This is a genomic window from Comamonas aquatica NBRC 14918, assembly GCF_000739875.1.
Lineage (GTDB): Bacteria > Pseudomonadota > Gammaproteobacteria > Burkholderiales > Burkholderiaceae_C > Comamonas > Comamonas aquatica.
On sequence record NZ_BBJR01000036.1, the window covers coordinates 1 to 45,820 of the forward strand.

Genomic DNA, 45,820 nt, shown 5'->3' on the forward strand with positions numbered 1-45,820 from the left:
CAAACTTCAGTTGGTCAGACAGCGCTAGAGCCACGGCAACGGATAGGTGCTAAAGGCAGACCGGACGGTTCTGGCAACTTCACGGTGAGAAGCCGCGGCTTCCTCGGGCGGGCGGGTGTGCCCGTCCAAGAACGAACGCAGTGTGGCGCAGTCGATCGAACATTCTAGGGTTTGCACCAAAAGGGTTTACCCACACATCGCGTTTCGCGAAGCAAATTCGCAAAATAGAGGGGGTTCATCTTTTTTCACGATGGCAACCCCAAAGCGGCACCTCCCACACCCGAGCGCCCGCCAAGGCTTCGCATTTGCGCGTACGCTTTCAGACCATTGCCCCTCCCCACCTGTTGCTATGAAGCGTTACTGGCTCTTGTTCTCCCAGGCTGTCACCGTCCTGCTGGCCGCCTATTTCATCGTGGCGACCCTGCAGCCCAGCTGGCTGCAGCGCGGCGCCACCTACAGCCGCGCCGGCATCTCCCTGCTGGAGGCGCCCTCCGAACCGCGCACCGAATTCGCCCCCGGCAGCCTGGCCGCCGCGGCCCAGAAGGCCATGCCGGCCGTGGTCAGCATCAACACCAGCAAGGAAGTGCGCCACCCGCGCAGCAACGACCCCTGGTTCCAGTTCTTTTTCGGAGATGTCGGCCCACAGCAGCAGACCGGCCTGGGCAGCGGCGTCATCGTCAGCCCGGCGGGCTACATCCTGACCAACAACCACGTGGTCGAAGGCGCCGACCAGATCGCCGTGACCCTGGCCGATGGTCGCATGGCCAACGCCAGCATCATCGGCACCGACCCCGAGACCGACCTGGCCGTGCTGAAGGTGGAGCTGGACAAGCTGCCCGTCATCGTCCTGGGCAACTCGGACCACGCCGTGGTCGGCGACACGGTGCTGGCCATCGGCAACCCGTTTGGCGTGGGCCAGACCGTGACCAGCGGCATCGTCAGCGCCCTGGGCCGCAAGGAGCTGGGCATCAACACCTTCGAGAACTTCATCCAGACCGATGCGGCCATCAACCCCGGCAACTCCGGCGGCGCGCTGGTGGATGTGAACGGCAACCTGCTGGGCATCAACACCGCCATCTACTCGCGCTCTGGCGGCAGCATGGGCATCGGCTTTGCCATCCCTGTCTCGATCGCCAAGCTGGTGCTGGACGGCCTCGTCAAGGACGGCAAGGTCACGCGCGGCTGGATCGGCGTGGAGCCCAACGAGCTGTCGCCGGAGCTGGCAGAAACCTTTGGCGCCAAGGCCTCGCAGGGCGTGATCATCACCGGCGTGCTGCAGGACGCACCGGCCGCGCGCGCCGGCATGCTGCCCGGGGACGTGATCACCGCCGTTCAGGGCCAGGTCGTACGCAATGTGGCTGAGATGATGACCGCCGTGGCCGCCCTGCCCCCCGGCCAGGTGGCCGATTTTGCCGTGCTGCGCAATGGCAGCGAGACCACGCTGAGCATCACCCCCGGCGTGCGCCCGGCACCGCAACGCGCCCGCCGCTGAGACTGCATGCAAAAAGCAGAGCGCCTGCCGCTTGCCGGCAGGCCATTTCCACCATAAAACTCTTAGAAACCGCCTGAATACGAGCGTCCAGCGCTCCTTTTTCAGACAGCATCCGCCCACAAAAAAGCCCGCCCACCATCCAGGTGCGCGGGCTTTTTGCTTCCCCACCAAGGGTGGGTAAGAAATCAATCCGTGGCGGCTTCGGCCTCTTCGTCATCGGGCTTCTTGGACGACTTGGCGAACCAGCCGGCGGCGACGATGCCGACCTCGTACAGCACGCACATCGGGATGGCCAGCGCCAGCTGCGAGATCACGTCGGGCGGCGTCACCACGGCGGCCACGACGAAGGCCAGCACGATGAAGTAGCCGCGGAAGCTCTTGAGCTTGGCGATGTCCACGATGCCAAAACGCACCAGCAGCATCACCACGATGGGCACCTGGAAGGCCATGCCGAAGGCCAGGTACAGCGACAGGATGGCCTCGACGTACGAGGCGATGTCGGGCGTGGCTGCCACGCTCTCGGGCGTGAAGCCCTGGATGAAACCGAACATCTTGTCCAGCACGAAGAACTGCACGAAGGCGATGCCCAGGTAGGCCAGCAGGCTGCCGAACACGATCAGCGGCAGCGCAAACTTCTTTTCATGGGTATACAGGCCGGGCGCCACGAAGGCCCACAGCTGGTACATGATCCAGGGCAGCACCGACAGGATGCCGACCATCATCAGCACCTTCAGCGGCACGAAGAACGGCGAGAACACGCCCACGGCAATCAGCTTCGCATCGGGCGGCATGTGCGCCTTGATGGGGTGGGCGATGAAATCGATCAGCCCGTTCGGTCCGGGCCAGACCGCCAGCACCGCGACCGCCAGGGCAATCCCGTAAATGCAGTACAGCAGGCGATCCCGCAGCTCCATCAGGTGCTGCACAAAGGGCTGCTCGGTGCCTGCCAGCTCGTCGTCTTTGGTGGATTTGTCAGACATGGTCGGAAAAAGCGCCGGGCTGCGCAGCCCGGCCATTCAGGAAAGAAAGCCGCAGCGCACGGCGGGGGGCCCTGCGCTGCGTCACCACGCCCGCGCTCAGCGCTTGGGCTTGAAACGTGCCACCCGGGCAGCGCCCGACTGCACGTGCGTGCGCACGCCGGCGCGCGCCTTGTACCAGCGCGGCACGGCGCCGCGCTTGAGGCGGAAATTCTTGCCCGGATTCTTGTACACCGGCGCCACGGCACTGCGGCTGTCGTAGCTGCCGTAGTCACTGGTCGACGTGCCGCTGTCGTAGTCCGATGCGAAATCGGTGGCCTCGCGCCAGTCTTTCTCGAAATCGCTGGAGGCCGTGTGCACCGTCTGCTCGACATCGCGCGCCGCTGTCTCCACCGACTCCTTCATCTTCTTGAGCTCGTCGAGCTCCATGGAGCGGTTGACTTCGGCCTTGACATCGGACACATAGCGCTGCGCCTTGCCCAGCAAGGTGCCCACCGTGCGGGCCACGCGCGGCAGCTTCTCGGGCCCGATGACCACCAGGGCTACCGCGCCGATCAGCGCCAACTTCGAGATCCCGATGTCAATCATGCCAACGCCCCTGGTCGGTGCTTGCAGCCATGTTCAAGCATCAGCTCTTTTGCTTGGCGTCGACGTCGATGGTGTTCTTATCGGCCTTGGTCTGGTCTGCCACGGCGGCCTTGTCGGCGGTGGCGTCACCAGCGGTGCCGTCCTTCATGCCGTCCTTGAAGCCCTTGACAGCGCTCCCCAGGTCACCGCCCAGGTTCTTGAGCTTCTTGGTGCCGAACACCAAAACCACGATCAGCAGCACGATCAGCCAGTGCCAGACGGAAAACGTTCCCATGAGATTTCTCCTAACGAATACAAGTCATTTTAGACGGGCGGCTGCAACTTGGCGCCGCAGATGGCCTTAGAACACCCGGGTGCAGGCCGCGCCGTCATCCAGTGTCAGCAATCGATCAGCCGTGCTTCCAGGGGCGGGGGCCACCCATCACGTGCAGGTGCAGGTGGTGCACTTCCTGGCCGCCTTCGGTCCCGGTGTTGACCACGATGCGGAAGCCGCCCTCGGGATACGGGTTGCAGCCCTGCTCCAGCGCCAGCTGGGGCGCCAGGGCCATCATCTTGCCCAGCAGGGCTTCCTCGCTCGGACGGACCTGGGCCATCGAGGGGATGTGCTGCTTGGGCACGATCAGGAAATGCACCGGGGCCGCAGGACGGATGTCGTGGAAGGCGAACAGCGTGTCGTCTTCGTACACCTTGCGGCTGGGGATCTGGCCAGCGGTGATCTTGCAGAAAAGGCAGTTCGGGTCGTGCGCAGTCAGTGCGGGCTCGGTCATCAAAGGCTCAACTCTCAGTTCTCGGTGAAGGTGCAGGGCGTGCGGGGTGCACGGTCAGGGATTGTCCACAATCTGCAGGGTCTCGCGCACGCCCACGTCCTGGCGGTGATCATGCACCCATTGCTGGCCCTGGGCGCGCCCCAGCGCAAACAATTTCAGCAGGAAGCCCATGTCCACGCGCGATTTGCTGGCCGCGCCAAAGTGGCTCAGGGCCGCACCGCCGTCGATGCGGTGCATCAGCACGCTCTTGTAGCGCGTGGCATCCAGGCGGCCCTCGGCCAGCAGGCGGCGCACGAAGTCGATGGCGCGCAGCTCGCTGAGCAGGCCGGCGTTGAACATCACCTCGTTCATGCGCTCCATGATGTCGCCCGCCGTCTCGGGCAGCTCATGGTGCTCGATCGGGTTGATCTGCACCAGCAGCATGTCGCGGCAGTCGGTGCGGTAGATCAGCGGGTACAGGGCCGGGTTGCCCGAAAAGCCGCCGTCCCAGTAGTACTGCCCGTCGATCTCGACCGCCTGGTACAGCTGCGGCAGGCAGGCCGATGCCATGACGGCATCGGCACTGAGGCGCTCGCCACTGAAGATCTCGCCCTTGCCGGTGCGCACATTGGTGGCGCAGACAAACAGCCGCGGCATGCCCGGGTGCGGCAGGGCGGCGCGCAGCTGGGCGAAGTCGACCGTCAGCTCCAGCAGCCGGCGCAAGGGGTTGATGTCCAGCGGGTTGGTCTGATAGGGCGACAGGAACTGCGACATCATGCCCATCAGCGGGTTGCTGGCCACCGGCACCCCCAGGGTGAAGCTGCCCATGGCCCCCACGCCCTCCCACAGCTTGCGCAAGGCGTTGCGCGCGGCGCTGCAGCCGGCCGCATGGCGTGCCGCGTCGTCCTTAGGGTGTTGCAGTGCGGCCGTGGCAAAGCCCTGGGCCACGGCGACGGCGTTCATGGCGCCGGCACTGGTGCCGCTGATGCCGGGAAAGCAAAAGCCGCCGTCCTCCAGCAGCGCGTCCAGCACGCCCCAGGTGAAGGCCCCGTGCGAGCCCCCGCCCTGCAGCGCCAGATTCAGACCTTGTGGGGTGGTGGTGCTCATGGGTGGCGGGGGTCTGGGCCATGGCCGCTCAGCGCGGCAGGGCCTCTTGCTGGTTCATGGCGACCATGCCGCGCACGATGCGGTAGAGGAACCACAGCGAGATCACGCACCAGGCGATCCAGCCGGGCACGAAGAACAGCAGCCACAGCGGGGCGGTGAGTACGTACAGCACGCCGGCCCACAGCACGCTGCGGATGCGCCAGGCGAAATGCGAGGCGTGCCAGGTGCCGCTGGCATCCGGGCGCTTGACCAGATCGATGACCAGCGCGATCAGCAGCACCGCCACGCTGACCTGCGCCCCGGGCACCACCGCCGCAATCGCGACGATCAGGTGCAGCAGGTAGCTGACCCAGCCCCAGGCGTTGAGGCCATCGAGCGTGGCCTTGTCGACCGCGCGGACTTCGACGATGTCATCGTTCACTCGCTGTGTCCTTCCTGCGCTGCCCGTGCCTGGGCCTTGCGCAAAGCCTTTTCCTCCAGCCCGCTGGTGCCTTCACGGCGCTCCAGCTCGGCCACGACGTCGGCGGGCGTCAGCCCATAGTGCGACAGGGCAATCATGGAGTGGAACCACAGATCCGCCACCTCGTACAGCAGCTTGCCCTTGTCGGCGCCATGGTCCACGTCCTTGGCGGCCATGACCACCTCGGTGGCCTCTTCGCCGATCTTCTTCAGAAAGGCGTCGGGGCCCTTGTGCAGCAGGCGCGCAACATAGCTTTTGTCGGGGTCGCCGCCGTTCACAGTTTTACGGCTTTCGATGACGGCCGCAAGACGCGCCAGCGCGCCTTCGACCGATGCAGGGTTGTGTGCAGACATGGTGCTTATTTGTAGATGGAGGCAGGATCTTTCAAGACCGGATCGATGGCCACCCACTGGCCGTCCCGCAGCACGCTGTAGAAGCACGAGTGGCGGCCAGTGTGGCAGGCGATGCCGGGCGTGTGGCCCTGCTGGGTGATCTTGAGCAGGATGACGTCGTTGTCGCAGTCGATGCGCAGCTCGTGCACAGTCTGCACATGGCCGGACTCCTCGCCCTTGGCCCACAGCTTGTTGCGCGAGCGGCTGAAGTACACGGCGCGGCCCAGCTCGGCCGTCTGCTGCAGCGCCTCGCGGTTCATCCAGGCGAACATCACCACGTCGCCCGTGGCCTGTTCCTGTGCAATCACGGGCACCAGGCCCTGGGCGTCCCATTTGACTTGGTCGAGCCAGCTCATAGTCATTCCTGTTTGTATAGCTGCCTGCGCAGGCAGACCGCCACTTTCAACGATTAATCCATGGCCAACGCTGATACAACCAGCGCCAGCCGCTCATTTATTTCAAGAGCTATGCCGCCGCACGCCACCGTGGAGCGTTGCGGACCCGGCCCCCTGCGGCATCCATCGCCGCTGCCGCCCAGCCTCCGGCGTGGCCGCCCCACTCACAGGCGCACGGGAATGCCGCGCTCGCGCATGCGCTGCTTGGCCTGCTGCACCGTGTATTCGCCGTAGTGGAAGATGCTGGCGGCCAGCACCGCATCGGCGCCGCCCTGCTGCACGCCGTCGGCCAGGTGGTCCAGGTTGCCCACGCCGCCCGAGGCGATCACGGGCACGCCCACGGCATCGCTCACCGCGCGAGTCAGCGCCAGGTCGAACCCGCTCTTGGTGCCGTCCTTGTCCATGCTGGTCAGCAAGATCTCACCGGCGCCGCGCTGCGCCATCTCGGTGGCCCAGCGCACCACGTCCAGGCCCACGTTCTTGCGCCCGCCGTGGCTGTACACGTCCCAGCCCGGGCCCATGGGCGTGCCGCCGGGGCCGATGCGCTGCTCGTCCTCGGGCGTGCGGCGCTTGGCGTCGATGGCCACCACGATGCATTGCGCGCCGTACTTGTCGCTGCAGGCGTTGATGGTGTCGGGGTTGGCGATGGCGGCGGAGTTGAAGCTGGTCTTGTCCGCCCCCGCGTTCAGCAGGCGGCGCACGTCTTCCACGCTGCGCACGCCGCCGCCCACGGTCAGCGGGATGAAGACCTGGCTGGCCACGGCCTCGATGATGGGCAGGATCAGGTCGCGCCCGTCGCTGGTGGCGGTGATGTCCAGAAAGGTCAGTTCGTCCGCACCCTGGGCGTTGTAGCGCGCGGCGATTTCGACCGGGTCGCCCGCATCGCGCAGTTCCAGAAAGTTGACCCCCTTGACCACGCGGCCCCCGGTGACGTCCAAGCAAGGAATGATGCGTTTGGCGAGCATGAAAAGACTTTTTCTATCGGTTGAACAGCGAACACCGGCGACCGCCCCTCAGGCGACCACCTGCAAAGTTTGGGCCGCCTGCCAGCGCTGCCCCGGGTGCAGGGCCACGGGCTGGTTGATGGCGGCGGCTTCCACGCACAGCATGCGCATCCAGTCGGCGCCCTGCAGGTCCGCCAGGGTCGCGCACAGGGCGGGGCCGGGATTCCAGACCACGGTCTCGGGCCAGGCCGCATCCTGGTGGATGCGCAGCGTGCCGGCCGCATCGCGCAACTCCAGCGGCTGGGCAGGGCGGGCGTAGACGCGGTCCACCTCGGCGCCCAGCGCCACAGCGCCGGCCTGTACCTGCGGTGCAAAGTGGTGGGCCGCATCCCAGCAGGCCGCGCCGTCCAGCCCGTGCAGGGCGGCGATGTCGGCCCCCTGCACCGCCAGGTAGGTGTGCAGCGCGCCGGTGAAAGCGAAGGCGGTGCTGCCGGTGTTGGTGGCCGACAGCGTGATCTGCAGGGTGTCGGGCGACAGCGTCACCGCCAGCTCAGCCTGCAGGGCATGGGGAAAGTCCGGGTGCAGCGGCGCGGCGGCCGCCCAATGCCAGCGCGCGGTGACGGCATGGCCCTGCACCTCGGCCCCCAGCCAGTCCCAGGTGGTGCGCCGCGCCAGGCCATGCTTGGGCAGCGGGCCGCGCTGGTTGAACTGCGGAAAGCACACGGGCACACCGCCCCGGATGGCGGCCGTGCCATCCAGCACGGCACGCTCGGACAGGAACATGCGCTCCTGCCCCCGGGCGTTCCAGGACAGCACCTGGGCGCCGAAATCAGACACCCGCACGCTGTCGCCATGGGGCAGAGTGATGCGCGTGCAGCGCAGGCCGCGCCAGACTTCGCGCGCGGCGGGGGACGGGTTCATCCGGCGTCTTCTTCGTCGCCGCCGTTGAGCTGGTCGGCCAGCTTCTGGCCCGCGGCAAAGTCCAGGTCACCGGTGTAGATGGCGCGGCCGCAGATCACGCCCTCGATGCCCTCGTCCTCGACGGCGCACAGGGCTTCGATGTCCTGGATGCTGGCCAGACCGCCCGAGGCGATCACGGGGATGCGCACCGACTGGGCCAGCTTGACGGTGGCGTCGATGTTGATGCCCGACAGCATGCCGTCGCGGCCGATGTCGGTGTAGATGATGGATTCCACGCCCCAGTCCTCGAAGCGCTTGGCCGTGGGGATCACGTCCTGGCCGGTCAGCTTGCTCCAGCCGTCAACGGCGACCTTGCCGTCCTTGGCATCCAGGCCGACGATGATGTGGCCGCCAAAGGCGCTGCAGGCGTCCTGCAGGAAGCCGGGGTTCTTCACCGCGGCGGTGCCGATGATGACGTACTCCAGGCCCGCGTCGAGGTACTTCTCGATGGTGTCCAGGTCGCGGATGCCGCCACCCAGCTGCACGGGGATTTCACCGTCCACGGCTTTCAGGATCGCCTTGATGGCCGCCAGATTCTTGGGCTGTCCGGCAAAGGCGCCGTTCAGGTCCACCAGGTGCAGACGGCGGGCGCCGGCTTCCAGCCACTTGCGGGCCATGTCAGCAGGGTCACCGAACGTGGTGGATTGGTCCATGTCACCTTGTTTGAGTCGGACGCATTGGCCGTCTTTGAGGTCGATGGCGGGAATCAGCAGCATGATGGGCTAAGGGCTTTGCCTAAGAGTTGGCCTCAGGGTGAAGTGGCCAGGGTTGAAGAAATCGGTGCTTACGGGTTCCAGTGCAGGAAGTTGCGGTACAGCTGGATGCCGTGGTCCGCGCTCTTCTCGGGGTGGAACTGCGTGGCAAAAATCTTATCGCGTGCGATGGCGGATGCAAACCGCCCCCCGTAATCTGTCTCAGCGGCGCAATGCGCGGCGTCAGCGGGTTGCGCATAAAAGCTGTGCACAAAGTAGAAGTAGGCCCCGTCGGGGATGCCGTCCCACATGGCGTGGCGCACGCCGCCAGGGGCTGTGGGCACGACCTGGTTCCAGCCCATCTGCGGCACCTTGTAGCGGCTGCCGTCGGGCTGGGTGCGGCCGGCCAGGTCAAAGCGGCGCACCACCCCGGGGATCAGGCCCAGCGCCGGGGTGTCGCCCTCTTCGCTGTGGTCCAGCAGCATCTGCATGCCCACGCACACGCCAAACAGCGGCTTGGTGGCGGCGGCTTCCAGCACGGCTTCCTGCAGGCCCGAGGCCTGGAGCGCAGCCATGCAGTCGCGCATGGCGCCCTGGCCGGGCAGCACGATGCGGCCGGCAGCGCGCACCTCGGCCGGGTCCTGGGTGACGATGACGCGCACGTCGGTCCCGGCGGCCGCATGCAGCACGGCCTGCGAGACCGAGCGCAGGTTGCCCATTTCGTAATCGACCACGGCCACGGTGTTGTTCATGGAACTCATAGCACTTTGCGCTGGTTGTTGCTGGTTTTCAGCAGGCTTTGGCTTGGAAACCCAGGTTTCACTAGCGCAAGCCGCTCACATTGTTCAGAGACTGCCCTTGGTTGAGGGGATCACGCCGGCCATGCGCTCGTCGCGCTCCAGCGCAAAGCGCAGGGCCCGGGCGAAGGCCTTGAAGATGGTCTCGCACTGGTGGTGGGCGTTGAAGCCCTTGAGGTTGTCGATGTGCAGCGTCACGCCGGCGTGGTTCACGAAGCCCTGGAAGAACTCGTAGACCAGCTGCGTGTCCAGCTCGCCGATGCGGCCGGCGGTGAACTTGCAGTCCAGGTGCAGGCCGGGGCGGCCCGAGAAGTCGATCACCACGCGGCTCAGGGCCTCGTCCAGCGGCACGTAGGCATGGCCGTAGCGGCGGATGCCCTTCTTGTCGCCCACGGCCTTGGCAAAGGCCTGGCCCAGGGTGATGCCAATGTCTTCCACGGTGTGGTGGCCGTCGATGTGCAGGTCGCCCGCGCACTCGATGTCCAGGTCGATCAGGCCGTGGCGCGCGATCTGGTCCAGCATGTGGTCCAGAAAGCCGATACCGGAGTTCAGCCGCGCCTTGCCGCTGCCGTCGAGGTCCACGCGCACCTGCACGCGGGTTTCGGCGGTGTTGCGCTGCACTTCGGCGACGCGGGGGTGGTGGCCCTCAGCGGTGGCGGGGGCGGTGGAGGGCACGAGGGCGTTGCTCATAACGATTCCTTCAGGGCTGCCAGCATCTGGGCATTTTCTTCACGGGTGCCCACGGTCAGGCGCAGGCAGTTGGCCAGCAGCGGGTGCATGGCCGAGACATTTTTCACCAGCACGCCCCGGGCCTTCATGGCGGCCTGCGCGGCGGCGGCATCGCGCACGCGCAGCAGCACCATGTTGGCTTCGGACGGCCAGACCTTGTCCACGCCGTCCAGCGCGGTCAGGGCATCGATCAGCGGCTGGCGCTCGGCACGGATGGCGGCGGCCTGCTCAGCGTACAGCGCGGCGTGTTCCAGTGCAAAGATGGCGGTTTCGCAGTTCAGCACGCTGATGTTGTAGGGCGGGCGCACCTTGTCCAGCTCGTTGACCAGGGCGGCGGGGCCGATCAGGTAGCCCAGGCGCGCGCCGGCCAGGCCGAACTTGGACAGCGTGCGCATCAGCAGCACGTGGGCGTTGCGCGCCGGGTCGGCCTGCATGTTGCGGATCCAGCTGCGGCTGGCAAAGGGCTGGTAGGCCTCGTCCATGACCACTAGGCCGCCGATGGCACCAACGGCGTCGATCACGGCCTGCACCTGGTCTTCGGGCCACAGCGTGGCTGTGGGGTTGTTGGGGTAGGCGATGTAGGTGATGGCGGGCCGGTGCTGCGCAATCGCCGCCTGCATCGCGGGCAGGTCCAGTTCGAAATCCGGCGTCAGGTGCACACCCACGAAGTCCAGGCCCTGCAACTGGGCGCTCAGCGGGTACATCACGAAGCCGGGCATGGGCGCCAGCATGGTGGCGCGGCCGCCCGCGGTGGGCTGGGCCGTGGCCAGCGCCAGCAGGGTGATGATCTCGTCCGAGCCATTGCCCAGCAGCACGGCGCTGCCAGCGGGCGCGCCGGCGTAGTCAGCCAGCATCTGCTTGAGGACGTCCAGGCGCTCGCCAGGGTAGCGGTTGATCTCGAGGGCGCCCAGGCGTGCGCCCAGCGCCTGCTGCAGCGCGGCCGGCAGGCGGAAGGGGTTCTCCATGGTGTCCATCTTCAGCAGGCCCTGGGCGGGCTGCACGTGGTAGGCCGACATGGCGCGCACATCGGCGCGGATGCGTTGCATGGCTCGTTGCTGGGTCTCTGGCACTGTCATCGTCTTACTTTCTTGCGGGAACCTGCGTTGGCCGGCATGGCACGGACTGCCATGGTCTGGGGGCGCTCAGGCTCCTTCCACGGCCGGTGCGGCCTGCTGCAGCGGGTGCACCACGGTCACGCCGCCAAATTCCGCGCCATGCGGCAGGTGCAGGCTCAGCATCTGCGCGCAGCCGCTGTGCTGGGCGCAGGCCACGGCCAGGCAATCGCCGAAGTCGAGCTGGTGGCGGGCCTGCACGGCCCATGCGGTCTCCAGCGTGGCGCTGTCGGTTTTCCAGGGGGTCCAGGTCTGGTAGCGGCGGATGGCCGCGCGCGCATCGCCCTGCGACATGGGCCGGGGGGCGGTGGTCACCTGGTCGTAGAACTCCACCAGGGCCTGGTGGCTGGTGCGGCCGCTGCGGCGGCGCCACAGCAGGTCCAGCCAGTCCAGCGTGGCGGCATACAGCGCGCCGCCGCCCACGTTCTCCGCCGCGATCAGGACCGAGGTATCGACAAACACCGGGTTCATGCGGCATCCCCGAGGGCGGTGGATTTGGCATCTTTTTGGCCTGCAGCGCGCTGGCTGCTTGCGCTGCGCGCTACGGATTTCGCAGGCGCCTGGGCGCCCTGCTGCCAGCTGCGCTCGTCCGTGCGCCAGGCCAGGTAGGCGCGCTCGTAGGCGTCCTCGCGCTGCATCATCTCGGCCATGAAGTCACCCAGCATGCGCGAGACACTGGTGCCGCGCCGTGCTGCCTCGATGCGCGCCCAGTCGAGCACGCTGTCTTCCACGGTGATGGTGACGTTCTTCATGCCGCCCATCGTACACGAAATTCGTGTTGCACGAAATTCGTGTGACAACAGATCCCTGTCAGACCGTGGTCGCACCGCGCAGCAAATGCCGGGCAATCTCGCCCACGCGGCGCAAGGCGTCGAGATGCTGCGCGGTCCAGTCGCCTCCGAGGCCAATCCGCACGCCCTGCGGGAAACGCCCGGCCGCACCGAACAGCCGCCCGGGCGGGATCAGGATCTGCTCGGCCAGGCAGGCTTCGTGCAGCGGCACGGCGCCCACGCCCTGCGGCAGCTCCAGCCACAGCAACAACCCGCCCGGCGGATCGCTGACCCGCGTGCCCGCCGGAAAACACTGGGCAATCACCTGCCGCGCCTGGTCCACGCGCACCGCAATCGCGGCGCGCAACTGGCGCATGGCGGCATGGTGGCCGGCCTGGGTGATCAGGTCGGCCAGCGCCAGCTCCAGCACAGCCGACTGGCCTCCGGCCTGCATTTCCTTGATGTGGCGCACCTGCGCCGTCCAGCGACCGGCTTCCAGCCAGCCCAGGCGCAGGCCCGGCGCCAGCGTCTTGGAAAATGAATGGCACAGCATCACCTGGCCGCTGCTGTCATAGGATTTGAGCGTGCGGCGCATGGCATCGCCCTCGGCCAGATCGGCATAGATGGCATCTTCGATCACCGGCAGCCCATGCTGCGCCGCCAGTTGCACCAGGCGCTTGCGCTCGGCCTGCGGCATGCAACTGCCCAGCGGATTGCTGAGGGTGGGCACCAGCACCAGGGCCTTGACCGGCTGGGTGTCGAGCGCCAGCTGCAGCGCGTCCACCGACAGGCCATGGCGGGGGTGCGTGGGAATCTCCAGGGCCTTGAGCTGCAGCGACTGCAGCACCTCCAGAAACGAAAAATGCGTGGGCGACTCCAGCGCCACCACGTCGCCCGGCTGGGTCACCGCACGCAGGCACAGGGCCACGCTGTCCATGCACCCCCCGGTGATGACGATGCGCTCCGGGTCCAGGCTGCACCCCAGGCCCACCGCATAGCGGGCCAGGGCGCGGCGTGCGTCTTCGTGGCCACTGGCATCCGGGTAGGTGGACAGCAGATGGCGGTGCTGCTGCACGGCGCGCGTGACGGCCCGGCGCACGCGGTCGGTCTGCAGCAAGTCCGGCCCCGGCGTGCCGCTGCTGAAGGACAGCATGCCCTCGGGCTGCTTGCGCCCCAGCACACGCTGCCCCAGCCAGTCTTTGGACAGCGCGCGCGGCCGGCGCAGGGGCTGGACCGTGCTGGGCTCCGGCAGCTGGACCGGGCGCGCGGCCACATAGAAGCCCGAACGCGGGCGGGCCGTGATCAGCTGCGCATCTTCGAGCCAGTGGAAGGCCTGCACCACCGTGGTCTGTGCCACGCCATGCTGGCGGGCCAGCGCCCGCACCGAAGGCAGCTTGTCGCCGCGCGCCAGGGTGCCCTGGCGTATGCACTGGGCCAGGGGTTCGGCAATCTGCAGATACAGAGGAAGGGAGGCAGCGGAATCCATGCCGGCATTCTGTACCACCCCAGGCCACCACCTGCAGTACAGATACCCATGTCGACCATGCAGCACAGAAGGCCCAGGCCCTGCGCCTGTACCGGTCCGCTTCACACCGGACTGCGGCTGTTGCCGCCCGCGGCCTTGCCCGACAGTGGCGGCATGTATGCGATCCACATCCCCTTCCGCGCAACCCGACACACGTCACCCATGGCACCGGCAGGCGCTGGGAATGGCGGAGTGGGCCCCGAACCCTGCACCCCAGCACCGCCCTGGAAGCCCCTGCCTCTGCAGGCAGCCGGTACGGTGCAGGCCTTGCGCATTCCCAAAGGCCGGATGGCGGTGCTGGAATGCCAGCAGGGCCGGCTGTGGCTCACGCAGCAAGACCTGCTGAACGACCGGTTTGCCGAAGCCGGCCAGCGCCTGTACTGCCCGGGCCCCGCCCGGCTGTACCTGGGTGCGCAGGGGCAGGCGCCGGCCCTGGTGCGCTGGGCGCTGCTGCCCCCAGGCAGTGGTACGCCGGCATAAGCGGCTGCGGCGGTCGCAGAGGCTAGTCCCTGGGCGGTCGCTGGGGGCGGCGCGCAGCCGCCAGGCTGCTGAAAGATGCCGTGCGACGGCAGGCAGCCATGGGACACGCGGGCGCAGCGTGCGTGCCTGCCACCACCGAACGGACGAAAAAAAGCCGTGGACGCGCCACGGCTGGTGCAGACCTTGCGGCTCGCGTTTTATTTCAAGCGCATCTCGGCGGCACGGGCGTGGCCCTGCAGGCCCTCGCCATGCGCCAGCACCGAGGCGATCTGGCCCAGCACCTGGGCGCCCTGTTCGCTGACTTCAATCAGGCTGCTGCGCTTCTGGAAGTCGTAGACCCCCAGGGGCGAGCTGAAGCGCGCCGTGCCGCTGGTGGGCAGCACGTGGTTGGGGCCGGCGCAGTAGTCGCCCAGCGATTCGCTGGTGTAGGCCCCCAGGAAGATGGCGCCCGCGTGCTTGAGCGCCGGCTCCCAGCGGTGCGGGTCGTGGCTGGAGACTTCCAGGTGTTCGGGCGCGATGCGGTTGGAGATGGCGCAGGCCTCGTCCATGTCGCGCGTCAGGATCAGCGCGCCACGGTCGTTCAGGCTCTTGGCGATGATGGCCTGGCGGGGCATCTCGGGCAGCAGGCGGTCGATGGCGGCCTGCACCGCGTCGATGTAAGCGGCATCGGGGCACAGCAGGATGGACTGGGCCAACTCGTCATGCTCGGCCTGGCTGAACAGGTCCATGGCCACCCACTCGGGCGGTGTGCTGCCGTCGGCCAGCACCAGAATTTCCGAGGGGCCAGCAATCATGTCGATGCCGACCAGGCCAAACACGCGCTTCTTGGCGCTGGCCACGTAGGCGTTGCCGGGGCCGGTGATCTTGTCCACCTTGGGCACGGTGGCCGTGCCATAGGCCAGGGCCGCCACGGCCTGGGCCCCCCCGATGGTGAAGGCGCGGGTGACGCCGGCCACATAGGCCGCAGCCAGCACCAGCGCGTTCTTCTCGCCCTTGGGCGTGGGCACGACCATGATGATCTCGGGCACACCGGCCACATGGGCCGGGATGGCGTTCATCAGCACGCTGGAGGGGTAGGCGGCCTTGCCGCCGGGCACGTAGATGCCCACGCGGTCCAGCGGCGTGACCTTCTGGCCCAGCAAGGTGCCGTCCTCGTCGCGGTAGCTCCAGCTTTCGCCGTTGGCCTTCTTCTGCGCCTCGTGGTAGCTGCGCACGCGGCGCGCGGCGGACTCCAGCGCCTCGCGCTGCACGGCGGGCAGGCTGTCGAAGGCGGCTTTCAGTTCCGCCTGGTTCAGCTCCAGCGCGGCCATGCCATCGGCGGGCAGGCCGTCGAAGCGCGCGGTGTATTCCAGCACGGCGGCATCGCCGCGTTGCTGCACGTCGGCCAGGATGTCGGCCACGCGCTGCTCGATCGCAGCATCCGTGTCGGCCGACCAATGCAGGCGCTGCGCAAAATCATGCTCGAAATTGGCATCCGCGGTGGACAGACGGAGGGGAGTAGCTGCGATTTCCATAGTGCTTGGACGGTGACAGTGGGGAAAGGGAATCAGGGGTTCTTGGCGGCAACCGCCTGCGCGAACGCATCGAGGATGGGGCGCAGGGTCCGCTGCTTGAGCTTGAGCGAGGCCTGGTTGACCACCAGGCGCGAGCTAATGTCCATGATGGGTTCGACCTCGACCAGGTCGTTGGCCTTGAGCGTGTTGCCGGTGGACACCAGGTCGACGATGGCATCGGCCATGCCGGTCAGCGGCGCCAGCTCCATGGAGCCGTAGAGCTTGATCATGTCCACGTGCACGCCTTTTTCGGCGAAGAAGTCGCGCGCGATCGTGGAGTACTTGGTGGCCACCTTCAGGCGTGCGCCCTGCTTGACGGCATGCTGGTAGTCAAAGCCCTTGCGCACGGCCACGCTGACGCGGCACTTGGCGATCTGCAGGTCCAGCGGCTGGTACAGGCCCTGGCCGCCGTGCTCGATCAGCGAGTCCAGGCCCGACACGCCCAGGTCCGCACCGCCGTACTGCACGTACACCGGCACGTCGGAGGCGCGCACCAGCACCACCCGCACCTCGGGGTTGGTGGTGTCGAAAATCAGCTTGCGCGACTTGTCCACGTCTTCCGTGACCACGATGCCGGCCGCGGCCAGCAGGGGCACGGTTTCTTCGAAGATGCGGCCCTTGGACAGGGCGATGGTGATGCTCATTGCGACACTCTTTCAATATCGGCGCCCAGGCCGCGCAGCTTGGCTTCCATGCAGTCGTAGCCACGGTCCAGGTGGTAGATGCGGTCCACCAGGGTCTCGCCCTTGGCCACCAGGCCGGCGATCACCAGGCTGGCCGAGGCGCGCAGGTCCGTGGCCATCACAGTGGCGCCGCTCAGGGGCACGCCGCCGACCACGGTCGCCAGGCGGCCGTCGGTGGTGATGTGCGCACCCAGGCGCAGCATCTCGTTGACGTGCATGAAGCGGTTTTCAAAAATCGTCTCGGTGACCGTGCTGGTGCCCTCGGCCACCAGGTTCAGCGCCATGAACTGCGCCTGCATGTCGGTCGGGAAACCCGGGTATTCCGTGGTGCGGAAGCTCTGCGCCTTCAGGCGGCCCTGGCTGCGGATGCGGATGCCACCGTCCTCGGCCTGCACCTGCGCACCAGCGTCCACCAGCTTGTCGATGACGGCGCCCAGGTGGTCGGCACGGCCGTGGCGCAGGAACGCCTCACCGCCCGTGGCCGCCACAGCGCACAGGAAGGTGCCGGCCTCGATGCGGTCGGCCACCACTGCGTGTTCACAGCCGTGCAGCGCGTCCACACCGCGGATCACGATGCGGCTGGTGCCGTGGCCGCTGATCTGCGCGCCCATCTTGATCAGCATCTCGGCCAGATCGGTGATCTCGGGTTCCATGGCGGCGTTTTCCAGCACCGTCTCACCCTCTGCCAGCGCCGCGGCCATCAGGAAGTTCTCCGTGCCGGTCACGGTCACCATGTCGGTGGTGATGTGCGCGCCCTTCAGGCGCGTCCAGCCCGCGGGCAGGCTGGCGTGCATGTAACCGTTTTCCACGGTAATGATGGCGCCCATGGCCTGCAGACCCTTGATATGCTGGTCCACGGGGCGCGAGCCGATGGCGCAGCCGCCGGGCAGCGACACCTTGGCACGGCCAAAGCGCGCCAGCAGCGGGCCCAGGGCCAGCACCGAGGCGCGCATGGTCTTGACCAGCTCGTACGGGGCTTCGGGGTTGTTCAGCGCACCGGCATTCAGCTGCACGGTGCCGTGCTCGTCGCGCTCGGCCGTCACGCCCATGTTGCGGATCAGCTTGAGCATGGTGTTCACGTCCTGCAGACGTGGCACGTTGTGCAGGGTGACGGGCTGTGCCGTCAGCAGTGCGGCGCACAGTTCTGGCAGGGCGGCGTTCTTGGCGCCGGAGATGTGCACTTCACCGTGCAAGGCACGGCCACCGCGGATGAGGAGTTTGTCCATGGCGTGGGAGCCTTGAATCAGAGTATGTAAAGAAATCAGGCTCCAGCCCTTGTGGGGCAAGCGCCAACAGCTATGAAATGATGATCACTCAGACGGGGCATTCGCCCATTCTGCCGGGGTGTGGGTCTTCATGGACAGCGCATGCACCTCGTCGGTCTTGATGCGGTCGCCCAGCGTGGCATACACCAGACGCTGGCGCGCCAGCAGGCGCTTGCCCTCGAACTCGGCGGACACGATGGTGGCATACCAGTGGCGGCCATCCCCTTCCACGGTCAGGTGCTCGCAGGCCAGGCCGGCGCGGATGATGGATTGAAGTTGGTCAGCGGTCATACATTTCTCTGGGCCGCAGCGCCTGCGCTGCCGCCAAATACGGTGGCGTGCAGCACCGGGCTGCACGCCGAAGTGGGTTCAATGGCGGATTTTGTAGCCAATGCGCAGCAGGTGCACGGCCAGGGCACTGACCACCAGCCAGGCCACGCCGACGATGGACAGGCTCACCCAGGGCGACACGTCGCTCTGGCCGAAGAAGCCATAGCGGAAACCATCGATCATGTAGAAAAACGGGTTCAGGTGGCTGACCTGCTGCCAGAACGGTGGCAGCGACTGGATGGAATAGAACACCCCGGACAGGAAGGTCATGGGCATGATCAGGAAGTTCTGGAACGCCGCCATCTGGTCGAACTTGTCGGCCCACAGCCCGGCGATCAGGCCCAGCGTGCCCAGCAGCGCCGCACCCAGGAAGGCGAACACAAAGATCCACAGCGGCGCCGCTGCCACCGGCGGGGTGAACCACAGGGTCACCACGTACACGCCCAGGCCCACGACCAGACCGCGCACGATGGAGGCGCCCACAAAGGCCATGAACCAGGCCCAGTGCGACAGCGGTGTCAGCAGGATGAACACCACGCTGCCCATGATCTTGCTCTGCACCAGGCTGGAGGAGCTGTTGGCAAAGGCGTTCTGCAGCACGCTCATCATCACCAGACCGGGCACCAGGAAGGCGGTGTAGCCCACGCCGTCGAAGACCTGGACATGGTCTTCCAGCACATGGCCGAAGATCAGCAGGTACAGCACGGCCGTGAGCACGGGGGCGGCCACGGTCTGGAAGCTCACCTTCCAGAACCGCAGGATTTCCTTGTAGAACAGCGAGGTCCAGCCCTGCATCACGCGGCTCCCTTCATGACCTGCAGGAACACGTCCTCTAGGTCGGCACGGCGGATTTCCATGTCTTCCATGACCACCTGCGCCTGGCGCAGCGTCGCCAGGAAGCGCTCGATGTCATGCGGCCCCTGGGCCGGCAGTTGCACCACGCGCCCGGTGACGCGGGCCACGGGGGCCAGCTCCGCCGGCAGGGCATCGTCGGTCTTGAACTGCAGCACGTTCGCCGAGGCGGTCTTGAGCAGGTTGGACGTGGCATCCAGCGCCACCACCTGACCTTGCTTGAGCATGGCGATGCGGTTGCACAGGGCCTCCGCCTCTTCTAGGTAGTGCGTGGTCAGCAGCACCGTGTGGCCCTGCTTGTTGAGCTGGGCGATGAAGTGCCACAACGTCTGGCGCAACTCCACGTCCACGCCGGCCGTGGGCTCGTCCAGCACGATGATCGGGGGTTTGTGCACCAGGGCTTGGGCCACCAGCACGCGGCGCTTCATGCCGCCGGACAGCTGGCGCATGTTGGCCGTGGCCTTGTCGGCCAGGCCCAGGTTCTCCAGCAGCTCATCGATCCAGGCGTCGTTGTGCTTGACGCCGAAGTAGCCCGACTGCAGGCGCAGCGTCTCGCGCACGTTGAAGAAGGGGTCAAACACCAGCTCCTGCGGCACCACGCCCAGCTGCTTGCGTGCGGCGGCGAAGTCGCCCTGCACGTCGTGCCCCATGACGGTGATGCGCCCGGCGCTGGGCTTGGTCAGCCCGGCCAGGATGCTGATGAGCGTGGTCTTGCCTGCGCCATTCGGGCCCAGCAAGCCAAAGAACTCGCCCTCGGCAATGTCCAGGCTGACATCACGCAGCGCATGGAAATCACCCCGGGAGGTGGCGTAGGTCTTGGAGATGGATTGGATGGAGATGGCTGGCATGAGAGCCTGACATTCTAAGGCCGCATGGCGATCCGACCGCTGCCGCCGGCAGAGGCCTTCAGGCGGCCGCGGCCTCTGCGCTGTCGGGGTCCAGCAGGGGCATGACGCCATAGACCTGCGCCAGCGCCCGCAGGCTGGAGGGCCAACCCTGGACCTGCAGGCGGCTGCCACGGGCCAGCGCCACACGGCGGCAGGCCAGCAGCAGGGCCAGACCCGCCGAGTCGAACGACTGCACCGCCGCCGCGTCCAGCACCACCGGCGTGCCCTGAGGCAGCGCCTGGATTTGCTGGCGCAGCTGCGCCTGGGCCTGCACGGCCACATCGGCATTCAGCACGGAAGGAAGGGCAATCGTAGAGGACATGGCGGATTTACTTGCTGGCCTGGGCGTCGGCGGCCATGGTGCGGCTGGACAGGGCCGTGATCAGGCCGTCAATGCCGCCCTTGTTGAGCTCCTGCGCGAACTGGGTGCGGTAGGTTTCCACCATCCACACGCCCAGCACGTTCAGGTTGTAGATCTTCCAGGCCTTGCCGTCGGTGTTCTCCAGGCGGAAGTCCAGTTGCACGGGCTCACCCTTGCCATGCACCTCGGTGCGCACCAGCACGTCCTTGTCGCCGGGCGCGGCGCGCAGGGGCTTGACCTCGACGCGCTGGTCGCTGACCTGCTTGAGGGCGCCAGCATAGGTGCGGATCAGCATCAGCTTGAACTCCTGCTGCAGGCGGTCACGCTGCGCGGGCGTGGCCTGGCGCCACTGCGGGCCCACGGCGGCCGAGGTCATGCGGCGGAAATTCACGTGCGGCATCACGGTGGTGTCCACCACCTGGGAAATGCGCGCGATGTTGCCCTTGCGCAGCTCTGGGTCGGCCTTGATGGTCTCCAGAAGGTCGGCCGACAGGCGCTTGACCAGCGCGTCCGGCGCTTCCGCTGGGGCTTGTGCCCAGCTGGGAGTGGCCATCCAGAGGGCGGTGGTGGCCGCCAGCAGGGCAGCCAAGGTACGGCGTTGCATCATCCAATCATCCTTTCGCACCAGGGCCCACGGCCCTGGTTTCTTGCACTCAGTCGTCGTAGCTCTCTACGCGACCAGCGTTGTCGTCATTGTGCTGGCGGCTGGCGGGATCCCGCTGTTTCAAATAAAAATCCCGCATCAGGGTGTAGCGATCCAGGGCCGCGGCATCCACGGTGTCGGTGGCATTCAGCAGGTTGGCGCGAGCGTCAACCAGGCGCAGGCCCAGCAGGCTGTTGCGGTGCGACACTGGGTGCATGCGGTCCACCGGGTGTCCCCACCAGTCGGCCGGCAGGGCCACGGTGTCGCGCACGGTCGAGGGGCCCAGGAAGGGCAGCACCAGGTAGGGACCGGGCTTGACGCCCCAGCTGGCCAGGGTCAGGCCGAAGTCCTGCTTGTCACGCTCGACCTGCATCTCGGTGGCGATGTCCAGCAGGCCGCCGATCCCCAGCACGGTGTTGGTGGTGAAACGCACCATGTGGTTGTAGGCCTTCTCGCCATTGCCTTGCAGCGCATGGTTGACCATGGACCACAGGTCGCCCAGGTTGCCGAAGAAGTTGGTCACGCCGGTGCGCACCGGCTGGGGCGTGACCGTCTCATAGGCGGTAGCGGCTGGCTTGAGCACGGCCTTGTCGACCGAGTCGTTGAACGAGGTCATGGCCCGGTTGTAGCCCTCATACGGGTCCTGGGGGTGCGTGGCCTGGGTGCTGGCACAGCCGGCCAGCAGCAGGCCCGTGGCCAGGGCCGCGCTCAGGCCGGTGCGGCGCCACAGCGCGGTGGATGGGTTGGAATTGCTTTTCATCGTGTCACCTTGTGCGGAAAACGTGGACATCAAGGAGCGGGCACCGCGGCAGAGCCGCCCTCTTCCGCCTTGCTGTACAGGAACTGGCCAATCAGGTTCTCCAGCACCACCGCCGACTGGGTCGCGGTGATGCGGTCGCCCTCGGCCAGGTTGGCCTCGTCGGCCCCGGCCTCGATCCCGATGTACTGGTCGCCCAGCAGGCCGCTGGTCAGGATCTTCAAGGAACTGTCCTTGGGGAAGGCATAGCGCTTTTCCAGGGCCATGTGCACCGTGGCCTGGAAGGTCTTGTCATCAAAGGAGATCGCCTCGACACGGCCCACGACCACCCCGGCGCTCTTGACCGCCGCCTTGGGCTTGAGCCCGCCGATGTTGTCGAAACGCGCCGTCACCTTGTAGGTGGGCTCGAAGCTGAGGCTCAGCAGGTTGGCCGACTGCAGCGCCAGGAAGACCAGGGCTGCCGCGCCCAGCAAGACAAAAAGGCCGACCCATACGTCGTTTTTAGAAGCCTGCATAAAAAATGTTTCCTTGTTGAAACCCATCGTTCGAGGCTGCTGCCTCAAATGCTAAACATGGATGCGGTGAGCAGGAAGTCCAATGCCAACACTGCCAGTGATGCGACCACCACCGTGCGGGTGGTGGCACGCGAGACCCCCTCGGGGGTGGGCTTGGCGGTGTAGCCCTGGTACAGCGCCACGAAGGTGACGGCCACACCGAACACGACGCTCTTGATCACGCCATTGCCCAGGTCGTACCACCAGTCCACGCCGGACTGCATCTGCCCCCAGAAGGCGCCACCGTCCAGGCCGATCAGCACCACGCCGACCACCCAGCCGCCGAGGATGCCCACGGCGCTGAACACGGCCGCCAGCAAAGGCATGGCGAGGAAACCGGCCCAGAAGCGCGGTGCCAGGATGCGGCGCACGGGGTCGACCGCCATCATCTCCATGGCCGAGAGCTGCTCGCCGGCCTTCATCAGGCCGATTTCCGCCGTCAGGGCCGTGCCCGCACGGCCGGCGAACAGCAGCGCCGTGACCACCGGCCCCAGCTCGCGCAGCAGGGACAGGGCTACCAGCAGGCCCAGCGCCTCGGCCGAGCCATAGCGCTGCAGCGTGTAATAGCCCTGCAGGCCCAGCACAAAGCCGACGAACAGGCCCGAGACGGCGATGATGGCCAGCGAATAATTGCCCAGGAAATGGATCTGGTCGCCGAGCAGGCGAAAGCGTGCCAGCGTGGCCGGCAGCATGCCCAGCAGGCGCAGGAACAGGCCAGCGGCCTGCCCCAGCGCCGCCAGTTGGCGGCGGGTCCACAGGCCCAGTGCGTGGATGGTGTTCATGCGCGGCCTCCAAAATCCTGCTCCAGGCTGGGCGCCGGATAGTGGAACGGCACCGGTCCCTGCGGCCGGGCATGGATGAATTGCTGCACCAGCGGGTCCGTGCTCTGGCGCACTTCGTCGGGCGTGCCCTGGGCGGCCACGCCGCCCGCGCCGAGGATCACCACATGGTCGGCGACGTGGAAGGTTTCCTCCAGGTCGTGCGACACCAGGATGCTGGTCAGCCCCAGGGTGTCATTGAGCGTGCGGATCAGGCGCGCGGCCGTGCCCAGCGAGATCGGGTCCAGGCCCGCGAACGGTTCGTCGTACATGACCAGGTCCGGGTCCAGGGCAATCGCGCGCGCCAGCGCCACGCGCCGTGCCATGCCGCCCGACACCTGGCTGGGCATCAGGTCGCGCGCGCCGCGCAGCCCGACGGCGTGCAGCTTCATCAGCACGATGTCGCGCACCATGTCCTCGGGCAGGTCGGTGTGCTCGCGCAGCGGGAAGGCGACGTTGTCGAGCACGCTCATGTCGGTGAACAGGGCGCCGAACTGGAACAGCATGCCCATGCGACGGCGCATGGCGTACAGCTGCTGGGCATTCATCTGCCCCACATCCTGGCCGCCCACCAGCACCTGGCCCTGCTGGGCGCGCTGCTGCCCGCCGATCAGGCGCAGCACCGTGGTCTTGCCACCGCCGGAGGCCCCCATCAAGGCCGTGATCTTGCCGCGCGGCACCTGCAACGACAGGTCGCGCAGGATGGTGCGATCACCATAGCCAAAGGTGACATTGCGCAACTCCACAAGGGGGGCGGGACTACTCATGCGATGGAAAACACGGAGGAATTGGAAGAAACGCTATTGTGCAGACAAGCGGCAAGCCCCGCCCGCTGCCACCTCGAACTAACATACACGAATGTATGTCAAGACCATGATGACGCCCCGCCATCCGCAAAATTCATAGCTAGACGCGCAAGCTAGACAAGCACCGCTGGCATTTTTGATCCCAACCTGCGGTCACCCGGACCGCAGCTTTTTTACAACATGTTCTGCAGAAATGCCTGGGTGCGCTCGTGCAGGGGGTTGGCGAAGAAGACCTCGGCGGGGGCCTGCTCCACGATGGCGCCGCCATCCATGAAGATCACGCGGTTGGCCACCTCGCGGGCAAAGCCCATTTCATGGGTCACCACCAGCATGGTCATGTGCTCGTTGGCCAGTTCGCGCATGGTGCGCAGCACCTCGCCGGTCAGTTCGGGGTCCAGGGCCGAGGTCGGCTCGTCGAACAGCATGATGTCCGGGTCCATGGCCAGGGCACGGGCAATCGCCACGCGCTGCTTCTGGCCGCCCGACAGGCGGTTGGGATAGGCATCGCGCTTTTCCAGCAGGCCGACCTTCTTCAGCAAAGCCTCGGCCTTGGGCACGATCTGCTCGCGCTTGAGCTTCTTGACCAGCATCGGCGCTTCGATGATGTTCTCCAGCACCGAGAGGTGGGGGAACAGGTTGAAGGACTGGAACACCATGCCCATCTTGCGGCCGATCTGGCGGATCTGCGCCTCGGGCGCGTAGTGGGCCTTGCCGGCGTCGTCGTTGCGCGCCAGGGTCTCGCCCTCGACCACGATAGTGCCGCGGTCGATGGTCTCCAGGTGGTTCAGGCAGCGCAGGAAGGTGCTCTTGCCCGAGCCCGAGGGGCCGATCACGGCCACCACCTCGCCGCGCAGCAGGTCCAGCGACACCCCGCGCAGCACCTCGACGCCGCCGAAGGCCTTGTGGATGCCCTGGGCGGAGATCATCACATCAGGCGTCGTACTTGGCATAGCGTTTCTCGAGGTACTGGAAGCCCCAGGTCAGGACCAGGGTCATCACAAGGTAGAAGGCAGCGGCCACGATGAACGGCGTGGTCGTGAAGTCGCGCTGGACAATGCCGCGCGCGGCGCGCAGCAGGTCGTTCAGGGCCAGCACGTAGATCAGCGAGGTGTCCTTGACCAGGGTGATGGTCTCGTTGGACAGCGGCGGCAGGATGCGCGGCCACACCTGGGGAATGACAATGCGGCGCATGGTCTGGGCATAGCTCAGGCCCAGCACCTTGGCGCCTTCGTACTGGCCACGGTCGATGGACTGGATGCCGGCACGGAAGATCTCGGCGAAGTAGGCCGCGTAATTCAGGGTGAAGGCGACGATGGCGGCGGGGTAGTCGTCGAACCGGATGCCGATCACAGGCACAAAGGGCAGCGCGAAGTAGATGAACAGCATCTGCAGCATCAGCGGCGTGCCGCGCATCAGCCAGATGTAGCCGCCCACCAGCGCCCGCAGCCCGGCAAAGCGGGACAGGCGCAGCAGCGCCAGCACCAGCCCCAGGGGGATGGAGAGCACCAGCGTGATCGCGAAAAGCTTGAGGGTCACCAGCGCGCCTTGCGACAGTGGCCCCAGAAGGGAAATGACGTAATCCATGGAAAAGGCCTTCAGTGCGACCGCTTGACGGGAGCCGCCGGCGCCCTCAGGCACCCCGCTGCACAGCTGCACAAGCCATGCCTACAAAAAACACCGGCGTGGCCAAGGCGGGCCACGCCGGTGTGTGCGTCAAGCTTGAAGCTTACTTGACAATGTTTTCACCGAACCACTTCTTGGAAATTTCGGCGGCGGCGCCATCGGCCTTCATGTCTTTCAGGGCCTGGTTGACCTTGCCCAGCAGCTCGGCGTCTTCCTTGCGGAAGCCCACGCCGTAGTCTTCGGTGCCGAAGTTGTCTTCCAGCACGGTGTAGGTGTCGGCCTTCTTGGCCACGTGGAAGCGACCCACCACCTCGTCCACCACCACGGCGTCCAGGCGACCGGCTTCCAGGTCCATCAGCGCAGTGATGTTGTCACCGAACTGCTTGAATTCCTTGAAGCTCTTGAAGACTTCTTCTTCCTTCTTCATCGCATCCACGGCGGACGACGATTCCTGCACGCCGATCACCTTGCCAGCCAGACCGGCCTTGTCCTTGATGTCGGAGCCGGCCTTGACGATGATGATCTGGCGGTTGGCCATGTAGGGGTCGGTGAAGGCGATGTGCTGCTTGCGCGACTCCAGGATGGTCAGGCCATTCCACAGCACGTCGATGCGCTTGCCGTTCAGCTCGGCTTCCTTGGCGCTCCAGTCGATGGGCTTGAATTCCACTTCCATGCCCAGACGCTTGGAGGCTTCCTTGGCCATGTCGATGTCAAAACCCACCAGCTCGTTCTTCTCGTCACGGAAACCCATGGGCGGGAAGTTGTCGTCCAGACCCACAACGATCTTGGTCACAGCCGCAGGTGCGGGCGCAGCAGGCGCCTGGGCGGTGGCGGCAGGTTCGGACTTGCCGCAGGCCGCCAGAACAGCTGTCAGGGCCAACGATGCGAGAAGGGTGCGTTTTTTCATGGCTTCAAAGTTGAGTTGGAACAACCGGTGGAAGGCCGCCGCCCACAGACCCGGGGAAACCCCATGTCCTGTATGCCTCGGTGGCCGAATCCGCTATTGTCGCGCAGACAAGCCTGGGTTGCTACCTGCCTGGGCATTAACTCGCATGCAAACCACATGCCTGCGTGCATTTCGACGGACTTGCCATGGCTGACACCGCCCTCCCCGAGCCTCTGCTGCAGGCCTACCACGCCACCCACTACGGGCTCAACGACTGCGACTGGCAGCTGCAACTGGAGCAGCCCCAACCCGCCCTGGCACCGCACTACCAGCGCCATGCCGTGCACTGCGCCGCCTACCTGACCGCCTGCAACCCGTTGGGCGAATTGCTGCCCGACCACCTGAACGCACGCCGCATGGCCCAGCTGCGCCAAGCGCTGCAGCGCGCCGGCTGGTCCTGGCTGGACGGCCATGGCAACGACCCGCAGGGCCACTGGCCCGGCGAGGACAGCGTGCTGGTCTGGGGCATGGGCGAGAGCACGGCCCGCGCCTGGGGCACGCAGTGGAATCAGAACGCCGTGGTCTGCTGCGGCACCGACATGGTGCCGCGCCTGGTGCTGCTGCGCTGATACCCGCTCTCTAATTCCTAGCCGCCCGCGCTAGCCTGCAAAGCGTTTCAACGCAAAAAACCTTTCAACCTCTTGCAAGGCCTGCGCGTTCAACTCTCTTTTTTGCAGCATGCAAAAAGGCGCCCGCAGGCGCCTGAATGTGCATCTCCGCAGAGCGCCCAGGGCGGGCGGTGCGGGGGCCCGCCAGGCAGCCCCGACACCGCGCCCATGCGGCGCCCCCGGCCCGACGGTCAGCGGGGCAGCGTGCTGGCCCCCATCAGGAACTCGTCCACCGCGCGGGCAGCCTGGCGGCCTTCGCGGATGGCCCAGACCACCAGGGACTGGCCTCGGCGGATGTCACCGGCCGCAAACAGCTTGGGCACGCTCGTGGCGTAGCCGCCCAGCAGATCGGTCGAAGCCTTGGCGTTGCCACGCGCATCCTTGTCCACGCCAAAGGCATCCAGCACGGTCTGCACGGGCGAGACAAAGCCCATGGCCAGGAACACCAGGTCGGCCTTGAGGATCTGCTCGGAGCCGGGCACTTCCGTCATCTTGCCGTCCTTCCATTCCAGGCGCACAGTCTTCACGGCGGTCAACTGGCCCTTTTCGCCGATGAACTCCTTGGTGCCAATGGCGAACTCGCGCTCGCAACCTTCCTGGTGGCTGGAGCTGGTGCGCAGCTTCAGCGGCCAGTAGGGCCAGACCAGGGGCTTGTTCTCCTGCTCGGGCGGCATGGGCATCAGCTCCAGCTGGGTCACGCTGAGCGCGCCATGGCGGTTGGAGGTGCCCACGCAGTCAGAGCCGGTGTCGCCACCGCCGATGACCACCACGTGCTTGCCGTCGGCGCGGATCTGGTTCTTCAGCTTGCCGTCGCGCGTCACCTTGTTTTGCTGGGGCAGGAATTCCATGGCGAAGTGCACGCCCTTGAGTTCCCGTCCGGGCACGGGCAGGTCGCGCGACTGCTCGGCACCGCCGGTCAGCAGCACGGCGTCGAACTCGGCCATCAGCGCCTCGGGAGCGATGGTTTCCTTGGACCAGTTGGTGACCTTGCTGCCTTCGCCCAGGCCGTCCTTGCCCGCCACCAGCACGCTGGTGCGGATCTTCAGGCCCTCGGCCACCAGCTGCTCGACGCGGCGGTCGATATTGGCCTTGTCCAGCTTGAAGTCGGGGATGCCGTAGCGCAGCAGACCGCCGACCTGGTCGTTCTTCTCGAACAGGGTCACGTCGTGACCGGCGCGCACCAGTTGCTGCGCCGCCGCCAGGCCCGCAGGGCCGGCGCCGACCACGGCCACCTTCTTGCCGCTCTGGGCTTTGGGCAGCTGGGGCTTGACCCAGCCTTCTTCCCAGGCGCGGTCGATGATGGCGTGCTCGATGGACTTGATGCCGATGGGCGCGTTGTTGATGTTCACCACGCAGGCGGCCTCGCAGGGCGCGGGGCAGATGCGGCCGGTGAACTCGGGGAAGTTGTTGGTGCTGTGCAGCACCTTGATCGCGTTCTCCCAGTCACCGCGGTACACCAGGTCGTTGAAGTCCGGGATGATGTTGTTGATCGGGCAGCCGTTGTTGCAGAACGGCGTGCCGCAGTCCATGCAGCGCGCGCCCTGGATCTTGGCCTGTTCAGGGGTCAAGGCGATGACGAACTCTTTGTAGTTCTTCACGCGCTCGGCCACGGGCAGGTAGCCTTCTTCGATGCGTTCGTATTCCAGAAAACCGGTGGTCTTTCCCATGATGTCTATTCCTTCAATCTGTGTTCGCTGAGCAGTGCCGGTGGCGGGCGGGGCCGCGCCACCGTTTCAGGCTGTGATTACTTCGCGGCTACTGCTTCTTTTTGAGGAGCTGCTGGCGCTTGCGCTGCTTGCTTTTCCTTTTGTTTGCGTTCATAGATCTCGCCGAGTGCACGCTGGTACTCGGTCGGGAACACCTTCACGAACTTGGCACGCGCGGCGCCCCAGTTGTCCAGCAGGTCACGGGCACGCTGCGAACCGGTCCAGCGGCTGTGCGCCTCCACCAGGGCACGCAGCTGCTGGTCGTCGCTCTGGTCGTGGTGCCAGATGCCGCGCGGCACGGTGGACAGGAACTCCTCGTGGGGCAGCACCTTCTCCAGCTTCACGCTGGCGGTGTTGCAACGCTCGGCAAACTTGCCGTCTTCGTCGTACACATAGGCCACGCCGCCGCTCATGCCCGCCGCAAAGTTGCGGCCGGTCTTGCCCAGCACCACCACGGTGCCGCCGGTCATGTATTCGCAGCCGTGGTCGCCCACGCCCTCGACCACCGCCGTGGCGCCCGACAGGCGCACGGCAAAGCGTTCGCCGGCCACGCCGCTGAAGAACGCCTCACCCCGGGTGGCACCGAACATCACGGTGTTGCCGACGATGGTGTTGGCCGTGGACACGCCGCGGAACTCATGGCTGGGGCGCACGATGACGCGCCCGCCCGACAGGCCCTTGCCGGTGTAGTCGTTGGCTTCGCCGGTGATGTTCAGCGTGATGCCCTTGCACAGGAAGGCGCCGAACGACTGGCCGCCCGTGCCTTCGAAGTGGATGCGGATGGTGTCATCCGGCAGGCCCTCGGGGTGCACCTTGGTGACCGCACCCGACAGCATGGCGCCGACGGAGCGGTTCACGTTCTTGGCCACTTCCATGATGCGCACCTTCTCGCCATGCTGGATGGCGGGCTGGCAGCGCTCGATCAGCTTCACGTCGAGCGCCTTGTCCAGCAGGTGGTCCTGCTTGTCCACGTGGTAGCGGGCCACATCGGCCGGCACGACCGGCTGGGCGAACAGGCGGCTGAAGTCCAGGCCCTGGGCCTTCCAGTGCTCCACGCCCTTGCGGGTGTCCAGCAGGTCGGTGCGGCCGATCAGCTCGTCGAACTTGCGGATGCCCAGCTGGGCCATGATCTGGCGCACTTCCTCGGCGATGAAGAAGAAGTAGTTCACGACATGCTCGGGCTTGCCGGTGAACTTCTTGCGCAGCACGGGGTCCTGCGTGGCCACGCCCACGGGGCAGGTGTTCAGGTGGCACTTGCGCATCATGATGCAGCCCTCGACCACCAGCGGTGCGGTGGCGAAGCCGAATTCGTCCGCGCCCAGCAGCGCGCCGATGACCACGTCGCGGCCGGTCTTCATCTGGCCGTCGGCCTGCACGCGGATACGGCCACGCAGGCGGTTCAGCACCAGGGTCTGCTGGGTTTCGGCCAGGCCGATTTCCCAGGGACCGCCGGCATGCTTGATGGACGACAGGGGCGAAGCACCGGTGCCGCCGTCATGGCCGGCGATCACCACGTGGTCGCTCTTGCACTTGGCCACGCCGGCCGCAATCGTGCCCACGCCGACTTCGGACACCAGCTTCACCGAGATGTCGGCGTGCGGGGCCACGTTCTTCAGATCGTGGATCAACTGGGCCAGGTCCTCGATCGAGTAGATGTCGTGGTGGGGCGGGGGCGAAATCAGGCCCACGCCGGGCACCGAGTAGCGCTGCATGCCGATGTAGTCGGTCACCTTGCCGCCGGGCAGCTGGCCGCCTTCACCGGGCTTGGCGCCCTGGGCCATCTTGATCTGGATCTGGTCGGAGGACACCAGGTACTCGGCGGTCACCCCGAAGCGGCCGGACGCCACCTGCTTGATGCGCGAGCGCAGGCTGTCACCGCCCTGCAGCACGATGTCGGACTCCACCTGCTCCTTGCCGATGATGGAGGCCAGGGACTCGCCCTGCTGGATCGGGATGCCCTTGAGCTCGTTGCGGTAGCGCTTGGGGTCTTCGCCGCCTTCACCGGTGTTGCTCTTGCCGCCGATGCGGTTCATGGCCACGGCCAGCGTGGCGTGGGCTTCGGTGGAGATCGAACCCAGCGACATGGCGCCGGTGGCAAAACGCTTGACGATCTCAGCCGCGGGTTCCACCTCATCCACCGAGATGGCGGTGGCAGGATCACTCTTGAACTCGAACAGGCCACGCAGCGTCATGTGCTGCTTGCTCTGGTCGTTGATCAGCTGCGCGTATTCCTTGTAGGTGCTGAAGTTGTTCGAACGGGTCGAGTGCTGCAGCTTGGCGATCGCGTCGGGCGTCCACATGTGGGCTTCGCCACGGGCACGCCAGGCGTATTCGCCGCCGGCGTCCAGCATGGTTTCCAGCACCGGGTCGTCGCTGAAGGCGTTGACGTGGTTGCGGATGGTTTCCTCGGCGATCTCGAACACGCCGATGCCTTCCACGCGGCTGGCGGTGCCGGTGAAGTACTTGTCCACGGTGGCGCTGTTCAGGCCCACGGCCTCAAACAGCTGCGCGCCGCAGTAGGACATGTAGGTGGACACACCCATCTTGGACATGATCTTGGACAGGCCCTTGCCAATCGCCTTGACGTAGTGGTAGATGGCCTTCTTGGCATCCACACCGCCCACGGGCTGCTGGTACATGTCGGCCAGGGTTTCCATGGCCAGGTAGGGGTGCACGGCTTCAGCACCGTAGCCCGCCAGCACGGCGAAGTGGTGGATTTCACGGGCCGTGCCGGTCTCCACCACCAGGCCGGTGGTGGTGCGCAGGCCTTCGCGCACCAGGTGCTGGTGGATGGCCGACAGGGCCAGCAGCGCGGGGATGGCCACTTGCGTGGCGCTGACATTGCGGTCGCTGACGATCAGGATGTTGGCTCCGCCCTTGATCTCGTCCACGGCCTGCGCGCACAGCGAGGCCAGCTTGGCTTCCACGCCTTCACGACCCCAGCTCAGCGGGTAGGTGATGTCGATGGTCGCGCTCTTGAACTTGCCGTGGGTGTGCTGCTCGATCTCGCGCAGCTTGGCCATGCCCTCGAAGTCGAGGATGGGCTGCTGCAGCTCGAGGCGCATCGGTGGGTTGACCTGGTTGATGTCCAGCAGGTTGGGCTTGGGGCCCACGAAAGACACCAGCGACATCACGATGGCTTCGCGGATGGGGTCGATCGGCGGGTTGGTCACCTGCGCGAACATCTGGCGGAAGTAGTTGTACAGCGGCTTGTTCTTGTCGGACAGCACGGCCAGCGGGCTGTCGTTGCCCATGGAGCCCACGCCTTCCTCGCCGTTCTTGGCCATGGGTTCCAGGATGAACTTGATGTCTTCCTGGGTGAAGCCGAAGGCCTGCTGGCGCTCCAGCAGGGGCAGCTCGGCCGCCTTCGCGGGGGCCAAGAAGTCAGCGGGCACTTCCACCTGGTCCAGCTTGATGCGCAGGTTTTCGATCCACTGCTTGTAGGGCTTGGTGTTGACGATGTTGGCCTTGAGCTCATCGTCCTCGATCATGCGGCCCTGCTCCAGGTCGATCAGCAGCATCTTGCCGGGCTGCAGGCGCCACTTGCGCACGATCTTGCTGTCCGGCACGGGCAGCACGCCGGCTTCGGAGGCCAGGATCACCAGGTCGTCTTCGGTCACGACATAGCGCGAGGGGCGCAGGCCGTTGCGGTCCAGCGTGGCGCCGATCTGGCGGCCATCGGTGAACACGATGGAGGCGGGACCGTCCCAGGGCTCCATCATCGCGGCGTGGTACTCATAGAAGGCGCGGCGGCGCTCGTCCATGGCCTCGTGCTGCTCCCAAGGCTCGGGGATCATCATCATCACGGCCTGGCTGATGGGGTAGCCCGCCATGGTCAGCAGTTCCAGGCAGTTGTCGAAGGTGGCGGTGTCGGACTGGCCGGCAAAGCTGATGGGGTAGAGCTTCTTCAGGTCATCGGCCAGCACCGGCGAGGCCATCACGCCTTCGCGCGCCACCATCCAGTTGTAGTTGCCGCGCACGGTGTTGATTTCACCGTTGTGGGCCACATAGCGGTAGGGGTGGGCCAGGGGCCACTCGGGGAAGGTGTTGGTGGAGAAGCGCTGGTGCACCAGGCCGATGGCCGAGACGCAGCGCTGGTCGGCCAGATCCTTGTAGTACACGCCCACCTGGTCGGCCAGCAGCAGGCCCTTGTAGACCACGGTACGGCTGCTCATGCTGGGCACGTAGTATTCCTTGCTGTGCTTCAGGCCCAGGTTCTGGATGGCCGCGCTGGCGGTCTTGCGGATCACGTACAGCTTGCGCTCCAGCGCGTCCTGCACGATCACGTCGTTGCCACGGCCGATGAACACCTGGCGCAGGATGGGTTCCTTTTCGCGCACGGTGGGCGACATGGGCATGTCGCGGTTCACGGGCACATCGCGCCAGCCCAGCAGCACCTGGCCTTCGGCCTTGATGGCGCGCTCCATCTCCTGCTGGCAGGCCAGGCGGGAGGCGTGTTCCTTGGGCAGGAACACCATGCCCACGCCATATTCGCCGGCGGGGGGCAGCTCCACGCCCTGCTTGGCCATCTCTTCGCGGTAGAGCTGGTCGGGAATCTGGATCAGGATGCCTGCGCCATCGCCCATCAGCGGGTCGGCGCCCACAGCGCCACGGTGGTCGATGTTCTCGAGGATCTTCAGCGCGCCCAGCACGATGTCGTGGCGTTTCTCGCCCTTGATGTGGGCGACAAAGCCCAGACCGCAGGCATCGTGTTCATTGCTCTTGGCGTACAAGCCGTGTTCTTGGAGATGTGCAATTTCTGCAGCCGTAGTCATGGCGCTCATCCTCTAATTTCTATCGCAGGGACCGCGAGATTACGTCACCGCATTAACCCATGCAAGAAAATTTAATTAGGGTCAGATACCAATTAATACGCACCAAAAACAAGCAAAACATAAATTAGGGACATATTTAAAACAACAACAAAAACAACAGCATTCAAAAACACGCCGAAACGACGCACGCAAATGGTGCAATAAACCCAGAGCCGCCCTCAACCTATCGGTGCATCGCCGCGCACCGGACGGCCGGCTTTCTGGCGGGTCAGGCGGCGCTCGGTCTGCTGCTGCAGGCCCTGAACGAAGCTGTCCCCGCCCAGCACCCAGCCCTTGAGCGCGGCTTGCAGCACCACCTCCTGCACCTCTTCGCTGGCCCCGCGGTCCAGCAGTTGGGCATAGGCGGCCTCACGCGCAAACGGGGTATCGCCCAGACTCCAGTACGCCCGGTGCAGGCGCAGCATGCCGTCAACCTGCGCCCCGGCGTTGTGGCGCGCACTGCTGAAGGCATAGTCCACCGCGCGCGCAGCCAACCCCTGGGTGACAGCCTGGCTTTCCAGCACCACCATGGCCGGCAGCAGCCAGGCCTGCGGCTCCAGCACCGTGCCGCGGTAGCGCCCCTCCCACAGCGTGCCGCTGCGGCCATGGCGGTTGTTGAAGCCGCGCACATAGCTGCGCCCCACGGCCTGCATGAACTGCGGCAGGCTGTCGGCGGTCTCCGGCGTGGCCAGCAGGTGCAACTGGTTGGGCAGCAGGATGTAGGCATGCAGCTCCACGGCAAAGCGCCGCCCCATCTCGCGCAGCAGGTCCTTCATGCAGGCGTAGTCCTGGGCATCGGCAAAGATGGGCTGCAGGTTGTTGCCACGCTGCAGCACATAGTGCGGCAGGCCGGGCAAGGTCAGGCGGGGGAGTCGTGCCATGGGTGCCAGTCAGAAGTTGCGCCGCATTATCCCGCGCGGCGCACTCAACGCCGTGCCGTGCGCATCAGCAGCGAAATGGTCTGGGCCGCGCGCAGCAGGTGCGGCACGATGCGCGCCTGCATCTCCTGGGCATTGGTGCGGTTGGCCTGGCCCGAGACATTGATCGCCCCAACGCACTGGCCCTGGGCGTTGTGCAGTGGCGCGGCAACGGAGATCAGGCCCTCCTCCAGTTCCTGGTTGATCAACGCCCAGCCCTGCTGGCGCACCACCTCAATGGCCGCCAGCAGGTCGGCGTCCTCGGTCAGGGTGTATCGCGTGAACGGCTCGCGCGGGCAGCTGGCCAGCAGGGCCAGCAGTTGCGGCTGCGGCAGGCCGGCGAGCAGCACGCGCCCCATGGACGTCCAGAACGCGGGCAGGCGCGAACCCACGCCCAGGTTGGTGCTCATGATCTTGTGGGCGTGCACGCGCACCACATAGACCACCTCCAACCCGTCCAGCACACCGGCCGAACAGGACTCCTGCACCGTCTCCGACAGGGTTTCCATGGCCGGCATGGCCAGGTTCCACAGCGGCTGCGAACTCAGGTAGGCAAAGCCCAGGTCCAGGATGCGCGGCGTCAGCTCAAAGTGCTTGCCGTCGGCGCACGCCACATAGCCCAGCGTCTGCAGGGTCAGCAGGATGCGGCGCGCCCCGGCGCGGGTCAGCCCGGTCTGGGCGGCCACCTCGCTCAAGGTCTGCACCGGGCGGTCCGCGCTGAAGGAGCGGATCACCTCCAGCCCGCGGGCGAACGACTGCACATAGGTGTCGCCCGGCTTCTTTTCCGCCTCTTCGTACGCATCCAGGGTTTTCCCTGATGTGGTTTCTACAGCCGACTTGGTGACAATCCCATTCATATAATTCTTTCAGCGAACAAATGTTCTTATTGCGAACATTTTAGCAAAGCCCTCACTTTGCAACCGGTCCCGTAGGGAGACAGAGACACATGATCCACAAAATCACCGACACGATCGCCGAGGCACTGTCGGGCATCCAAGACGGCGCCACCGTACTCATCGGTGGCTTTGGCACTTCCGGCAACCCCGTGGAGCTGATCGATGGCCTGATTGCCCAGGGTGCCCGCGACCTGACGATTGTGAACAACAACGCGGGCAATGGCGACACCGGTCTGGCCGCTTTGCTCAAGAGTGGCCAGGTGCGCAAGATCATCTGCAGTTTCCCCCGCCAGGTCGACAGCTGGGTGTTCGACGAGCTGTACCGCAGCGGCAAGATCGAGCTGGAACTGGTCCCCCAGGGCAACTTGGCCGAGCGCATGCGTGCTGCCGGTGCCGGCATCGGCGCGTTCTTCTGCCCCACGGCCTATGGCACCGAGCTGGCCGCCGGCAAGGAAACCCGCGAGATCAACGGCAAGCACTATGTGCTGGAGTACCCGATCTACGGCGATGTGGCCCTGATCAAGGCCGAACAAGGCGACCGCTGGGGCAACCTGACCTACCGCAAATCGGCGCGCAACTTCGGCCCCGTGATGGCCACTGCGGCCAAGTTCACCGTGGCCACCGTGCACGAGGTGGTGGAACTGGGCGCGCTGGACCCCGAGGCCATCGTCACCCCCGGCATCTACGTGAGCAAGGTGGTGCCGATCGAACGTGTTGCCACGCAAGCTGGCGGCTTTAAGAAATCTGCCTAAAAACAGTTAAAGCGCAGGAGTATCAAGCGTGAGCAGCTATCAAAAACGTACCAAAGACGAACTGGCCCAACGCATCGCCCAGGACATTCCCGACGGCGCCTATGTGAACCTCGGCATCGGCATGCCCACCAAGGTGGCCAACCACATCCCCGCCGACCGCGAGATCGTGCTGCAGTCGGAAAACGGCATCCTCGGCATGGGCCCCGCCCCCGAGGCCGGACAGGAAGACTACGACCTGACCAACGCCGGCAAGCAGCCCGTGACCTTGCTGCCCGGTGGCAGCTATTTCCACCATGCCGACAGCTTCGCCATGATGCGCGGCGGTCACCTGGACATCTGTGTGCTGGGCGCCTTCCAAGTGTCGGCCACGGGCGATCTGGCCAACTGGAGCACGGGGGAGCCCGGCGCCATCCCCGCCGTGGGCGGCGCGATGGACCTGGCTGTGGGTGCCAAGAGCACCTGGGTGATGATGGACCTGATGACCAAGACCGGCGAATGCAAGGTCGTCCAGGCCTGCAGCTACCCGCTGACCGGCCTGGCCTGCGTCAAGCGCATCTACACCGAGCTGTGCACGCTGGAATGCACGCCCCAGGGCCTGCGCCTGATCGACCTGGTGGACGGCCTGAGCCACGCCGAACTCGAAGCCATGGTCGGCCTGCCGATTGCCACTGCCTGATTGCAATTGATACCCAAACAGCCTCCAGCGCCCATCTTGCTTGCGCTGGCAGCTCTTCTTTTAAAAAACTTGGCGCTGGCCGCCAAGCGTGACTCGGAGACACCCCATGAGCACTGCACCCGAAGCCTTCATCTGCGACGCCATCCGCACCCCCTTCGGCCGTTACGGCGGCGCGCTGTCCAGCGTGCGCGCCGACGATCTGGGCGCACTGCCCATCAAGGCCCTGATGGAGCGCAACCCGGGCGTGGACTGGGCCGCCGTGGACGATGTGCTGTACGGCAACGCCAACCAGGCCGGTGAAGACAACCGCAACGTGGCCCGCATGTCAAGCCTGCTGGCCGGCCTGCCCATCGATGTCCCCGGTGCCACCATCAACCGCCTGTGTGGCTCCGGCCTGGACGCCGTGGGCTCCGCCGCGCGCGCCATCAAGTCCGGCGAAGCCCGCCTGATGATTGCCGGTGGTGTGGAATCCATGAGCCGCGCGCCCTTCGTCATGCCCAAGGCCGAAAGCGCCTTCAGCCGCAACAACGCCGTGTACGACACCACCATCGGCTGGCGCTTCGTCAACAAGCTGATGAAGCAGCAGTACGGTGTGGACTCCATGCCCGAGACCGCCGAGAACGTGGCCGACGACTTCAAGATCGAGCGTGAAGCCCAGGATCGCATGGCCCTGGCTTCCCAGCAAAAGGCGGCCGCAGCCATCGCTGCCGGCTACCTGGCCCAGGAAATCGTTCACGTCACCATCCCCCAGAAGAAGGGCGATGCCATCGTGGTCAGCCAGGACGAGCACCCCCGCGCCACCACGCTGGAAGCGCTGGCCAAGCTCAAAGGCGTGGTGCGCCCTGACGGCACCGTGACCGCCGGTAACGCCAGCGGCGTGAACGACGGCGCCTGCGCCCTGCTGCTGGCCAATGCCGAAGCCGCCCAGCAATACCACCTGGTGCCCCGCGCCCGTGTCGTGGGCATGGCCACTGCCGGTGTGGCCCCCCGCATCATGGGCTTTGGCCCTGCCCCCGCCGTGCGCAAGGTCCTGGCCCAGACCGGTCTGAGCCTGGCCGACATGGACGTGATCGAACTGAACGAAGCCTTTGCCGCCCAAGGCCTGGCCGTGCTGCGTGATCTGGGAATTGCCGACAACGACCCGCGCGTCAACCAGTGGGGCGGCGCCATCGCCCTGGGCCACCCCCTGGGTGCCTCCGGTGCACGCCTGGCCACCACCGCCGTCAACCAGCTGCACACCCTGGGCGGCCGTTACGCGCTGTGCACCATGTGCATCGGCGTGGGCCAGGGCATTGCCGTGATCCTCGAAAAGGTCTGACCCCCGCTTGCACACCGCCAGGGCCGGGCACCGCAGTGCCTGGCCTGGGCACCGGGTGACCCCACCCACCCAGCCCGCGCCGAGGGAGCTGGGCCGCCACAGGGACTGCCGCTGGCCTGCCAGCGCGCAACCCCGCCCCTTCCCGGATGGCCGTGCCACGCATGCGCGGCCACCAATCCCCCCTGGACTGACTGCACCGCACCCGCTGCGCGGGCGCACGGGGGGACTTGTTCTGACCAGCATCTGTTCACACAGGAGACGTTGATGTTTGCATCCCGCACTTTCACCCGCCGCACCGGCCTGAAAACCCTGGCCGCCGCCACCCTGGCCGTGGCCGGCATGGGCTCGGCCCTGGCCGCTGACGCCTACCCCGACAAGCCCCTGACCATGATCGTGCCCTTCTCCGCAGGCGGCACCACCGACATCCTGGCGCGCATCGTGGGCCAGGCACTGGGACAGGAACTGGGCCAGACCATCATCATCGAGAACAAGCCCGGCGCCGGCGGCAACATTGGTGCGCAGCAGGCGTCGCGCGCCAAGGCCGACGGCTACACCCTGTTCATGGGCACCGTGGGCACGCACGCCATCAACCAGGCGCTGTACAAGAAGCTGCCTTACGACCCGGTCAAGGACTTCGCGCCGCTGAGCCGCGTGGCCAACGTGCCCAACCTGCTGGTGGCCCACCCCAGCCGCCCCTACAAGACGGTGCAGGAAATGATTGCCTACGCCAAGAAGCATCCCGGTGAAGTGACCTACGGCTCGCCCGGCTCCGGCGCTTCGCCCCACGTGTCCGGCGCGCTGTTCCAGAGCATGACCGGTGCCGAAATGACCCACGTGCCTTACAAGGGCAGCGCCCCCGCCATCTCCGACCTGCTGGGCAACCAGATTGCCGTCATGTTCGACAACATGCCCTCGGCCATCCAGCACGTGCGCTCGGGCAAGCTGCGCCCCATCGCCGTGACCACGGCCAAGCGCTCGCCCGAACTGCCGGACGTGCCCACCATCGCCGAAGCCGGCGTGCCGGGCTACGAAGCCACGTCCTGGTTCGGCCTGTGGGCCGTGGCCGGCACGCCCGCGCCCATCCTGACCAAGCTGCAGACCGCGCTGACCAAGGTGCTGAAGGACCCGGCCGTGGCCAAGAAGATCGCCGACCAGGGTGGTGAAGTGGTCATCGAGACCCCCGCCCAGTTCGACGCCTTCATCAAGTCCGAAGCCGCCAAGTGGGGCAAGGTTGTGAAAGAGTCTGGCGCCGAGGTGTAAGCGCCCGACCGGCTGTCCCGACCGGCTGGACCGGGCAGCTGTGTTCTCCTCCTTTGGCAACGCCGAACGTGTCACACGTTCGGCGTTTTTTTGTGCGCCACCGCCATGGGCGCCCAACCCGTTGGGAACCCAAAGTGGCTATAACCCAGGATTCATGAGCGCAAGGCGCTCTGCTTTTTGCCATGCCACGCCACCGAACCACCAGCGCGAACGCCGCCCGCTACGGCAGGCGGGCCGCGCCAAGGCGCACGCCTCAACCCAGGCCTTGCACGGGCAAGCTGGCACCCTTGATGCGCAGCCACGCCGCGGCCTCGGGCGCCACGGCATCGGTGATGTAGACCCGCACGCCCTGGTCCTGGGCGGTGCTGATCATGGCCTCCAGCAGGTGGCGCACCCCCGGGTTGCTGAGTGACTGCTCCGCAAAATAGCCGCCCAGCTTCACATAGCGCAGCGGCAGGCTGGGCAGGTGCCACAGGGCCTTGGGCGACTGGTCCAGGCGACGCAGCCCCACCCCCACATGGGCCAGCGCGGTTTCGTCGCACAGCTCGGCCACGCGCGCGGGGTTGACCTCCAGCGCGTGCGCATCCAGTTCCAGCACCAACTGCTCCAGCCCCGCCCCCAGGGCCTGGGCCGGCGGGGATTGCAGCAGCTTGCGCACCTGCGGCACCAGGTCGTCCTGCTCCAGCGACGGCACGGACACGCGCACCACCAGGGTCTCGCCCGGGTGCTGGCCCAGCCACTGCAAGCCCAGCGACAGCGCCTGCAGGTCGTAGTCGGCCGACATGCCCAGGCGCACGGCCGCCGGCAGGAAGAAGGCGCCGCCCAGCACGCGCCCGTCGGGCTCGTGCAGCTCCAGGGACGCCTCATGGCGCACATCGGTGCCCACCAGGGAGGTGCTGGTCTGGGGCTGCACCGCGATCTGCAAGGCCTGGGGCGTCTGCAGGGCCATGCTCAGCAGTTGCTGCCAATTGCGCTCGCCGGCCACCATGTGGCCAGGCTGGCGCGTGGCCTCGGCGTACTCGACATCGCCATGGCCTGCGCTTTCGGCCTGCATCAGCCCACGGTCCAGGCGCGACAGCACATCGCCCACCGTGTCCGTGCCGATGAAGGCCGTCAGCGCAAACGCCCAGCGCGTCCACTGCCCCGCCCCCAGCGCCAGGTTCTGCGACTGCAGCAGCTTGCGCAGTTGCTGCACCATGTGCATGCCCTCAGGGCCCAGCCCACCGGGCAGCAGCACCACGAAGTCACTGCCATTCAGGCGTGCCAGCTGGGCCTGCACCTGGGCGTTGTCGGCCAGCAGTTGCTGCACCTGCTGCCAGACGCTCTTGAGCCATTCGTCGACCTCGTGGCGCGCGTAGCTGGTGTTCATGGCCTGCAGGTCGCGCTGGCGCACCATCAGCACATGCCCCTGGGCCTGCGGCCCGCTGAGCAGGAGCTTTTGCAGCTCGTTGACGAAGTACTTGCGGTTGGGCAGCTGGGTGACCGGGTCGCTGTTGGTCTCCAGCTCCAGGTGTTCGATGCGCTGCGTCTGCGCCTGGGCCGCTTGCTGCACGCGCACATGGGTGTGCTGGATGGCATGGGACACGGAGGTCAGCTCCGCCACGCGCGATTCGCCCACGTCGGCCACATCGCTCTGGCTGGTGCCGATGCGCAGCACCTGGGCCTCGATTTCCTCGTGCAGCACCCGCCGGAACCACCGCAGCAGCAGGCCCACGAACAAAGCCCAGGCACCGCCCGCCACAAGAATCAGCCCAGTCATCCGGATGCTGCTGGACCACAGCGCATCCATGGCAAACCGGTTGTCCACCATCACGCTGAGGTTGCCCACCTGCCGCCAGCCGTCGCTGATGGCCCGCTCGGCCTGGGGCTGCGGCAAGGGCAGCATGTGGCGGAACCACGCGGGCGCGCGCCCCTGGCTCTGCAGCGCTGGGCTTTGGCGCTCGAACAGCACACGCCCATCCGGCGCCCGCAGGCCAATAGCCGCAAACTGCCCGGTGTCGAACAAGGCAGCCATCAGCAGCTCTTGCGTGACCGGGTCCTGGTTGCCCGGCTGGGACAGCGACAGCGACAGCGAAGACGCGGCATTCTCGCTTTGCGATTGCAGCTGCTGCGTCAGATAGCTGCGCGCCGCATCAATGCTGAGCGCCAGCGTGCCCAGCAAAATCCCCACAATCGCCACCGACACACTGAGTAAAAGCTGCTTGAGCAACGACATGGCTTAAGGCCTTTCCAAAAAAATGCTGCAGCACCGCAGCGCGCCAGGGGCCACGGTCTGCGGCACCCGGCAAGCAGCGCGGCAAGCAGCGGGCTCAGAGCGCATCAAAGCCCTCCTTGCGCATGCGCTGCTGCAAATCCTGCCAGCGGTTGATGCGCTCTGCCGGCGCAGAACGCTGTCCCTGCACATAAATACCCTGGGCGTTGAAGCTGAACACAGGGGTCAAATCACTGCGCTGGCTGGCCGGCTGCATGCGCACCACCAGGTTATCCAGCACCAAGGGGTCGGCCTGCGGCGTGTCGTAAAAGCCCAGCACCATGTGCGCAATGCTGTGCGTGCTGCCCATGCCCCCCACGCGTGCGCGCACGTAAATCAGCCGCATCTGCTGTGCCGGCACGCCCAGGTGCACCAGCGAGAAAAACTTGCCAATGACAAAGTCCTCGCAATCACCCGCCCCCCGGCCCAGGCTCTCCAAAGGCGTGGCCCAATAATCTGTCTCCTTCCAGACCACCAGGTCTTCAGAGGCCAGAATGCGCTGGTTCCAAAACGCATTCACCGCCTCCAGCTGCTGGGCCACCGGCAAGCCCGCCTGGGCACGCAGCATCTCCAGCCTGGCCTGCAGCCTGCGCACCCCGTCCTCGCCATAACGCGCCGCCATCTGGCGGTGCAGCAAAGCCTCGTCCCAGGCCCGCGCGCCCCGCAGCGCCCAGCCCCCGGCCAAGGCCGCCCCCGCCAACAGCCAAGCCCGCCGTGACAGCCCACCGCCACCGCGTACCTGCTGCTGAGAGGAAAACCCCGGCCAGAACAAATCCATCACTCCCTGTTGAACACCCAGGCGCTGCCTCTGGCCCACGGCCATCTTCCCTACCATCCCCCTGCCAGAAGAACGCCAGGCCGCAGCACCCGCGCAGCCCGCAGGCATTGTGCTGCACAACGCCGCTGCCGCTCCCGCATTCCCCCCTCGTCATTCCCGCTCCTCTCCGTCATTCCCGCGAAGGCGGGAATCCAGCAGCGGCCTTTGCTTACATCACGGCCTCTCTCATTACTAGCGCAGTCACTGGACACCCGCCTATGCGGGTGTGACGGAGAGAAGACGCTGGAGGTGCAGGCATAACGCAGGACAGGGCACGCGTGTGATGCGATATCAAAAAGATCGTGAACACGATCCAAGAAAAAAGGCGCAGGCACTTGCATGCATGCGCCTTGTGGCAAAAGGCCCCGGGAACAAGCCCCGGGGTAGAGCTGGGCTTAGTTGTGACCGTCCATGGTGATCTTGCCTTGCTGGATCAGTTGCTGGATCAGTGCGTTTTGGTCTGCCGAAGTATCGATCGGGGCACCATTCACCAAATCCACGTTCTTGAGCACGATGGACTGGTTGAAGTTGCCGCCATCTGCATCCAACAAACCATGGGTGTGGATCTGGATCACGGTATCACTACCGATCTTTTCCACATGCAGGAACTGGCTCAGATCGGTTTCATCCTCCTCACCCACCAACAACTCATTGAGCACCAGCACATCCTGGCCCATGCCGTTAGTGGCCGTACCGAAGTCCATGATGGTGTCCTCTGCCGCCGGCGTACCCACCGTGCCTTCGTCACCCAGCAGCCAGACAAACTCGTCATCGCCCATGCCGCCGGTCAGCGTATCGTTGCCCTTGCCTCCGTACAGTGCATCGTCGCCCGCACCACCGACGATGATGTCATTGCCATCACTGCCAATCAGCACATCATCTCCCACGGAACCATGCAGTTCCGCAACAGCACCAGGGCCCGTCGTCTTGATGGTGATGTTCAAGAACGCCGAATCCGTGTCGCCGTCCGCCTGGGTCACCTTGTACTCGAACCGCTCCTGATGGTAAGGAACGTCGTCCGTGCCGTTGTCCGGCTTGGTGGGCGTATAGGTGTAGGAACCGTCGCTCTTGATGACCAGCGTGCCGTGCTCACCCATGATCGTCGTGCCCGTCGTCGCGGCGTTCACCCATGCCGTACCGTTCCAGACCGATAGCGTCGAGGCTTCGCCATTGGCGCCCCAGCTGTCGTTGTCCTTGACCAAGCCGTTGAGCGGCGACGTCGTCCAATTGGTGTATTGGTAGCTCGGGATATTGGCCTGGAAGTTGTCGAACGTCACGCTGGCTTTGCTGCTGCTGGTGTTACCCGTGCCATCGTGTACGGTCAGGACAATCCGGTAAGTCGTGTTGGCTTCCAGAGCATTGGTCTTGATGGGGGGATTGGTTTGCGTTCCAGTGATGGAGCCTTGCTGAACCTCCGTCCATGTCATCGTGCCATTGCCGTTGTCAACGCTCTTGTAAAGCTTCCATCCAGCGGAATCGTTGGCGCCACCCAGGTTGCTGACACCCGTGACTTGGAACTGCAAGGTTTCCCCTGCCACGTTTCCAGTCGTGTAGGTCGGCGTAACCAACTGAGCATCGCCGTTGCCAGAACCGTTGGAGTCCGTCAGGGTAAGAGTCCGGTTGCTGGAGCTACCACTCCGTGCAGCGTCCAGTGTGCTGTTGCTGTTCCACGATGTCGACTGCCACTGACCAAGGTTCGCACTCAGTATCCCATCGGTTGCCAGATTGGCCGTGGTGTTTCTATCGACCACGTTACTGAACGTCCACTGGTTAGAGTCGCTGCTGGAGAATTCATTCGCCAATGGCTTCGACGATGCAGCCACCGTCACGGTCGAAGAATCGAGATTCACCGTCGCATTGTCATCGGCCGCGCTCACCTCGCTGCGATCCTGGATCGTCAGCGTCAGGGTCGACGAGGCCGTGGCGCCGCTGGCGTCCTTCACCGTGTAGTTCACCGTCGCGGAGATATCGTCGGCGACGTCGGTGTTGTTTTGGCCTGTGAAGCGGTACTCACCGTTCGCGGAGACCAGCAGCTTGCCGATCTGCATCATGCTGCCAGGCGTGGCCGGGCTGGGCGCATAGATGTCGATCGTCGTCGAGTCGCTGGCCGACATAAACGTGTAGGTCTGGGAAACGCCGCTGCCGTCCACGTAGGAGATGGTCGTCAGCTTCCAGCCGTCGCCGCTCCATGGAGCAGTGCCATGCGCGTCGTTGTCGGTGATGTTGCCAGTAATGGAGTTGCCGCCTGCGCTGCTGATCAAAGTGTTGGTCAGATCCGAGACGCTGGTGTCCACCACCTTCACATTCGGATCGTTCTCACCAACGGTGATCCCACCTCGTGTTTCACCAGGATGCCAGGCAATGGGCTCCAGGTAAGTCTTGTCCGAGCTTCCCAGCCCGCCAAACCCTACCGCGTAGGAGTCATCAAACTCATTGTTAGTAAGGAAATCGATCCATTTTTGCTCGTCGCTGGAGCTTCCGCTGGTGCTCAGAGCGCTGGAAGGCTTGCCGTCCGACATGAAAATCGAAACCAGCTTGTCTCCTCCCTGCGGCGGAGCGGAGAAATTACTACGAACCGTATCCAGCGCCGATTTGTAGCTGGTGGTTCCGCCAGCGTTCAGCTGCTCGATGGCAGCCATGGCATCGGCAAGATTGGTATACCAGCCGCCATCCTGACCCGATGAGTGGAAGGTTGCGCTGCTCGCGAACGAGACGATGAATACGGAATGCACCGCACCGGAATTGAAGAGGTTGGCGACGGCTTCCTTCAGCATCTGCATGCGAGAGGTGTAGGGGCCGCTGCCGTCTGGATCGCTGCCTCCGTCGTTATTGCCAGCGGGGCCCATGCTGCCGGAGCGATCCAGGATCAACACGACATTGCTGCCACTGGCTGTGCCGCTTTCAAAGATCGTGGATGTATCCGCATTCGCCGTCGGACCCGACGTGTTTTCGATATTGATGGTCAGCGCCGCCGTTTTTTCGTCGCCGTCGGCATCGCGCACGGTGTAGGTGAAGACGTCCGGGACATTGGCTGTGATGGCATTGGCGGTAGCTTTATAGGTGTAGCTGCCATCGGCCTTGAGGGTCAGCGTGCCATAGTCGGTCGTGATCGTGAAGTTGCCGTTGCTGTCCGGGCCGGCCGCTACATTGGCGCCTTGCGACACGCCAACCACGCCGCCGCCGGAAGCCCAGCCGTCTGCGCCGGCGGTGTCGCTGTGGAGAACTCCATTCTCGGCGTCGACGGACAGGGTGTCGCCTTCGCGGACATTGTTCATGTCGTCTTCAGCCTTGGGACCATCATCCTTAATCGTGATGTCAATGCTGGCCGATGTGTTCACATCGTTGTCACTGTCAGTCACCCGTACCGCAAAGTTCTCATCCTTTTCGGTGTCTTTGCCCGCCGCCTTGTCGTGCTCGGAAGCTGCAGCAAGCGTGTAGGTCCAGCTCTTGTCTGCATTCACCACCAAGGTGCCATGCTGGCCTGCCACGCTCGTTGTGCTGCCTGCCACAAGGTTGATCGTCACCCAGTTGCCATCCTTGTCCTGGACTTCCAGCGTTTTC

General features: G+C 65.7%; 46 protein-coding genes. 7 read left to right on the top strand and 39 right to left on the bottom strand.

From position 1 onward, the window contains the following. Positions 1-349: 349 nt before the first annotated feature. On the top strand, positions 350-1,492 hold the full coding sequence (locus CA2_RS06630) for a S1C family serine protease (protein ID WP_042414240.1): 1,143 nt from the start codon (positions 350-352) through the stop codon (positions 1,490-1,492). Positions 1,493-1,677: 185 nt separating this feature from the next. Here the strand turns inward: CA2_RS06630 and tatC are convergent, their stop codons facing one another. The 17 genes from tatC to CA2_RS06715 form a co-directional block, all read right to left on the bottom strand. Continuing rightward, on the bottom strand, positions 1,678-2,472 hold the full coding sequence (gene tatC / locus CA2_RS06635; protein WP_042414342.1) for a twin-arginine translocase subunit TatC: 795 nt from the start codon (positions 2,470-2,472) through the stop codon (positions 1,678-1,680). Between the two features lie 96 nt (positions 2,473-2,568). Further along, entirely contained in the window at positions 2,569-3,057 is a 489-nt protein-coding gene (gene tatB, locus CA2_RS06640) for a Sec-independent protein translocase protein TatB (RefSeq protein ID WP_042414243.1), read from the bottom strand. A gap of 40 nt (positions 3,058-3,097) precedes the next feature. Further along, positions 3,098-3,331, bottom strand: a complete 234-nt coding sequence (gene tatA / locus CA2_RS06645; RefSeq protein WP_042414246.1) for a Sec-independent protein translocase subunit TatA — start codon at positions 3,329-3,331, stop codon at positions 3,098-3,100. A 115-nt stretch (positions 3,332-3,446) separates the two neighbouring features. Further along, positions 3,447-3,824, bottom strand: a complete 378-nt coding sequence (locus tag CA2_RS06650) for a histidine triad nucleotide-binding protein (protein ID WP_042414249.1) — start codon at positions 3,822-3,824, stop codon at positions 3,447-3,449. Between the two features lie 54 nt (positions 3,825-3,878). Beyond that, positions 3,879-4,910, bottom strand: a complete 1,032-nt coding sequence (locus CA2_RS06655; RefSeq protein WP_042414251.1) for a patatin-like phospholipase family protein — start codon at positions 4,908-4,910, stop codon at positions 3,879-3,881. 28 nt (positions 4,911-4,938) lie between these two features. Further along, complete coding sequence (locus tag CA2_RS06660) at positions 4,939-5,331, bottom strand: DUF4870 family protein (RefSeq protein WP_042414254.1); 393 nt, start codon at positions 5,329-5,331, stop codon at positions 4,939-4,941. Continuing rightward, on the bottom strand, positions 5,328-5,723 hold the full coding sequence (locus CA2_RS06665; protein ID WP_042414257.1) for a phosphoribosyl-ATP diphosphatase: 396 nt from the start codon (positions 5,721-5,723) through the stop codon (positions 5,328-5,330). Before CA2_RS06665 ends, CA2_RS06660 begins: the two co-directional genes overlap by 4 nt. A 5-nt stretch (positions 5,724-5,728) precedes the next feature. Further along, positions 5,729-6,118, bottom strand: a complete 390-nt coding sequence (hisI, locus tag CA2_RS06670) for a phosphoribosyl-AMP cyclohydrolase (RefSeq protein ID WP_042414259.1) — start codon at positions 6,116-6,118, stop codon at positions 5,729-5,731. A 203-nt stretch (positions 6,119-6,321) separates the two neighbouring features. Beyond that, positions 6,322-7,122: an imidazole glycerol phosphate synthase subunit HisF gene (hisF, locus tag CA2_RS06675; RefSeq protein WP_042414262.1), complete on the bottom strand. Its 801-nt coding sequence runs from the start codon at positions 7,120-7,122 to the stop codon at positions 6,322-6,324. Between the two features lie 48 nt (positions 7,123-7,170). After that, positions 7,171-8,022, bottom strand: coding sequence for a D-hexose-6-phosphate mutarotase (locus CA2_RS06680; protein WP_042414265.1), 852 nt, complete (start codon positions 8,020-8,022; stop codon positions 7,171-7,173). Beyond that, a complete protein-coding gene (gene hisA, locus CA2_RS06685; RefSeq protein WP_042414270.1) occupies positions 8,019-8,777 on the bottom strand; it encodes a 1-(5-phosphoribosyl)-5-[(5-phosphoribosylamino)methylideneamino]imidazole-4-carboxamide isomerase in 759 nt (252 codons plus the stop codon). The genes CA2_RS06680 and hisA overlap by 4 nt, the downstream gene beginning before the upstream one ends. Positions 8,778-8,845: 68 nt before the next feature. Continuing rightward, positions 8,846-9,514: an imidazole glycerol phosphate synthase subunit HisH gene (gene hisH, locus CA2_RS06690; protein WP_042414273.1), complete on the bottom strand. Its 669-nt coding sequence runs from the start codon at positions 9,512-9,514 to the stop codon at positions 8,846-8,848. An 84-nt stretch (positions 9,515-9,598) separates the two neighbouring features. Beyond that, a complete protein-coding gene (gene hisB / locus CA2_RS06695; RefSeq protein ID WP_042414277.1) occupies positions 9,599-10,240 on the bottom strand; it encodes an imidazoleglycerol-phosphate dehydratase HisB in 642 nt (213 codons plus the stop codon). Next, positions 10,237-11,355 (bottom strand): histidinol-phosphate transaminase, encoded by a 1,119-nt coding sequence (hisC, locus tag CA2_RS06700; protein ID WP_042414280.1) that lies wholly within the window; start codon positions 11,353-11,355, stop codon positions 10,237-10,239. Before hisC ends, hisB begins: the two co-directional genes overlap by 4 nt. A 66-nt stretch (positions 11,356-11,421) precedes the next feature. Next, on the bottom strand, positions 11,422-11,862 hold the full coding sequence (locus CA2_RS18505) for a PIN domain-containing protein (protein WP_042414284.1): 441 nt from the start codon (positions 11,860-11,862) through the stop codon (positions 11,422-11,424). Further along, positions 11,859-12,143: a hypothetical protein gene (locus tag CA2_RS18510; protein WP_042414345.1), complete on the bottom strand. Its 285-nt coding sequence runs from the start codon at positions 12,141-12,143 to the stop codon at positions 11,859-11,861. The genes CA2_RS18505 and CA2_RS18510 overlap by 4 nt, the downstream gene beginning before the upstream one ends. A gap of 58 nt (positions 12,144-12,201) precedes the next feature. Beyond that, a complete protein-coding gene (locus tag CA2_RS06715; RefSeq protein WP_042414287.1) occupies positions 12,202-13,647 on the bottom strand; it encodes an aminotransferase-like domain-containing protein in 1,446 nt (481 codons plus the stop codon). A 231-nt stretch (positions 13,648-13,878) separates the two neighbouring features. Between CA2_RS06715 and CA2_RS18235 the strand changes: the two genes are divergently transcribed. Then, positions 13,879-14,166 (top strand): DUF2917 domain-containing protein, encoded by a 288-nt coding sequence (locus CA2_RS18235; RefSeq protein WP_052369854.1) that lies wholly within the window; start codon positions 13,879-13,881, stop codon positions 14,164-14,166. A 197-nt stretch (positions 14,167-14,363) separates the two neighbouring features. On the opposite strand, the gene hisD is transcribed toward CA2_RS18235, so the two are convergent. From hisD to CA2_RS06795, 15 genes are all read right to left on the bottom strand, one after another. Beyond that, a complete protein-coding gene (gene hisD / locus CA2_RS06725; protein WP_042414293.1) occupies positions 14,364-15,680 on the bottom strand; it encodes a histidinol dehydrogenase in 1,317 nt (438 codons plus the stop codon). Between the two features lie 32 nt (positions 15,681-15,712). Beyond that, positions 15,713-16,363, bottom strand: coding sequence for an ATP phosphoribosyltransferase (hisG, locus tag CA2_RS06730; RefSeq protein ID WP_042414296.1), 651 nt, complete (start codon positions 16,361-16,363; stop codon positions 15,713-15,715). Further along, positions 16,360-17,628 carry a UDP-N-acetylglucosamine 1-carboxyvinyltransferase gene (gene murA, locus CA2_RS06735; RefSeq protein WP_042414299.1) on the bottom strand — a complete coding sequence of 423 codons (1,269 nt, stop codon included), beginning with the start codon at positions 17,626-17,628 and terminating at the stop codon, positions 16,360-16,362. Before murA ends, hisG begins: the two co-directional genes overlap by 4 nt. Before the next feature lie 84 nt (positions 17,629-17,712). Then, positions 17,713-17,958, bottom strand: a complete 246-nt coding sequence (locus tag CA2_RS06740) for a BolA family protein (protein WP_042414302.1) — start codon at positions 17,956-17,958, stop codon at positions 17,713-17,715. Between the two features lie 78 nt (positions 17,959-18,036). After that, positions 18,037-18,792, bottom strand: coding sequence for an ABC transporter permease (locus CA2_RS06745; protein WP_042414306.1), 756 nt, complete (start codon positions 18,790-18,792; stop codon positions 18,037-18,039). Beyond that, complete coding sequence (locus CA2_RS06750; protein WP_042414308.1) at positions 18,792-19,697, bottom strand: ABC transporter ATP-binding protein; 906 nt, start codon at positions 19,695-19,697, stop codon at positions 18,792-18,794. The genes CA2_RS06745 and CA2_RS06750 overlap by 1 nt, the downstream gene beginning before the upstream one ends. A 58-nt stretch (positions 19,698-19,755) precedes the next feature. Continuing rightward, positions 19,756-20,058 (bottom strand): STAS domain-containing protein, encoded by a 303-nt coding sequence (locus tag CA2_RS06755; RefSeq protein ID WP_081888898.1) that lies wholly within the window; start codon positions 20,056-20,058, stop codon positions 19,756-19,758. A 7-nt stretch (positions 20,059-20,065) separates the two neighbouring features. Next, positions 20,066-20,704, bottom strand: a complete 639-nt coding sequence (locus tag CA2_RS06760) for an MlaC/ttg2D family ABC transporter substrate-binding protein (protein WP_042414310.1) — start codon at positions 20,702-20,704, stop codon at positions 20,066-20,068. A 46-nt stretch (positions 20,705-20,750) separates the two neighbouring features. After that, on the bottom strand, positions 20,751-21,500 hold the full coding sequence (locus CA2_RS06765; RefSeq protein WP_042414312.1) for an MlaA family lipoprotein: 750 nt from the start codon (positions 21,498-21,500) through the stop codon (positions 20,751-20,753). Between the two features lie 29 nt (positions 21,501-21,529). Then, positions 21,530-22,012 carry an outer membrane lipid asymmetry maintenance protein MlaD gene (mlaD, locus tag CA2_RS06770; RefSeq protein WP_042414356.1) on the bottom strand — a complete coding sequence of 161 codons (483 nt, stop codon included), beginning with the start codon at positions 22,010-22,012 and terminating at the stop codon, positions 21,530-21,532. Between the two features lie 44 nt (positions 22,013-22,056). Next, the gene (gene mlaE / locus CA2_RS06775) at positions 22,057-22,833 is read right to left on the bottom strand and encodes a lipid asymmetry maintenance ABC transporter permease subunit MlaE (protein WP_042414313.1); all 777 of its coding nucleotides are present in this window, start codon (positions 22,831-22,833) and stop codon (positions 22,057-22,059) included. Next, positions 22,830-23,636, bottom strand: coding sequence for an ABC transporter ATP-binding protein (locus CA2_RS06780; protein ID WP_042414315.1), 807 nt, complete (start codon positions 23,634-23,636; stop codon positions 22,830-22,832). The genes mlaE and CA2_RS06780 overlap by 4 nt, the downstream gene beginning before the upstream one ends. A 212-nt stretch (positions 23,637-23,848) precedes the next feature. After that, complete coding sequence (locus tag CA2_RS06785; protein WP_042414359.1) at positions 23,849-24,601, bottom strand: amino acid ABC transporter ATP-binding protein; 753 nt, start codon at positions 24,599-24,601, stop codon at positions 23,849-23,851. Positions 24,602-24,605: 4 nt separating this feature from the next. Continuing rightward, a complete protein-coding gene (locus CA2_RS06790) occupies positions 24,606-25,259 on the bottom strand; it encodes an amino acid ABC transporter permease (RefSeq protein WP_042414361.1) in 654 nt (217 codons plus the stop codon). A 142-nt stretch (positions 25,260-25,401) separates the two neighbouring features. Further along, positions 25,402-26,205, bottom strand: coding sequence for an amino acid ABC transporter substrate-binding protein (locus CA2_RS06795; RefSeq protein WP_042414364.1), 804 nt, complete (start codon positions 26,203-26,205; stop codon positions 25,402-25,404). A gap of 185 nt (positions 26,206-26,390) precedes the next feature. On the opposite strand from CA2_RS06795, the gene CA2_RS06800 reads away from it, so the two are divergent. Continuing rightward, positions 26,391-26,813, top strand: coding sequence for a DUF3293 domain-containing protein (locus CA2_RS06800; RefSeq protein WP_042414317.1), 423 nt, complete (start codon positions 26,391-26,393; stop codon positions 26,811-26,813). A 230-nt stretch (positions 26,814-27,043) separates the two neighbouring features. Here CA2_RS06800 and CA2_RS06805 read toward each other — a convergent pair whose 3' ends face one another. The 4 genes from CA2_RS06805 to CA2_RS06820 form a co-directional block, all read right to left on the bottom strand. Beyond that, the gene (locus CA2_RS06805) at positions 27,044-28,519 is read right to left on the bottom strand and encodes a glutamate synthase subunit beta (protein WP_042414320.1); all 1,476 of its coding nucleotides are present in this window, start codon (positions 28,517-28,519) and stop codon (positions 27,044-27,046) included. 77 nt (positions 28,520-28,596) lie between these two features. Then, positions 28,597-33,333: a glutamate synthase-related protein gene (locus tag CA2_RS06810; RefSeq protein ID WP_042414366.1), complete on the bottom strand. Its 4,737-nt coding sequence runs from the start codon at positions 33,331-33,333 to the stop codon at positions 28,597-28,599. A gap of 218 nt (positions 33,334-33,551) precedes the next feature. Then, positions 33,552-34,253, bottom strand: coding sequence for a transposase (locus CA2_RS06815; RefSeq protein WP_042414322.1), 702 nt, complete (start codon positions 34,251-34,253; stop codon positions 33,552-33,554). A 44-nt stretch (positions 34,254-34,297) separates the two neighbouring features. Beyond that, the gene (locus CA2_RS06820) at positions 34,298-35,146 is read right to left on the bottom strand and encodes an IclR family transcriptional regulator domain-containing protein (RefSeq protein WP_081888899.1); all 849 of its coding nucleotides are present in this window, start codon (positions 35,144-35,146) and stop codon (positions 34,298-34,300) included. Between the two features lie 89 nt (positions 35,147-35,235). Between CA2_RS06820 and CA2_RS06825 the strand changes: the two genes are divergently transcribed. From CA2_RS06825 to CA2_RS06840, 4 genes are all read left to right on the top strand, one after another. After that, positions 35,236-35,937 carry a 3-oxoacid CoA-transferase subunit A gene (locus CA2_RS06825; RefSeq protein WP_042414324.1) on the top strand — a complete coding sequence of 234 codons (702 nt, stop codon included), beginning with the start codon at positions 35,236-35,238 and terminating at the stop codon, positions 35,935-35,937. Positions 35,938-35,965: 28 nt separating this feature from the next. Further along, the gene (locus CA2_RS06830; RefSeq protein ID WP_042414327.1) at positions 35,966-36,613 is read left to right on the top strand and encodes a 3-oxoacid CoA-transferase subunit B; all 648 of its coding nucleotides are present in this window, start codon (positions 35,966-35,968) and stop codon (positions 36,611-36,613) included. Positions 36,614-36,719: 106 nt separating this feature from the next. Then, on the top strand, positions 36,720-37,931 hold the full coding sequence (gene pcaF, locus CA2_RS06835) for a 3-oxoadipyl-CoA thiolase (protein ID WP_042414330.1): 1,212 nt from the start codon (positions 36,720-36,722) through the stop codon (positions 37,929-37,931). Between the two features lie 264 nt (positions 37,932-38,195). Then, positions 38,196-39,191, top strand: coding sequence for a Bug family tripartite tricarboxylate transporter substrate binding protein (locus CA2_RS06840; RefSeq protein ID WP_042414332.1), 996 nt, complete (start codon positions 38,196-38,198; stop codon positions 39,189-39,191). A 253-nt stretch (positions 39,192-39,444) separates the two neighbouring features. Here CA2_RS06840 and CA2_RS06845 read toward each other — a convergent pair whose 3' ends face one another. The 3 genes from CA2_RS06845 to CA2_RS06855 all read right to left on the bottom strand — a co-directional run bounded on the left by CA2_RS06845 (position 39,445) and on the right by CA2_RS06855 (position 45,783). Further along, the gene (locus CA2_RS06845) at positions 39,445-41,406 is read right to left on the bottom strand and encodes a bifunctional diguanylate cyclase/phosphodiesterase (protein ID WP_042414335.1); all 1,962 of its coding nucleotides are present in this window, start codon (positions 41,404-41,406) and stop codon (positions 39,445-39,447) included. A gap of 94 nt (positions 41,407-41,500) precedes the next feature. Then, a complete protein-coding gene (locus CA2_RS06850) occupies positions 41,501-42,220 on the bottom strand; it encodes a transglutaminase-like cysteine peptidase (protein ID WP_042414371.1) in 720 nt (239 codons plus the stop codon). Between the two features lie 434 nt (positions 42,221-42,654). Further along, positions 42,655-45,783 carry a cadherin-like domain-containing protein gene (locus tag CA2_RS06855; RefSeq protein ID WP_217997628.1) on the bottom strand — a complete coding sequence of 1,043 codons (3,129 nt, stop codon included), beginning with the start codon at positions 45,781-45,783 and terminating at the stop codon, positions 42,655-42,657. Between the last annotated feature and the right edge of the window lie 37 nt (positions 45,784-45,820).

What these genes read in the sequence shown, in the direction of transcription:
- CA2_RS06815 (WP_042414322.1), bottom strand. Translation starts at nt 34,253, where the DNA reads ATGGCACGACTCCCCCGCCTGACCTTGCCCGGCCTGCCGCACTATGTG.
- CA2_RS06785 (WP_042414359.1), bottom strand. Translation starts at nt 24,601, where the DNA reads ATGATCTCCGCCCAGGGCATCCACAAGGCCTTCGGCGGCGTCGAGGTG.
- CA2_RS06840 (WP_042414332.1), top strand. Translation starts at nt 38,196, where the DNA reads ATGTTTGCATCCCGCACTTTCACCCGCCGCACCGGCCTGAAAACCCTG.
- CA2_RS06680 (WP_042414265.1), bottom strand. Translation starts at nt 8,022, where the DNA reads ATGAACCCGTCCCCCGCCGCGCGCGAAGTCTGGCGCGGCCTGCGCTGC.
- CA2_RS06715 (WP_042414287.1), bottom strand. Translation starts at nt 13,647, where the DNA reads ATGGATTCCGCTGCCTCCCTTCCTCTGTATCTGCAGATTGCCGAACCC.
- hisH (WP_042414273.1), bottom strand. Translation starts at nt 9,514, where the DNA reads ATGAGTTCCATGAACAACACCGTGGCCGTGGTCGATTACGAAATGGGC.
- mlaD (WP_042414356.1), bottom strand. Translation starts at nt 22,012, where the DNA reads ATGCAGGCTTCTAAAAACGACGTATGGGTCGGCCTTTTTGTCTTGCTG.
- CA2_RS06825 (WP_042414324.1), top strand. Translation starts at nt 35,236, where the DNA reads ATGATCCACAAAATCACCGACACGATCGCCGAGGCACTGTCGGGCATC.
- tatC (WP_042414342.1), bottom strand. Translation starts at nt 2,472, where the DNA reads ATGTCTGACAAATCCACCAAAGACGACGAGCTGGCAGGCACCGAGCAG.
- hisG (WP_042414296.1), bottom strand. Translation starts at nt 16,363, where the DNA reads ATGAGCATCACCATCGCCCTGTCCAAGGGCCGCATCTTCGAAGAAACC.
- CA2_RS06780 (WP_042414315.1), bottom strand. Translation starts at nt 23,636, where the DNA reads ATGAGTAGTCCCGCCCCCCTTGTGGAGTTGCGCAATGTCACCTTTGGC.
- CA2_RS06760 (WP_042414310.1), bottom strand. Translation starts at nt 20,704, where the DNA reads ATGATGCAACGCCGTACCTTGGCTGCCCTGCTGGCGGCCACCACCGCC.
- CA2_RS06800 (WP_042414317.1), top strand. Translation starts at nt 26,391, where the DNA reads ATGGCTGACACCGCCCTCCCCGAGCCTCTGCTGCAGGCCTACCACGCC.
- CA2_RS06790 (WP_042414361.1), bottom strand. Translation starts at nt 25,259, where the DNA reads ATGGATTACGTCATTTCCCTTCTGGGGCCACTGTCGCAAGGCGCGCTG.
- tatB (WP_042414243.1), bottom strand. Translation starts at nt 3,057, where the DNA reads ATGATTGACATCGGGATCTCGAAGTTGGCGCTGATCGGCGCGGTAGCC.
- CA2_RS06805 (WP_042414320.1), bottom strand. Translation starts at nt 28,519, where the DNA reads ATGGGAAAGACCACCGGTTTTCTGGAATACGAACGCATCGAAGAAGGC.
- hisB (WP_042414277.1), bottom strand. Translation starts at nt 10,240, where the DNA reads ATGAGCAACGCCCTCGTGCCCTCCACCGCCCCCGCCACCGCTGAGGGC.
- CA2_RS06750 (WP_042414308.1), bottom strand. Translation starts at nt 19,697, where the DNA reads ATGCCAGCCATCTCCATCCAATCCATCTCCAAGACCTACGCCACCTCC.
- CA2_RS06655 (WP_042414251.1), bottom strand. Translation starts at nt 4,910, where the DNA reads ATGAGCACCACCACCCCACAAGGTCTGAATCTGGCGCTGCAGGGCGGG.
- mlaE (WP_042414313.1), bottom strand. Translation starts at nt 22,833, where the DNA reads ATGAACACCATCCACGCACTGGGCCTGTGGACCCGCCGCCAACTGGCG.
- CA2_RS06630 (WP_042414240.1), top strand. Translation starts at nt 350, where the DNA reads ATGAAGCGTTACTGGCTCTTGTTCTCCCAGGCTGTCACCGTCCTGCTG.
- tatA (WP_042414246.1), bottom strand. Translation starts at nt 3,331, where the DNA reads ATGGGAACGTTTTCCGTCTGGCACTGGCTGATCGTGCTGCTGATCGTG.
- hisI (WP_042414259.1), bottom strand. Translation starts at nt 6,118, where the DNA reads ATGAGCTGGCTCGACCAAGTCAAATGGGACGCCCAGGGCCTGGTGCCC.
- CA2_RS18510 (WP_042414345.1), bottom strand. Translation starts at nt 12,143, where the DNA reads ATGAAGAACGTCACCATCACCGTGGAAGACAGCGTGCTCGACTGGGCG.
- CA2_RS06755 (WP_081888898.1), bottom strand. Translation starts at nt 20,058, where the DNA reads ATGTCCTCTACGATTGCCCTTCCTTCCGTGCTGAATGCCGATGTGGCC.
- CA2_RS06665 (WP_042414257.1), bottom strand. Translation starts at nt 5,723, where the DNA reads ATGTCTGCACACAACCCTGCATCGGTCGAAGGCGCGCTGGCGCGTCTT.
- hisD (WP_042414293.1), bottom strand. Translation starts at nt 15,680, where the DNA reads ATGGAAATCGCAGCTACTCCCCTCCGTCTGTCCACCGCGGATGCCAAT.
- pcaF (WP_042414330.1), top strand. Translation starts at nt 36,720, where the DNA reads ATGAGCACTGCACCCGAAGCCTTCATCTGCGACGCCATCCGCACCCCC.
- CA2_RS18505 (WP_042414284.1), bottom strand. Translation starts at nt 11,862, where the DNA reads ATGAACCCGGTGTTTGTCGATACCTCGGTCCTGATCGCGGCGGAGAAC.
- CA2_RS06845 (WP_042414335.1), bottom strand. Translation starts at nt 41,406, where the DNA reads ATGTCGTTGCTCAAGCAGCTTTTACTCAGTGTGTCGGTGGCGATTGTG.
- hisA (WP_042414270.1), bottom strand. Translation starts at nt 8,777, where the DNA reads ATGCTGCTGATTCCCGCCATCGACCTCAAAGACGGCCAATGCGTCCGA.
- CA2_RS06650 (WP_042414249.1), bottom strand. Translation starts at nt 3,824, where the DNA reads ATGACCGAGCCCGCACTGACTGCGCACGACCCGAACTGCCTTTTCTGC.
- hisC (WP_042414280.1), bottom strand. Translation starts at nt 11,355, where the DNA reads ATGACAGTGCCAGAGACCCAGCAACGAGCCATGCAACGCATCCGCGCC.
- CA2_RS06765 (WP_042414312.1), bottom strand. Translation starts at nt 21,500, where the DNA reads ATGAAAAGCAATTCCAACCCATCCACCGCGCTGTGGCGCCGCACCGGC.
- CA2_RS06810 (WP_042414366.1), bottom strand. Translation starts at nt 33,333, where the DNA reads ATGACTACGGCTGCAGAAATTGCACATCTCCAAGAACACGGCTTGTAC.
- CA2_RS06740 (WP_042414302.1), bottom strand. Translation starts at nt 17,958, where the DNA reads ATGACCGCTGACCAACTTCAATCCATCATCCGCGCCGGCCTGGCCTGC.
- CA2_RS06850 (WP_042414371.1), bottom strand. Translation starts at nt 42,220, where the DNA reads ATGGATTTGTTCTGGCCGGGGTTTTCCTCTCAGCAGCAGGTACGCGGT.
- hisF (WP_042414262.1), bottom strand. Translation starts at nt 7,122, where the DNA reads ATGCTCGCCAAACGCATCATTCCTTGCTTGGACGTCACCGGGGGCCGC.
- CA2_RS06745 (WP_042414306.1), bottom strand. Translation starts at nt 18,792, where the DNA reads ATGCAGGGCTGGACCTCGCTGTTCTACAAGGAAATCCTGCGGTTCTGG.
- CA2_RS06820 (WP_081888899.1), bottom strand. Translation starts at nt 35,146, where the DNA reads ATGAATGGGATTGTCACCAAGTCGGCTGTAGAAACCACATCAGGGAAA.
- CA2_RS06795 (WP_042414364.1), bottom strand. Translation starts at nt 26,205, where the DNA reads ATGAAAAAACGCACCCTTCTCGCATCGTTGGCCCTGACAGCTGTTCTG.
- murA (WP_042414299.1), bottom strand. Translation starts at nt 17,628, where the DNA reads ATGGACAAACTCCTCATCCGCGGTGGCCGTGCCTTGCACGGTGAAGTG.